A 56,392-nucleotide genomic window follows, 5' to 3' on the forward strand; every position below is an offset into this window, starting at 1 on the left:
GAGTACGGCAGAGGGGGATGGAATTCCGCGTGTAGCAGTGAAATGCGTAGATATGCGGAGGAACACCGATGGCGAAGGCAATCCCCTGGGCCTGTACTGACGCTCATGCACGAAAGCGTGGGGAGCAAACAGGATTAGATACCCTGGTAGTCCACGCCCTAAACGATGTCAACTGGTTGTTGGGAATTCACTTTCTCAGTAACGAAGCTAACGCGTGAAGTTGACCGCCTGGGGAGTACGGCCGCAAGGTTGAAACTCAAAGGAATTGACGGGGACCCGCACAAGCGGTGGATGATGTGGTTTAATTCGATGCAACGCGAAAAACCTTACCCACCTTTGACATGTACGGAATTCGCCAGAGATGGCTTAGTGCTCGAAAGAGAACCGTAACACAGGTGCTGCATGGCTGTCGTCAGCTCGTGTCGTGAGATGTTGGGTTAAGTCCCGCAACGAGCGCAACCCTTGTCATTAGTTGCTACATTTAGTTGGGCACTCTAATGAGACTGCCGGTGACAAACCGGAGGAAGGTGGGGATGACGTCAAGTCCTCATGGCCCTTATAGGTGGGGCTACACACGTCATACAATGGCTGGTACAAAGGGTTGCCAACCCGCGAGGGGGAGCTAATCCCATAAAACCAGTCGTAGTCCGGATCGCAGTCTGCAACTCGACTGCGTGAAGTCGGAATCGCTAGTAATCGTGGATCAGAATGTCACGGTGAATACGTTCCCGGGTCTTGTACACACCGCCCGTCACACCATGGGAGCGGGTTCTGCCAGAAGTAGTTAGCTTAACCGCAAGGAGGGCGATTACCACGGCAGGGTTCGTGACTGGGGTGAAGTCGTAACAAGGTAGCCGTATCGGAAGGTGCGGCTGGATCACCTCCTTTCTGGAAACAAGCAATTTAATTTAAACGCCCACACTTATCGGTTGTTGGAAGAAGTCGGTTGTCTTCGATTCGAAGACGATTGGCGAATGGGTCTGTAGCTCAGCTGGTTAGAGCACCGTCTTGATAAGGCGGGGGTCGTTGGTTCGAGCCCAACTAGACCCACCAAATCTTCTGATACCTCGTGTGAGAGAAAACTGAGGGATTTGGGGGATTAGCTCAGCTGGGAGAGCACCTGCTTTGCAAGCAGGGGGTCGTCGGTTCGATCCCGTCATCCTCCACCACAACCAATCATCGGTTCCCCTCGGAACGTTTCAACACCAAAGCGGCTTCCTGCGTAGGCATGAGGCTTCTTTGTTGTTGATCGGGATCTCCTGATCAATCGGCTGTTCTTTAAAAATTCATAGAGTTGAATCAGCGTTGCTGACGGAAAGAGCTTCATGGCTCACCGTGCCGTCAGCAACTTGAATTTTTGATTGCGTCAATATGAACTTCAATTTCGAGTCAAATCGATTTATGAAGGCGGCATAACGCGCCAGGTGAAAGACCTGGCAATTCCTGATTGACTTTGGTTTCTGTGAAGAAACGTCAAAGTTATAGGGTCAAGTGAATAAGAGCACGTGGTGGATGCCTTGGCGATGATAGGCGACGAAGGACGTGATAGCCTGCGATAAGCTTCGGGGAGCTGGCAAATTAGCTTTGATCCGGAGATTTCCGAATGGGGAAACCCACCGAAAGGTATCGCATGATGAATACATAGTCATGCGAGGCGAACCGGGTGAACTGAAACATCTCAGTAGCTCGAGGAAAAGACATCAACCGAGATTCCGAAAGTAGTGGCGAGCGAAATCGGAAGAGCCTGCTAGTGATAGCACAAGACTTATCAGAACGGCTTGGAAAGGCCGGCCATAGTGGGTGACAGCCCCGTACGTTAAAAGACTTGTGTGGTACTGAGCTAGCGAAAAGTAGGGCGGGACACGTGTAATCCTGTCTGAATATGGGGGACCATCCTCCAAGGCTAAATACTCATCATCGACCGATAGTGAACTAGTACCGTGAGGGAAAGGCGAAAAGAACCCCGGGAGGGGAGTGAAATAGATCCTGAAACCGCGTGCTTACAAAAGTAGGAGCCCGCAAGGGTGACTGCGTACCTTTTGTATAATGGGTCAGCGACTTACATTCAGTGGCAAGGTTAACCGAATAGGGAAGCCGTAGAGAAATCGAGTCCGAATAGGGCGATCAGTCGCTGGGTGTAGACCCGAAACCAAGTGATCTATCCATGGCCAGGATGAAGGTGCCGTAACAGGTACTGGAGGTCCGAACCGACTAGTGTTGCAAAACTAGCGGATGAGCTGTGGATAGGGGTGAAAGGCTAAACAAACTTGGAAATAGCTGGTTCTCTCCGAAAACTATTTAGGTAGTGCCTCAAGTATTACCTTCGGGGGTAGAGCACTGTTTTGGCTAGGGGGTCATGGCGACTTACCAAACCAAGGCAAACTCCGAATACCGAAGAGTACAGCTTGGGAGACAGAGCACCGGGTGCTAACGTCCGGACTCAAGAGGGAAACAACCCAGACCGCCAGCTAGGTCCCTAAAATTGGCTAAGTGGGAAACGAAGTGGGAAGGCTAAAACAGTCAGGATGTTGGCTTAGAAGCAGCCATCATTTAAAGAAAGCGTAATAGCTCACTGATCGAGTCGTCCTGCGCGGAAGATGTAACGGGGCTAAGCCAGTTACCGAAGCTGCGGATTTGCAATTTATTGCAAGTGGTAGGAGAGCGTTCTGTAAGCCTGTGAAGGTGCGTTGTAAAGCGTGCTGGAGGTATCAGAAGTGCGAATGCTGACATGAGTAGCGTTAAAGGGGGTGAAAAGCCCCCTCGCCGTAAGCGCAAGGTTTTCTACGCAACGTTCATCGGCGTAGAGTGAAGTCGGCCCCTAAGGCGAGGCAGAGATGCGTAGCTGATGGGAAACAGGTCAATATTCCTGTACCGTTATACAGTGCGATGTGGGGACGGATCTTAATAGGTCATCCGGGTGTTGGATATCCCGGTTTAGTTGGATGTAGGCGTGCATTAGGCAAATCCGGTGCACATATACCGAGGCCAACGATCGAGCGAGCTTGCTCGCGAAGTGACTGAACGAGGTTCCAGGAAAAGCCACTAAGCTTCAGCTGTATACGACCGTACCGCAAACCGACACTGGTGCGCGAGATGAGTATTCTAAGGCGCTTGAGAGAACTCAGGAGAAGGAACTCGGCAAATTGACACCGTAACTTCGGAAGAAGGTGTGCCCTATTAGTGTGAAGTGAACAACGGAGCATGAATGGGTTGCAAAAAATCGGTGGCTGCGACTGTTTATTAAAAACACAGCACTCTGCAAACACGAAAGTGGACGTATAGGGTGTGACGCCTGCCCGGTGCTGGAAGATTAAATGATGGGGTGCAAGCTCTTGATTGAAGTCCCAGTAAACGGCGGCCGTAACTATAACGGTCCTAAGGTAGCGAAATTCCTTGTCGGGTAAGTTCCGACCTGCACGAATGGCGTAACGATGGCCACACTGTCTCCTCCTGAGACTCAGCGAAGTTGAAATGTTTGTGATGATGCAATCTCCCCGCGGAAAGACGGAAAGACCCCATGAACCTTTACTGTAGCTTTGTATTGGACTTTGAACAGATCTGTGTAGGATAGGTGGGAGGCTTTGAAGCAGGGTCGCTAGATCTTGTGGAGCCAACGTTGAAATACCACCCTGGTGTGTTTGAGGTTCTAACCTAGGTCCATTATCTGGATCGGGGACAGTGCATGGTAGGCAGTTTGACTGGGGCGGTCTCCTCCCAAAGCGTAACGGAGGAGTTCGAAGGTACGCTAGTTACGGTCGGACATCGTGACGATAGTGCAATGGCATAAGCGTGCTTAACTGCGAGACTGACAAGTCGAGCAGATGCGAAAGCAGGACATAGTGATCCGGTGGTTCTGTATGGAAGGGCCATCGCTCAACGGATAAAAGGTACTCTGGGGATAACAGGCTGATACCGCCCAAGAGTTCATATCGACGGCGGTGTTTGGCACCTCGATGTCGGCTCATCTCATCCTGGGGCTGTAGCCGGTCCCAAGGGTATGGCTGTTCGCCATTTAAAGAGGTACGTGAGCTGGGTTTAAAACGTCGTGAGACAGTTTGGTCCCTATCTTCCGTGGGCGCTGCAGATTTGAGGAAGCCTGCTCCTAGTACGAGAGGACCGGAGTGGACACACCTCTGGTGTATCGGTTGTCACGCCAGTGGCATTGCCGAGTAGCTAAGTGTGGAAGAGATAACCGCTGAAAGCATCTAAGCGGGAAACTCGTTTCAAGATGAGATCTGCCGGGGCCTCGAGCCCCCTGAAGAGTCGTTCAAGACCAGGACGTTGATAGGTCAGGTGTGGAAGCGCAGTAATGCGTTAAGCTAACTGATACTAATTGCTCGTGCGGCTTGACCCTATAACTTTGATCAGTCAGATCAAGGTGTTATGCCAAGTTGACGCATTCAAAAACACATTCAAATAACGCCTAAGCGCGTGCTGATTCAAAACTCTATGAATTCGTTTGGTTGATCACGTGATCAACCAGGCAACCCTTTATGCCTGATGACCATAGCGAGTTGGTACCACTCCTTCCCATCCCGAACAGGACAGTGAAACGACTCAGCGCCGATGATAGTGCGGGTTCCCGTGTGAAAGTAGGTCATCGTCAGGCTCTTACAGCCAAAAAAGCCCCAACCAATCGGTTGGGGCTTTTTTCTTTGCGCAAGCAAAAGCAAAACAAAAAGCGCATCGGCCAAAACGATGCGCTTTTTTATTGCCGATTCAATTCAGAGATTGCGGATTTCGTATTCGGTCGATTCGGCCGCCTTTGCCGCAACGAGCTCGCCCAAGATCTCCTGCGCCAAGACATCCAGCGCCACGCCGTCGAAGAACCGGCCGCACACCATGGCGAGATAAGGCGTCTCGCGCACCCAGGCCATCCAATCCGCGCGCGACATCCGCTGCTTTTCCAGCAGCTTGAACTTGATCAGCACCTTGATCGCATGCCGCGCGTGCTTGGTGGGATCCCGTTGCAGCCCCTCGAGCCGGCGCCGTGCCACCTTCAACGCGCCTTCCACATCCATGAAGACCGACCCATGCCCCGGAATCACGATCGATGGCGCCAGGCGCTCGATCAGATCCAGAGTGGCCGCCATCTCGTCGAATGAAGGCTCCCCTTTCAACTCCGGAAAAGCGATACCAAACCCGTTCTCCCACAGCGCATCGGCCGACGCCAAAGTCCGCGACACAGGCTCGAACAGAATGACCGAATGCGGATCGTGACCCGGCGCCGCATGGATCTGCCAGTACAGCCCGCCGACCTCGCGTTCCGTCCCGGGCTGCAGCGACCCGGAGACACGAAACCGCGGGCAGCTCTGCCCCGTCGCCTTGAAGCTCAGCGCTTCTTCATCCCAGCGATCCACCAGCGCCGCCTCGCCCGGCGGAATCTCGATGCGAAGGGCCGGATAGCGCGCCTGCAGCGCCGCGTTCCCGCCGCAATGGTCGCTGTGCAGGTGCGTGTTGAGCACCCGGTCGAGCGGCCGACCGTCCAATGCCGACTCGACCAGCGTCACCGTCTGCTTGGCATGCGTCACATAACCGGTGTCGATCAGCGCCGCCTCATCGGCGCCGATCACGAGGATGTTGTTGGACGACAGCCACCCTCGCTCGAGCACGACGACATTCGCCGGCAACCCGGCGACCGCCGCCGCGCTCATTCAATGGCCCGCGGAGGCAGCGGTGCGAAGTTCGCGGCGCAGGATCTTGCCAACGTTGGTCTTGGGCAGCGCATCGCGGAATTCGATGTGCCGTGGGCGCTTGTAGCCGGTGAGTTGTCCATTGCAGTATTGCAGCACAGCCTCCTCGGTCAGGCTCGGGTCGCGGCGCACCACGAACACCTTGATCGCCTCGCCCTGCTTCTCGTCGGGCACACCGATCGCCGCGCATTCCACCACGCCCGGGCACAGCGAGATCACGTTCTCGAGCTCGTTCGGGAACACGTTGAAGCCGCTGACCAGGATCATGTCTTTCTTGCGGTCGACGATCCGGCTGTAGCCGTCCTCCTGCATCACGGCGACGTCGCCGGTGCGCATGAAGCCGTCGGCGGTAAAGGCAGCCGCAGTCTCGGCCGGCTGGTTGTAGTCAGCCCTTCATCACGTTCGGCCCCTTGATGCACAGCTCGCCCGATTCACCGATCGGCATCGAATTGCCCTCATCGTCCTTGATCGCGATCTCGATGCTCGGCAACGGCAGGCCGATGGTGCCGGTGAACCTGGTGTTCGACACCGGATTGTTGGTGCCGATCGCGCAGGTCTCGCTCATGCCCCAGCCTTCGATCATCGGGCAGCCGGTGGCCTCGAACCAGCGCTTCGCCGTGCCTTCCGAGGCCGCCATGCCGCCTGCCTGGGAGACGAACAGCGTCGAGAAATCGATGGTCTTGAACTCGGGATGCATCAGCAGCGCGTTGAACAGGGTGTTCACCGCCGGCAGCATGTGGAAGGGGCGCTTCTTCAGCACCGCGATGAACTTGTCGAAGTCGCGCGGGTTCGGCACCAGCGTCATGTGCGACCCCTGGCGGATCACGAGCAGGCACAAGGTGAGCGCGAAGATGTGATACAGCGGCAGCGCAGCGATGCTGTTGACCTTCGCGAGGTCGCCCGCGCGCGAGAGCGCCGGCGTGAACCAGGCCTCGGCCTGCAGGGTGGCGGCCACGATGTTGCGGTGGGTGAGCACCGCGCCCTTCGACAGCCCGGTCGTGCCGCCCGTGTACTGCAGGAAGGCGATCGAGTCGAGCGTGCTCTTGTCGGCCGCCAGCGTGCGGCCACGTCCTTCGGAGAGCGCCTGCGAGAACGGCGTGACCGTGCGGCCGTCGCTCAGCGGCAGCTTGAACGGCGGCACCATCTTCTTGAGGTGCCGCACCGCGAGCGTGATCCAGCTGCCGTAGAGGCCGCCGAGCAGATCGCCCATCGCGGTGATGACCACGTGCTTCACGGGCGTCTTCTCGATCACCTGCTCGAGCGTGGACGCGAAGTTCTCGAGGATCACGATCGCCGTCGCGCCCGAGTCCTTGAGCTGATGCTCGAGCTCGCGCGCGGTGTACAGCGGATTGACGTTCACGCAGGTGTAGCCCGCGCGCAGCACGGCACACATGGTGACCGCGAACTGCGGGATGTTCGGCAGCATGATCGCCACGCGCGCGCCGGGTTCGAGCCCGCGCGACTGCAGCCAGGCGCCGAGTGCCTTCGACTGCGCATCGAGCTCGCCGTACGACATCCAGCGCTCCATGCACACCGAGAACGGGCGCTCGGCATAGCGGCCGAAAGCCTCGTCGAACATGTGGGAAAGCGATCGGTACTGCTCGGGATCGATCTCGTGCGGTACGCCGGCCGGATAGTGCTGTCGCGCGGATGTCTGCATGCAAGCTCCTTTGGCGCGGATTGTGGGAGCCGCACAGGACAAGCGACCAGCGGGCTTGTCCTAGGTAAATGCATCGGCTGTCGCCTGCGCGATAGCTGCCGATCGATGCATGGAGCCGGCGCGAGCCGCGCACTTCGGCACGGCTGCCGAAAAGGAAGCTCAGGCCTTGCCGGATTCGCCGGGCTGCAGCACGCCTGCAGGAATATCGGCCGCCGTCTCCAGCGCCCGGTACAGCGGCGCGAAGTCGGGCTCGGTCAGGTCGAACAGCTGCGCGAAGCTGTCGATGACGAAGTAGTTGGCCTGGTAGGTGTCGATCTTGTAGAGCGTGCGCATGGTGCGCAGCAGATCGAGCGGCAGCCGCAGCGGCTCGTTGGAGCGCACCGCGTGCTGCAGCTCGCCGACCGAGCTCAGGATGCCGGCGCCATAGGCGCGCAGTCCGTCGGGCTGGCGGATCAGCCCGAACTCCACCGTGTACCAGTACAGCCGCGCGAGCTTCTCGCCGGCGTCGAGCTCGTGGGCCTTGATGCCACCCGCGCCATAGCGCTGCACGTAGTCCGCGAAGGTCGGGTCGAACAGCATCGGCACGTGCCCGAACAGGTCGTGGAACACGTCGGGCTCGACGATGTAGTTGAACTCCTCGGGCTTGCGGATCCAGTCGGTGACCGGAAACTTGCGGTTCGCGAGCAGCGTGAAGAAGGGCAGCTCGGGAATCAGCCCCGGCACCGCCACGATCTCCCAGCCGGTGGCCTTGTGCAGCCGCTCGTTGAGCTCCTCGAAGCGCGGGATGCGGTCCTTCACGCCCAACAGCGGGAGCGCCTTGATGAAGGCATCGCAGGCCAGCCCCGGCAGCTGCGCGGCCTGGCGCTCGTAGAGCCGCTTGTAGGTGTCGTGGTCGGCCGCCGTGTAGCTGGCCCAGTCCTGCGCGCAGGTGTAGTCGGCCTGCACCGTGCCGCCCCGCGAATAGTCGCCGCGCGGCGGGCGATCGGAGGCGCCGTAGACGGCGGGCGTGACGACGGTGGCAGGGGTGTCCATGGGTGCTTCGGTTGATTACTTGAGCCAGCGGTCCATGACGCGCTGGAAGTCGCCGCCGGCCTGCTGAAGGTGCAGCCACTGGTCGACATAGGCCTTGAAGGCCACGTCGTCGCGCGGCAGCATCCAGGCCATCTCGCCGTATTGCAGCGGCTTGTCGGGATTGATAGCGCACAGGCCCGGCTTGAGCTTCTGCTGCACGATCGCCTCGGCCGACTCGGTCACGAACACGTCGGCGCGGTTGGCGAGGATCTCGTCGAAGATCGTCACGTTCTCGCCGTGCAGCGTGAGCCGGGCCTGCTTGAAGTTGGTGCGGGCGAAGCGTTCGTTGCTGCCGCCCGGATTGAAGATGACGCGCGTGGCGGGCTTGTCGATGTCGGTCACGCTCTGGTACTTGGCCACGTCGGCGCAGCGCGCGATCGGCGTCTTGCCGTTGACCATGTAGGGCGCGCTGAAGAAGGCGCGCTTCTGGCGGTCGGTGGTCACCGACACGCCGCCCACGGCGATGTCGCACTTGCCGGCCGCGAGGTCGGGCAGCAGGTTGGCCCAGGTGGTCTTGATCCACTCGGGCTTCGCGCCCAGGCTGCTGCTGAAGCCGGCCATCAGGTCGACGTCGATGCCTTCGAACGAGGCATCGGCCTTTTGGAAGCTGAAGGGCCGATAGTCGCCCGGCGTGCAGATGCGCAGCACGGCCGCCTTCTGCACGCTGTCGAGGTGCGAGCCCGAGGCGCCGCCGGCCGGCGCGCCTCCCGGCCTCGCCGCGCATCCCGAGAGAATGACCGCCGCAGCGAGGGTGGTCAGGCCGATCGAGAGGATGTTGCGCATGCGGAGCTCCTGGAGGGTGGAAGGAGCGCTTATTTTGCGGCGGTCAGCACGCCGCGGCGCATCTGGTCGAGCTCGATGCTCTCGAACAGCGCCTTGAAGTTGCCGTTGCCGAAGCCGTCGTCGCCCTTGCGCTGGATGAACTCGAAGAAGATCGGGCCGAGCTGGTTCTCGCTGAAGATCTGCAGCAGCAGCGCGTCCTTCTTGCCGTCGATCAGGATCTTGCGCTTCTGCAGTTCTTCCACGCTCTCGCCGTGGCCCGGGATGCGCTTGTCGACCAGTTCGTAGTAGGTGTCGATGGTGTCCAGCAGGGTCACGCCCTTGGCGCGCAGCGCGTCGACCGTCTCGTAGAGGTCGTCCGAGCCCATCGCGATGTGCTGGATGCCTTCGCCCTTGTACATGTCCAGGTACTCCTGGATCTGGCCGGCCTGTTCCTTGCCCTCTTCGTTGATCGGGATGCGGATCTTGCCGCAGGGGCTGGTCATGGCCTTGCTCTTCACGCCGGTGACCTGGCCTTCGATGTCGAAGTACTTGATCTCGCGGAAGTTGAACAGCTTCTCGTAGAAGCCGGCCCAGGTGTTCATGCGGCCGCGGTAGACGTTGTGCGTCAGGTGGTCGATGTAGGTCAGGCCGTTGCCCTGGTGGTCAGGGCGTCCTGCGAGGCCACGCCCGGCAGCGGTTCGAAGTCCACGTCGTAGAAGCCGATGTTGCCGATGTCGCCGGGCTTCGCGCCGTTCTTGCCGGGCCAGCGGTCGACCAGGTAGATCAGGCTGTCGCCGATGCCCTTGATGGCGGGGATGTTCAGCTCGCCCGGGCCGGCCTTGTCGGCGAAGCCCCAGGCGCCCAGCGAGGTGGCGCGCTCGTAGGCGGCCTTGGCGTCCTGCACGCGGAAGGCGATGGCGCACACGCTCGGGCCGTGCTCGCGCGCGAAGCGCTGCGCGAACGAATCGGGCTCGGCATTCAGGATGAAGTTGATCTCGCCCTGGCGGTACAGCAGCACGTTCTTGTGGCGGTGCTTGGCGATGGCCGTGAAGCCCATGCGCTCGAACACCTTGCCCATGGCAACCGGATCGGGTGCCGCGTATTCGATGAATTCAAAGCCGTCGGTGCCCATGGGGTTGTCCCAGGGCGTGAAGGCGGGCGCGTCGGCGTGGCTCATGGCAGTCTCCGAAGAAGTGGGGGAATCGAGGGGATCGAGGAAAAGAAAAGGATGGCGGCTCGGCCAGTGCAGCAATGTAGGTCGATTGCCGCTCATGATTTCAGCGTTTGCGGGCGTGTTTCTTGGATCGATTGCAGGAAAAATGCGAAAAATTCATTGATGGAAGCACTCGACAAGATAGATCGGCTGATTCTGCGCACGCTGCAAGCAGATGGCCGCGCCACCTACGACCAGATCGCCGAGCAGGTCAGCCTCTCGCCCAGCGCCGTGCTGCGGCGGGTCAAGCGGCTCGAGGAGCAGCGCGTGATCGACCGCTACGTCGCACTGGTCAAGCCCGAGGCCGTCGGGCTGGGCCTCACGGCGTACCTCAACGTGCGGCTCGAAAAGCACACCGAGAGCCACAAGCGCAACCCGATGGACCTGTTCCGCGCCAGCGTCCAGACCTGGCCCGAGGTCGTCGAGTGCGCCGCCCTCACGGGCGAGATGGACTACCTGCTGCGCGTGGTCGTGGCCGACATGGCCCACTACAGCCGCTTCATCATGGACACCCTGCTCAAGCACCCGAGCGTGCAGGACTGCAAGACCAGTTTCGTGCTCGACCGTGTCAAAGCCACCACGGCCGTGCCGGTCTAGACACGAAAAAGTTGCTCGATGCACACGCTTTCGGGTATCGATTCACAAATGAGTCACGAAAGTGTCCCGCCGGGCTTGCGGGTTAAGGGAAAACCCTTACATTCAAGCCATGCTTACCGCCAAGGACCTCCTCAGGGCATCCCTCGGCCTCGGCTCTTTTCTGAAGGCGCCGATGGTTGAGGCCCAGCCACGCGCCGCCACCGCGCCGCAGCCCGTCATGGTGCCGATCCGCTCGATCGGCCCGCGCGAGCGCGACCGCATCGCCAGCCACCTGCTGGCGCTCAGCGCGCACGACCGCTACCTGCGTTTCGGCTATGCCGCGGGCGACGAGCAGGTGCAGCGCTATGTCGACGGCCTCGATTTCGATCGCGACGAGCTGTTCGGCATCTACAACCGCAAGCTCGAGCTGATCGCGATGGCCCACCTGGCTTTCGCGCCCGACCACCAGCCCAGCGACTGCGCCGAATTCGGTGTCTCGGTCTCGGCCCATGCCCGCGGACGCGGCTATGGCGCCCGGCTGTTCGAGCGCGCCGTGGTCGTGGCGCGCAACGAAGGCGTGGGCATGCTGTTCATCCATGCGCTCAGCGAGAACGCCGCGATGCTCAAGATCGCGCGCAATGCCGGCGCCACCGTGGTGCGCAGCGGTTCCGAATCGGAAGCCCACCTGCAGCTGCCGAGCGCCACCTTCGACAGCCGCATGAGCGAGATCGCGCTCGAGCACTACGCGGCGGTCGACTTCCACCTGAAGTCGCGCGCCAAGCAGTTCTGGGCCTTCCTGGCCAGCCTGCAGGAAGTCCGCAGCGGCGTGCGCGACGCGCGCGGCAAGTCGGCGCAATAACCGGGCCCCCAGGCTTTTCACTCGCTTCGCTCGTGTAACGCCACCCCCCGAGGGGGCCGGCCCTCGGGAACGCTCCTTGCATGCCCCCGGAACGACCCGGTAGAGCCTGTCACATGCAATCCGGTATCCTTGCACTCCCCCCGACTACGCCCTCCCGCAGTGGCCGAACCTCACCCTGAACGCGCACCCGTCGAACGGGAAGACAAGCGCGGGTTTCTCCAGAAGCTCGCCGAATTCATCCATCCCGGTCCGGACTCGCGCGACGAGCTGATCGAAACCCTGGCGGATGCCGAAGACAACCAGGTGATCGGCGCCGAATCGCGCGTGATGCTCGAAGGCGTGCTGCGCATGGCCGACATGACGGCCGGCGACGTGATGGTCGCGGCACCGCGCATGGACCTGGTCAACATCGACGCGCCCTACGACGCGCTGCTGCACCTGGTCATCGACACCGCGCACTCGCGCTTCCCGGTGTACGAGGGCGAGAAGGAAAACATCATCGGCATCCTGCTCGCGAAGGACCTGCTCAAGCTGCAGCGCGCGCCGGGCCTGAACATCCGCGCGCTGCTGCGGCCCGCGACCTTCGTGCCCGAGAGCAAGGGCCTCAACGACCTGCTGCGCGAGTTCCGCGGCAACCGCAACCACCTGGCGATCGTCATCGACGAGTTCGGCCGCGTGGCCGGCCTGATCACCATCGAGGACGTGCTCGAGCAGATCGTCGGCGAGATCGAGGACGAGTTCGACATCGCCGAGGACGAGGGCGACATCTTCGGCCTGGCCGACCACACCTACCGCGTCTCGGGCGACACGCCGATCGAGCGCGTGGCCGAGGCCTTCGGCATCGTCTTCGACGAGGAACAGCTCAGCGAGGACTTCGACACCATCGGCGGCCTGATCGCGCACGAGATGGGCCACGTGCCCAAGCGCGGCGAGCACCATGCGATCGGCGGCTTCGACTTCGTGGTGCTGCACACCAAGGGCGGCGCGGTGCGCTGGTTCAAGGTGTCGCCGGCCCGCGGCGGCGACGCGGCCGACTGATGCGCGCCGCATTGCTGGCCCTGGCCTTCCTGCTGGCCGGACTGGCGCAGGCCGCCTCGATCGCCATGCCCGGCTCGGGCCGGCCGATGTGGCTGCTGCAACTGGTGTCGCTCGGCGTCCTCGCCTTCGGGCTGCGCCGGCTGCGCGAGCAGCAAGCGGGCTGGCGCCGCGCCGGGCTGCATGCCTGGCTGTTCTCCACCGCCTGGCTCAGCGGCACCTTCTGGTGGCTCTTCATCTCAATGCACACCTACGGCGGCCTCGCCGCGCCGCTGGCCGCGATCGCGGTGCTCGCGCTCGCGGCCGCGCTCGGCCTGTACTACGCCTTCGCCGGTGCCTGGTTCGTGCGGCGCGGTCCGCGCGGCACGGTCACCGGCGCGCTGGTGTTCGCCGCGCTGTGGACGCTGGCCGAGCTGGTGCGCGGCAGCTGGTTCACCGGTTTTCCCTGGGGCGCGGGCGGCTATGCGCATGTCGAGGGCCCGCTCTCGGGTTGGGCGCCGTGGATCGGCGTCTACGGCATCGGCGCCGTGGCGGCCCTGGCGGCCGCGCTGGTCGCGCTGGCACGACCCCGCAGCCCGCGTTGAGCTCGCGGGTGCCGCGGTGCTGGTCGCGGCCGTGTTCGCCTTCCCGCTCGTGGCCCAGCCTTCGCGCGGCGAAGCCGCGGGCACGCTGCAGGTCGCGCTGCTGCAGGGCAACATCGCGCAGGACGAGAAGTTCGTTCCCAACGGCGGCATCGAGAACGCGCTGCGCTGGTACGGCGAACAGCTGCGCGATGCCAGGGCCTCGCTGGTGGTCACGCCCGAGACCGCGATCCCGCTGCTGCCGCAGCAGCTGCCGCGGGCTACCTCGAGGCGATCCAGGCGCGCTATGCGAGCGGCAGCCAGGCGGCCGTGGTCGGCCTGCCGCTGGGCGACCGCCGGGCTACACCAACACCGTGCTCGGCTTCCGGCCCGGCGCTGCCTCGGCCTATGCCTACAGCAAGCACCACCTCGTGCCCTTCGGCGAGTTCATTCCCTTCGGCTTCCGCTGGTTCATCGACATGATGAGCATCCCGCTCGGCGACTTCCGCAGCGGCGGCCTCGCGCAGCCCGCGCTCGCCTGGCAGGGCCAGCGCATCGCGCCGAACATCTGCTACGAGGACTTGTTCGGCGACGAGATCGGCGCCAACTTCCGCGACGCGGCGACGGCACCGACCATCCTGCTCAACGTCAGCAACATCGCCTGGTTCGGCGACTCGATCGCCATCGACCAGCATCTGGCGATCTCGCGCATGCGCGCGCTCGAGTTCGCGCGGCCGATGGTGCGCGCCACCGACGCCGGCGCCACCGTGGTCATCGACGCCGAGGGCCGCGTGACCCATGCGCTGCCGCGGCTCACGCGCGGCGTGCTCGAGGCCCCGGTCGAGGGCCGCACCGGCCTCACGCCCTATGCGCGCTGGGTCGCGCACCTCGGGCTGTGGCCGCTGTGGGGCCTGGCCTGCGCGATCGTCGCGCTCGCCTTCGTGCGCCGCCGCCGCGCGGCCTGACTCAGGCCGCCACCGCGGCCGCGCGCGGCTTCACCGGCCAGTCGCGCAGCTTGCCGGGGTTCAGCAGGCCCAGCGGATCGAAGCGTCGCTTCACCGCGATCACCTCGGGCGGCAGCGGCCCGCCGGCCTTGCCATCCTCGACGATGTTCACGTGCGGGTTGTTGATGTGCACCTCGTGCTCGCGGTGGATCTGCATGATCTCCTGCAGCCGTTCCTCGGTGCTGAAGCGCACCAGCTGCAGGCCGCTGCAGGTCATCAGGCCCGCCACGTTGCGGATGAACTCCAGGTGCATCATCACCTCGCCGCCCAGCAGCTTCTCCATCTCGATGACCTGCGCCACGTGGCGCCCCGGCACGAAGCCGCTCTGCAGGTAGGTCAGGGTCGGGTCGACCTTGAGCGCGTGCAGCGTCGTGTGGTTCCAGGTGAATTCCATCAGGGTGCGGTTGCTCTTCTGCACCTCGGCCGCGGTCTTGCGGTAGCTCACGCTGCCGCCGAAGCTCTCGACCAGCTGCAGCAGCGCCGGCTCGCTGGCCTCGGCCACCAGCGACAGCACCGTGTGGCAGCCCTTGGGCAGGTGCGCCGCGAGCTGCGCCAGGTGGTCGGAGATCGGCGCCGCATAGAACGACACCTCGCGCTTCACGATGCCCGGCGCGTTCGCGAGCCGGTCGGCGAAGTTCAGCGCGCCCTCGAAATCGGAGAAGGTCACGAGCGTCTCGAGCCACGGATGCGCGGGCGCCAGCGCGACCTCGAGCTCGAGCACCAGTCCGTTGGTGCCCCACAGGTGGTGCATGCGCATCGCCTCGGCGCCGCGCAGCTCCACCACCTGGGGTTCGGGCTCGATGGTCATCGCGCGGATGCCGAGCACGTTGCCGGGCGCGCCCGGCGGCCCGTAGTTGATCGAGCCCACGCCGCCGAAGCCGCCGCCGAACAGGCCGCCGAGCGTGGCGCTGCGGTAGGTCGAGGGCACGCAGCGCATCTCCTGGCCGCTGGCCCTGGTCTGCTTCTCGAGCTCGCCCAGGCGGATGCCGGCCTGCGCGCGCGCCACGCCGGGCTGCACCCAGAGGCAGGCGTTGTAGCCGGTCATGTCGAGCACCACGCCGCCGGCCAGCGGCGTGGTCTGGCCGTAGTTGCCGGTGCCGCTGCCGCGCACGGTGATCGGCACGCCGTGGCGCGCGCAGGCGCCGACCACCGCGCGGATCTCGTCCTCGCTGCGCGGGCGCACCACCACGTCGGCATGCTTGCCTTCGAGCTGGCGCTTGAGCACCGGGCTGAACCAGGAGAAGTCCTGCGACAGCCGCACGACGCGGCCCTCGTCGGTGATCCAGTCGAGGTCGGGGAGTTCGAGCAGCAGCGGCCCGATGGAGGATTCTTGTGCGTTCATGATGGGATCAGTCCTGGGAAAGTTCGCTCGCATGCCACGAGCCCAGCGCCACCTTGGTGAGCCAGGCCATCAGCACGAAGAGCGCGACGCCGGTGAGGGAAATCAGCAGCAGCGCGGCGAACATCCTCGGGATGTTCAGCTGGAAGCCGGCCTGCAGGATCTGGTAGGCCAGTCCCGCGCCCGAGCCGCCGGTGCCGGCCACGAACTCCGCCACCACCGCGCCGATCAGCGCGAGGCCGCTGGAGATGCGCAGGCCGCCGAAGAAGTAGGGCAGCGCGCTCGGGATGCGCAGCCGCACCAGTTGCTGCCAGCGCGTGGCGCGGTTGAGCTTGAAGTAGCTCTGCAGATCGGGGTCGATGCTGCGCAGGCCCAGCGTGGTGTTGCTGATGATCGGGAACAGCGCCACCAGCGCCGCGCACACGGTCATCGCGGCCGTCGGGTTCTTGACCCAGATGATGATCAGCGGCGCCACCGCCACGATCGGCGTGACCTGCAGCAGCACCGCGTACGGAAAGAGCGCGGTCTCGATGCGCTTGCTCTGCACGAACAGGAACGAGATCAGCACGCCCGCCACCGTGGCGAGCACGAACGAGAGCACGGTGATCTTGAGCGTGACCAGCAGCGCGCTGCCCAGCGGCGCCCAGTCGGTCACCAGCGTCTGCAGCATCAGCCAGGGCGAGGGCACGAGGTAGGGCGGCAGCTCCATCGCCACCACCATCCATTGCCACAGCGCGATCAGCAGCACGCCGATCGCCAGGGGATAGAGCACGCGCTGCACGCGCGGCTGGCTCAGCAGCGGCGTGCGGCTCATCGCGCGTGCTCCTCGTCGGCATGGCTGGCGCGCAGCAGGCTGTCCTGCAGCCGCTTCGCATGGCGCGCGAACTCGGGCGTGACCATGAAGTCGGCGCTGCGCGGATAGGGTTCGTCGATCTGGAACTGCTCGACCACGCGGCCCGGCCGCGCGGCCATCATCACCACGCGGCTCGAGAAACACCGCCTCGTGGATCGAGTGCGTCACGAAGATCACCGTGAGCTTCTTCTTGCGCCAGAGCTCGAGCAGGTCGGCATCGAGCTTGTGGCGCGTGATCTCGTCGAGCGCGCCGAAGGGCTCGTCCATCAGCAGCAGGTCGGGCTGCGTGACCAGCCCGCGCGCGATCGACACCCGCATCTGCATGCCGCCCGAGAGCGCGCGCGGCAGCGCGCCCGCGAACTTCTCGAGGCCCACCAGCGCCAGCGACTCCATCACGCGCGCATCGGCCTCCTTGCGCGGCACGCCCGCCAGGTCGAGCGGCAGCCGCACGTTGGTCTGCACGCTGGCCCAGGGCATCAGCGTGGGCGACTGGAACACGAAGGACATCCGGCGCGCGCTGTCGTGCAGCTGGCTCACCGGCTTGCGCCACACCAAAAGCCGGCCGTCGCTGGGCTCGAGCATGCCCGCCACCATCTTGAGCAGCGTGCTCTTGCCGCAGCCCGAGGGACCGAGCAGCGTGACGAACTCGCCCTCGGCGATCGACAGGTCGACCGGCAGCAGCGCCTGCGTGCCGTTGGGATAGGTCTTCTCGGCCGAGAGCACTTCCACCGCGGGCACGGCAGGCACCGTCGGCGGCGCGAGGGTGTGGGGGGCGATGCGGTTCATGGCGTGGCGACGATCAGGGCAGCGCCTTGGCGTCCTTCACGAACTCGGTCGTGTAGGTCTTCGCGAGCTCGACCTTGGCCGGGTCGAGCAGCTTCGCGCTCACGAGGAAGTCGTAGCTGGCCTTGGCGCGCGCATCGGTCATCACGCCGATGCCGAGCTTGCCGGCGTCGCCGCCCGTGATCATTCCCATCTCCTTGAGCTTGGCCACGCTGTAGGCGAGCTGGTCGTCGGTCATGTTGGGGTTGTCCTTCTTGATCAGCGCGTTGGCGGGCGCGGGATCGGCGAGGTAGCTCTTCCAGCCTTCGGCCGAGGCCTTGACGAAGGCCGCCACCTGCTTGCCGCGCTCCTTCACCGTCTTCTCCATGCACGACACGGTGGTGGCATAGGCCGGGAAGCCGTGGTCGCTGAACATCAGCACCGTGCTCTTCACGCCGGCCTTCTGGATCGCGTAGGGCTCGGAGGTCAGGTAGCCCTGCTGGGCCGTGTTCTTGTCGGCCACGAAGGGCTGGATGTTGAAGGTGTAGGGCCGGGTCTGCTCGTCCTTGAGGCCGAACTTGGCCTTGAGCCACGGCCAGTAGCCGCGGTTGGCCTGCGCGCCGATCAAGAGCGTCTTGCCCTTGAGGTCCTCGAAGCCCTTCACGTCGTCGTGCGCGATCAGCACCTGCGGGTCCTTCTGGAAGAAGGCCGCCACGTTGACCACCGGCACGCCGCCCTCGCGCACCTGCATCATCTGGATGTCGCTCGAACCCATGATGCAGTCGGCCTGGCCGGCCGCCATCATCTGCGTGATGTTGACCTGCGGGCCGCCCATCTTGATGGTCACGTCGAGGCCGTGCTTCTTGTAGATGCCCTGCGCCACGGCCTGGTAGAAGCCGCCGTGCTCGGCCTGCGCGTACCAGTTGGTCATGTAGGTGAACTTGTCCTCGGCCTGCGCGGGCGCGGCGAGGAAGGCGATGGCGGCGGCGCCGGCCAGGGACAGTGCGAAGGAGCGCATGGGAGGACCTCTCTAGGGCGTGGGTGAAGAAAAAGGGGAAAGACGGGCCGATGCAAGAAGCAGGCTCAGGCCGGCGCGAAGGACTGCTGCACGAAGCCCTGCTGGTGGCCGCGCTCCCAGGTGGCTTCCTCGCGCACCACCCAGCGCAGCGCATGCAGCTCGGTCAGCGCCTGCACCCAGCTGTCGGACAGCGTGTCGAGGATCGCCTCGCCCTGTTCGCGCGTGGCGGTGGTCGGGTCGCCGATCACGCCGCTGGGGCCGAAGTCGCGCGCGGTCCAGGCGCAGGCCGGGCGGCCGTCGGCCGACAGCAGCTTGATCGGGAACGGCGGCGGGAAATTGGCCACCGCGCGCTCCATGTGCACCGTCTCGGGCGCGAGCGCGAGCATCAGCGCGGTCTCGGAATGGCCGGCATGCATCGCGAGCTTCTTCTCCTGCTCGCTGACCTGCTTGCTGGCCGCGCTCGGCAGCCGAGACACGCCGTGCGGCACCACCACGAAGTCGCCGTGGCGCAGCCGCAGTTCGCGCGCCGCCATCTCGAGCACCTGCGGCTGGCCGCCGTGGCCGTTGGCGAACAGCAGCTTGCGAAAGCCCGCGCGGTAGACCGACTCGCCGATCTCGGTCACGGTCGACAGCAGCGTGGTGCCGGTCAGCGTCATCGTGCCGGGGAAGTGAAGGTGCTCTTCCGACTTGCCGTAGGTGATGGTCGGCAGCGCGAAGGCGCGCACCTCGGCCGGCAGCTTCTCGAGCGCCTTGCCCATCACGCCCGAGCTGATCACGCTGTCGACCGAGCACGGCAGGTGCGGGCCGTGCTGCTCGATCGCGCCGCAGGGCAGCACGATGACCGTGTTCTCGCGGTCGGGCAGCGCGGCGATCTCGGTCCAGCTCAGGTAGGGCAGGAAGCGGTGGGGAGGGATGTAGCCGTGGAGCATGGGGACGGTCCTTGGAGTGGTTCTGTTCGTTGAAGAGGGCTCAGGCGCCGACGGCGCCGCCGTGCGCGCGCCAGGTCGCCGGCACCTCGCCGTGCGCGACGCGGCCCGCGCGCAGCACCACGCGCGATGCGCTGCGCGAGGGCCAGCCGAAGCGGTCGGCCGCGCCGAAGAGCACGAGGTCGGCGCTCGCGCCGACGAGCGTCGGGCGTTGCGTGGTGGCGTCGCGGCGCAGCCAGTCGGCGCGGCACAGCGCCTCCGACCAGGTCTCGAACGGCTCGTCGAGCTGCGCCACCAGCGCGGCCGTGCCCAGCGCTTCCACGGGATCGAAGCTGCCGAGCCGGCAGAACGGGTCCTGCACGTTGTCGCTCGCGAACAGCAGCGGAATGCCGCGCTCGCGCGCCTCCTTCACCAGCGTGATGCCGCGCCGGCGCGGCGTGCGGCCGGTCACGGCGTCCTGCAGCAGCAGGTTGGTGGCGGGCAGCGAGACCACCGTGATCGGCGCGCGCGCCACCGCGTCGAGCGTGGCGAGCGCCTGCGCCTCGGGCTGTTCCGCGAGCGCGCAGATGTGGCCGCAGACCACGCGGCCCTCGTAGCCGATCTCGGCCAGGATGCGCGCGGTGGCCGCCAGGCCCGCGGCCGAGGCATTGAGCTCCTCGTCCACGTGCAGGTCGATGTCGAGCTCGCAGGCCTGTGCCGAGCGCAGCAGGTTGCGCAACGCGTTCTCGCTCCAGTTGGTGGAGTGCACGAAGCCGCCGAGCAGCGCGTGCGGCCCGGTGGCCTTGACCTGCTTCGCGAGCCGCAGTGCCTGCGCCGCGTCCTCGAACAGCGGCAGCTTGATCAGGCTCACCTGCTCGAGCCGCACGCGGCCTTCCCATTCCTGCGCCAGCTCGGCCATCACGGGCCAGGCCATCGGCAGGGCATCGGGCTCCCCACCAGTCGACGTGCGTGCGCAAGTGCGTGGTGCCGCATTCCCAGGCCCATTGCAGCCCGCGCGCCGCGCGTTCGCGCACGTCGGCGGGCGTCCAGTTCACGCGGTCGGCCAGCATCGCGTCGATGGCGCCGAGCAGGCCCGGCTGCACCGCCTTCATGCGCGGCAGCGTGAAGACCTTGTCGAGGTGCGTGTGGGCATCGACGAAGCCCGGCAGCGCGAGCGTGCCGCCGAGGTCCCAGCCCCGCGGCGGGCGTCGGGGCGTCGTCCGCGGGGCGCAGCGTCTGCACGCGGCCACCCTCTATCGCGAGCCGTGCGAGCGCCGGCACGCCGTCGCGCTGCGGCCAGTCGGCCGGCAGCAGCCAGCGCGGCAGGCGCAGCCGGTCGAGCAGCACGGGCGCGCTCATGCGAAGCGCGCCATGGCGTTGCCGACCTTGGCCATGAAGCGCTGGAGCTGGGGCTCGGTCGCCACGTTCATGTGGTAGTGGGCGTGGTAGTCGACCTTGGCGCCATGGCCGGTCAGCCGTTTCATGTAGCGCGTGACGATCTTGCGCGGCGGGTCGCCCATGTACATCGCCACCCAGCGCGGCCGGCCGTAGGTGACCACGGCGCTGATGCGCTTGATGTGCGTGAGCATCGGCTTCACGTTGGCGGGGTCGCTGATGTCGAAGGCCACGCCGGGCATGAACAGCCGGTCGAAGTAGCCCTTGAGCATGGCCGGCAGGCCGAAGCACCAGGTCGGGAAGCAGAACACGATGCCCTCGGCCCACTGCAGCCGCTCGACGTAGGGCTTGAGCGGCAGCTGGTTGGCCGGCACCTCGTGGTAGCCCAGGCGCTCCTCGCGCGAGAGCACCGGATCGAAGCCCTCGGCATAGAGATCGCAGTCGTCGACCTCGTGGCCGGCCGCGCGCAGGTTCTTCAGCACCTCCTGGTGCAGGGCGGCATGGAAGCTGGTTTCGACCGGGTGGCAGTAGACGACGAGCACGCGCATGGTGTTTGACCGCTTAATCAGAGCAAGTGGTCAGGTTTAGCAAGCGACGTGCCAGCGCGGGCGCACCGGATTGGGGCCGGTGCGGTTCTGGCGGGGGAGGAGGGCGCCCGGGCGGCGCGCGCTGCTAGCTCGCGCGGATGCCGCAGCCGGCCAGCACGAAGGCCACCAGCTCGCGCGCGATCGGCTCGCGGTCGATCGGCGCGTCGGGCGGCAGGCCCAGCATCACGCGCGTCTGGATCGCGTAATCGGCGTAGCTCTGGGTCATGGCCCAGACGTGCATCAGCAGGATGCGCGCATCGAGCGGGCGCATCTGGCCGCGCGCGATCCAGCCGTTGATGATGTCGACCTTCTTCTGCGTCCAGGCGCGCGCGTTGGGCCAGTAGCGGTCGAGGTTGCGGCCGCCGTCGAGGATCTCGCGCGTGAAGATGCGCGACATCTCGGGGCTGTCGATCGCATGGTCGAGCTTCTTGCGGATGTAGTCGCCGAGCACCGTCGCCGGGTCGCTCGCGTCCTCGAACGAGAACACCACCTTCCACGCATGCAGCACCTGCATCAGCAGTTCTTCGTACAGCTCTTCCTTGCCGACGATGTAGTAGTGCAGCTGCGGCTTGGTGAGGCCGGCGCGTGCCGCGATGGCCTGGGTCGAGGTGCCCTTGAGGCCATGCAGGCTGAACTCCGCGATGGCCGCGGCGCGGATCGCCGCCATGATGCGTTCGCGGCCCGGGCGCGCGCGCGACAGCGGGCCGTCGGGCGCGGGCATTTCCTGGGCGGTCGAGACGGGAAGGGCGGCGGAATCGGCGTTCATGGCGAGGGAGTGGCGCGGCGTGCGCGCGTTGGATGGTAATGCCTGCTTCGCCACGGCCGCATGACCGCATGCCATGCCGGCATGGCCGCGCCGGCCAGCCGGGCATGGTTCATGTATCTTCTCGCCGCCTCGAAAAATTCATTCAACACAAGGAGTTCTCCATCTACCTTTCCCCCCGCTTCAGGGCCCTCGCGGCCGGTGCCGCGATGCTGGCGGCCAGCGCGCTCGCGCAGGCGCAGCAGGCGCTCCCCAACGTGGTGATCCTGGCCACCGGCGGCACCATCGCGGGCGCCGGCGCCTCGGCCGTCAACAGCGCCACCTACGCGGCCGCCAAGGTCGGTGTCGAGAAGCTGATCGCGGGCCTGCCCGAGCTCTCCAAGGTCGCCAACGTGCGCGGCGAACAGGTGTTCCAGGTCGCGTCCGAGAGCCTCACCAACGACAACCTGCTCACGCTCGCCAAGCGCGTGTCGGCGCTGTCGAAGCAGAGCGACGTCGACGGCATCGTGATCACGCACGGCACCGACACGCTCGAAGAAACCGCCTACTTCCTAACTCTGACCGTGCACACCTCCAAGCCGATCGTGGTGGTCGGCTCGATGCGCCCGGGCACCGCGCTGTCGGCCGACGGCGCGCTCAACCTGTACGACGCCGTGACGGTGGCCGGCAGCAAGGACGCCGCGGGCAAGGGCGTGCTGGTGACGATGGGCGACAACATCGACACCGGCCGCGACGTGAGCAAGAGCGTGAACATCAAGACCAGCGCCTTCTCGAGCCAGTGGGGCCCGCTGGGCATGGTGGTCGAGGGCAAGAACTACTGGTTCCGCGCGCCCGTGAAGCGCCACACCGTGAACTCGGAGTTCGACATCGACAAGATCAACGCGCTGCCGCCGGTCGAGATCGCGATGGGCTACGAGGGCGTGTCCTCGACCGCCATCGATGCGCTCGGCAAGAGCGGCATCAAGGCGCTGATCCATGGCGGCACCGGCAACGGCTCGGTCGCCGACCGCATCGTGCCGAACCTGCAGAAGGTGCGCGCCGACGGCATCGTCGTCATCCGCAGCTCGCGCGTGCCCGACGGCTTCGTGATCCGCAACGCCGAGCAGCCCGACGACAAGTACGACTGGGTGGTGGCGCACGACCTGCGCCCGCAGAAGGCGCGCATCCTCGCGATGGTCGCGCTGACCAAGACGAGCGACACCAAGGAACTGCAGCGCATCTTCTGGGAATACTGATCCCTCGATCCGCGCCGGTCTCTGGGGCCGCGCCGCTTCCGCGAGGAAGGGCGCGGCCCTTTTCTTTCGCGGCCGGTTTCAGCGCGCGAGCCGCCGCTGGCGATGCCGCGCGAACTCCAGCCCGCCCACGCACACCACCAGCCAGGCCAGCCCGGTCAGCAGGCCCGCCACCACGTCGCTCGCGAAGTGCACCTGCAGGAAGATCCGGCTGCAGGCGATGGTGACGATCGCACCCGCGCCGGCCATCGCCGCCGCCACGTGCCAGCGCGGCGGCAGCAGGCGCAGCGCGAGATAGACCAGCATGCCGTAGCTCACGATCGCGCCCGCGCTGTGGCCGCTCGGGAAGCTGTAGCTGGTCTCGTGCGCCAGGCCGTGGTCGTGCAGCGGCCGGGCGCGCGCGAAGATCTGCTTGAGGGCCGGGTTCAGCAGCACGATGCCCCCCAGCGCCATCGACCAGCCCAGCGCCAGGCCGCGATGGGAACGCAGCCACAGCAGCAGCGCCACCAGCACCGCCACCGGCGCCAAGGTGGCGAAGTCGCCGAGCCGCGTGAGCCAGCTGAACGCGAGGATCACGCCGCGCGGCATGTGCTGCGCGATCGCGTCGGTCAGTGCCTGATCGGCCAGGCCCAGCGTGCGGCCGTCGCCGAGGTTCGAGGCGATCCAGGCGAACAGGCTCGAGGCGCCGAGGATCGCCGCGAAGCCCAGCGCCAGCGCCAGCACCAGCCGCGGTTCGTCGGGCTCTTCCTCGGCCGCCAGCGCGAGCCGGCGGCGTTGCGCCATCCAGCAGGCCAGGCCGGCGATCAGCACCGAGGCCAGCAGCAGCGAGAGGAAGCCGCCCAGCGCATGGGCGCCGAGCTGCTCGGCATGCGCGACCAGGGCGGGCGGGGTGGGGAGGGGAGAGGAGGAAAGGGAGGAAGGGACGGGGACTGCCGATGACATGCGGCGCACCCTAAAGCGGCGCCGTCGTGCTGGCAAGCGAAAGCCTTACGGCGTCGGCGAGCACGAAGGCCTGGCGCTCGGCCGAATAGTCCCAGCGCTCGACCGCGCAGGCGCGCGCATCGTCGTCGCGCCGCAGCACGTTGACCGAGTTCGGATGCCCCGCGCGCACGCGCCACGACACCGCCGTGCCCGCCTGTACCGCCCACATCGGCCGCGGAAAACCGGCGAAGCATTCGTGCAGCGGCAGCACGAAGGGCAGGTGGATGTGGCCGCCGAGCACCAGGTCGGCGCCGGCCGCGGCCCAGCGCGCCACCGCGGCCTCGCCGCCGTGCAGCCGGTTGCCGATGTCCTCGCGCCGCGTCACCGCCACCGGCTGGTGCGTGACCACCACGCGCAGCTGCGACGGCGCCGCCGCCGCCAGTCGCCGGGCCACCCGCTCGACCTGCGCGCGCGACACCTCGCCGTCCTCGTGGCGCCAGCGGCGCGTGGTCTTGACGCCGATCGCCAGCCAGCCGGGCCGGTCGATCACCGGCTCGAGCTCGTCGCCGAAGGCCTCGCTGTAGCGGCCGTAGGGCGCGAAGGCGCGCGCCGCGAGCTGGAACAGCGGGATGTCGTGGTTGCCCGGGATCGCCAGCAGCGCCGGCGGCGCCAGCCGGTCGACGAAGGCGCGCGCGGCCGCGAACTGCGCGCGCGTGGCGCGCTGCGTGATGTCGCCCGACAGCACCAGCAGCTCGGGCGCGAGCTCGCGCGCCAGCCGCTCGAGCGCCGCCAGCACCGGCGGCTGCTCGGTGCCGAAGTGCGGGTCGGAAACCTGCAGCAACACACTCATTGCTTGGCGGCCTCGAGCTCGGGCGCCACGTCGGGCCGTATCAGCCACAGCGGCTCGGGCGAGACGCGGAACAGCAGCGGCATCTCGGCCCAGGCGATCTCGCCGTCGGTCGCCACCTTCACGCGCCGCGGGCCGCGGCTGCCCGCGCGGCCGATGCGCACCGTCATCGATTCGAAGGGGAAGCTCAGCACCTCGTCGGCCTCGCCGAGCCGCCCGAGCGCGCCGCGCAGCAGCAGCCCCGGCATCGACAGCAGGCCATGGGGCTTGAGCGCCACCGCCGCCAGCTGGCCCTGCTCGGGCGCGTCGGCATGCTCGATGCCGATCTGCAACAGCTGCAGCGGGTTGTTGCCGACGAACAGCGTGGGCGTGCGGATCGCGCGCTCCTGGCCGCGCCAGCCCATGCGCAGGTCGAGCGTGCGGTGGCCGCGCAGCACCGTGAGCAGGCCCGCGCCGAGCGCGATCAGGCGGTTGCGCCCGTAGCGCGACTTGTAGTGCTCGCGCTCCTCGAGCAGCTGGGCGTACAGCCCGAGGCTGGCGTTGACCAGGAAGGCGCGGTCGTTGAGCAGTCCGACCTGCACCGGCCGCGGCGTTTGGGTCAGCAGCACCTCGAGTGCCTGCGCGGTGTCGCGCGGGATGCCGTGGGCGCGGCTGAAGTAGTTGAAGGTGCCCTGCGGCAGCACGCCGAAGGCGCAGCCGCTGCCCAGCGTGGCCTGGGCCACGGCGTTGATGGTGCCGTCGCCGCCCGCGGCCACCACCACGCCGCCGGCGGCCCGCGCGCGCTCCACCGCCTCGCGCGCCAGCGCGCGCAGGCTGCCGGGGCCGTCGTCGGCGCTGCCGCGGTCGACCGTGAAGATGCGCAGCCGGCGGTCGGCCGCGGCGCAGCCTTCCTCGATGACCTGGCGGGCCTGGACGGCGTCCTCGCTGCCGGAGGCGGCATTGAGCACGATGAAGAGCGGGGTGTTCGGGCCGGTCTCGGGCGCTGGCATGGGGCGTGGGGGCTGGGGCTCGTGGGAGGGATTGGACAGGCAGGCCGGGTGAAAAAGCGCCGGCCGCGCGACCCTCGGAAGACGATGGGCAGCGCAGACCCTGGTTTGTCGCATGGCCCGCGCCACGTCCGTGGCAGGCGCCTTCCCGACCCGCTGTGGGAGAGTTGCCCTCCGCCCGTAAAATCGCGGGCTTTCGCGGCGCACCGCCGCGCTTTCGTCCAACGCCCGGCCGCGCCGGCCGGCACCCTTCATGTTGACCTTCCAGCAAATCATTCTCAAATTGCAGTCGTACTGGGCCGACAAGGGCTGCGCGCTGCTGCAACCGTACGACATGGAAGTGGGCGCGGGCACCTCGCACACCGCCACCTTCCTGCGCGCGCTCGGCCCCGAGCCCTGGAAGGCCGCCTACGTGCAGCCCAGCCGCCGCCCCAAGGACGGCCGCTACGGCGAGAACCCGAACCGCCTGCAGCACTACTACCAGTACCAGGTCGTGCTCAAGCCCGCGCCCGCGAACATCCTCGAGCTCTACCTCGGCAGCCTCGAGGCGCTGGGCTTCGACCTCAAGAAGAACGACATCCGCTTCGTCGAGGACGACTGGGAGAACCCCACGCTCGGCGCCTGGGGCCTGGGCTGGGAGGTCTGGCTCAACGGCATGGAGGTGACGCAGTTCACCTACTTCCAGCAGGTCGGCGGCATCGACTGCAAGCCGATCACCGGCGAGATCACCTACGGCCTCGAGCGCCTCGCGATGTACCTGCAGGGCGTGGACAACGTCTACAACCTCGTGTGGACCGAGGGCCTGAGCTACGGCGACGTCTACAAGCAGAACGAAGTCGAGCAGTCGACCTACAACTTCGAGCATTCCGATGCCGAGTTCCTGTTCACCGCCTTCGCCGCGCACGAGAAGCAGGCCAAGCACCTGATGGCCGAGCAGCTCGCGCTGCCGGCCTACGAGCAGGTGCTCAAGGCCGCGCACAGCTTCAACCTGCTCGACGCGCGCGGCGCGATCAGCGTGACCGAACGCGCGGCCTACATCGGCCGCATCCGCAACCTCGCGCGCAGCGTGGCGCAGAGCTACTACGACAGCCGGGAACGGCTGGGCTTCCCGATGGCACCGCGCGAATGGGTCGCGCAGATCGCACCGAAGAAGGCCGCCTGAGCGATGACGACCCCCATGAACAAGACCTCCCTGCTGGTTGAACTGTTTGTCGAAGAACTGCCGCCGAAGGCGCTGAAGAAGCTCGGCGAGGCCTTCGCGGGCGTGCTGCGCGATCAGCTCGTGGCCCAGGGCCTGGCCGAGGCCGGCTCGGTGCTCACGCCCTTCGCCTCGCCGCGCCGCCTGGCCGCGCACCTCACGCACGTGGCCGAGCGCGCCGCCGACAAGGCCGTCTCGCAGAAGCTGATGCCCGTGGCCGTGGGGCTCGATGCCTCGGGCCAGCCCACGCCCGCGCTGCTCAAGCGCCTGGGTGCGCTCGGCGCCGACGCCTCGGCCGTGCCCGGCCTCAAGCGCGCCATGGACGGCAAGGCCGAAGCCCTGTTCTACGAGAGCACCGCCAAGGGCGCCACGCTGGCCGAAGGCCTGCAGAAGGCACTGGCCGAAGCCATCGCCAAGCTGCCGATCCCCAAGGTCATGAGCTACCAGCTCGAGAGCGGCTGCGAGCTGCCGGGCTGGAGCAGCGTGAGCTTCGTGCGCCCCGCGCATGGCCTGGTCGCGCTGCACGGCGATGCCGTGGTGGCGATCGAGGCGCTGGGCCTGCAGGCCGGCCGCGAAACCCATGGCCACCGCTTCGAAGCCGCGGTCGACCCGGTGGTGCTGCGCAACGCCGACAGCTATGCGCTGCAGCTGCACGACGAGGGCGCGGTGATCGCGAGCTTCGAGGCGCGCCGCGCCGAGATCGCGCGCCAGCTTGCCGCGGCCGCGGTCCAGGTCGGTGGCGGCTCGGTGCCGATCCACGACGACGCGCTGCTCGACGAGGTCACGGCGCTGGTCGAACGGCCCAACGTGCTGGTCTGCAGCTTCGAGCGCGAGTTCCTCGAGGTGCCGCAGGAATGCCTGATCCTCACGATGAAGGCGAACCAGAAGTACTTCCCGCTGCTCGATGCCTCGAGCAGGCTCACCAACCGGTTCCTGGTCGTCAGCAACATCAGCCCCGCCGACGCCAGTGCCGTCATCGGCGGCAACGAGCGCGTGGTGCGCCCGCGCCTGGCCGACGCCAAGTTCTTCTTCGACCAGGACCGCAAGAAGACGCTGGCCTCGCGCGTCGCGTCGCTGGGCAAGGTGGTCTATCACAACAAGCTCGGCACCCAGGGCGAGCGCGTGGAGCGCGTGATGCGCATCGCGCGCGCCATCGCCGACAAGCTCGGCCATGCCGAGGTCGCGCGCCAGGCCGTGCAGGCCGCCCAGCTGGCCAAGGCCGACCTCGTGACCGACATGGTCGGCGAGTTCCCCGAGCTGCAGGGCACCATGGGCCGCTACTACGCGCTGCACGACGGCCTCGACGCGGCCGTGGCCGACGCCATCGAGGACCACTACAAGCCGCGCTTCGCGGGCGACGAGCTGCCGCGCAACAGCGTGGGCGTGGTGGTCGCGCTGGCCGACAAGCTCGAGACCCTGGTCGGCATGTTCGGCATCGGCAACCTGCCCACCGGCGACCGCGATCCGTTCGCGCTGCGCCGCCATGCGCTCGGCACCCTGCGCATGCTGATCGAGAAGAACCTGCCGCTGGACCTCGACGCGCTGCTGGCCGAGGCCGCCGCGCAGTTCCAGGACATCGCGGGCTTCGATGCCTCCAAGGCCACCGTCGAGCTGCAGGACTTCATCCTCGACCGGCTCGCCGGCAGCCTGCGCGAGCAGGGCGCCAGCGCGCAGGAAGTCGACGCCGTGCTGGCCCCGCGCCCGCAGCGCCTGGGCCAGGTGCCCCAGCTGCTCGCGGCCGTGCGCGCCTTCGCCGTGCTGCCCGCCGCCGCCGCTCTGGCCGCGGCCAACAAGCGCATCGGCAACATCCTCAAGAAGGCCCCCGAGGCCGACGCCCACGTCAGCGAGCTGCTGCTGCAGGAGCCCGCCGAGAAGGCGCTGCACGCCGCCATGGCGCAGGTGGTGCCCGCCGCCAACGCCCAGTTCGACGCGGGCGACTACACCGGTTCGCTGCAGACCCTGGCCGCGCTGCGCGAGCCGGTCGATGCCTTCTTCACCGACGTGATGGTCAATGCCGAGCAGGCCGACCTGCGGCTCAACCGGCTGGGGCTGCTGATGTCGCTGCATGCCGCGATGAACCGCGTGGCGCAGCTCGAGCGGCTGGCTGTCTGAAGACCGTCGCTCGATAATCGATCGCGCATGAACCGGCAACAGCAACTGGATCAGTTCTCCCTCGCCCTGCACCAGCGGGCGGTGGCGGCGCTGCGCCAGAAGCCCGCGTTGCGCGAGCAGGCCCGCCGCACCCTCGAACGCTGGCGCCAGCAGTCGGGCCCCACGCGCTCCGACGTGCTGTGGGACGAGTGGGAGCGTCTTCTCGCCGGCGATGTCGGCGTGCTCGAAGATGCCGTGCTCGTCGAGTCCGAGCATGGACAGCTAATGCGCAGCGTGTCTCCGCTCGGCGGTCTCGTCTCGCAGGTCGAACGAATGGCATTGCTCAAGCAGGCGCGCGAGCAGGCCGCGACCCCATGAAGCTCGAAGAACTGCAGCACGTGTTGCGCGCTTCCGCGGCGATCTCGAAAGAAAGTTCTTTTGTGGTCGTCGGCAGTCAGGCCGTGCTGCTGCTGCTCGATCAACCGCCCGAGTCGCTGCTGGTGTCGCGCGAAATCGATCTCTATCCCGCACTGCATCCGGAACGCGCCGACCTGATCGACGGGGCGATCGGCATGCACTCGAGCTTTCACGAGACCTTCGGTTATTTCGCCGACGGTGTCGGGCCCGAGACCGCCGTCATGCCCGGCGACTGGATGAGTCGCGCCAGCCTGCACTACGTCGGCGAGATCACGGCCATCTGCCCGGAACTGCACGACCTGGTCGTTTCCAAGTGCGTGGCCGGTCGAGAGAAGGACGTCGATTTCGTTCGCGAGCTGTTGAAGCAGGACCTGGTATCGCTCGACACGCTGGTGCAGCGCATCGGCATGCTGGACGCGGCGAAGTACCCGCTGCCGCATCTGGTCGCCTGGGTGAAGCGGCGCAAGCTGGAGTCGGAAGGAACACCTCCATGAAACTCGTGATCCTCGACCGCAACGGCACGATCAACGTGCACCGCGAAGACTTCGTGAAGAGCGACACCGAGTGGACGCCGCTGCCCGGTGCGCTCGAGGCCGTGGCGCGGCTCAACCATGCGGGCTGGCACGTGGTGATCGCTTCGAACCAGTCGGGCCTGGGGCGCGGCCTGTTCGACATGGCCTCGCTCAATGCGATGCACGCCAAGATGCACAAGATGCTCGCGGCCGTGGGCGGGCGCGTCGATGCGGTGTTCTATTGCCCGCACAGCCCCGACGAGGACTGCGAATGCCGCAAGCCCAAGCCGGGCCTGTTCCAGCAGATCGGCGACCGCTTCGGCATCGACCTGGCCGGCGTGCCCACCGCGGGGGACAGCCTGCGCGACCTGCAGGCCGGCGCGGCCGCCGGCTGCGAACCGCACCTGCTGCTGACCGGCATGGGCGCGGCCTGCCGCGGCTTCGATCCGCTGCCTCCCGAATATCCGGCGGACACGAGGGTGCACGAAGACCTCGCCGCTTTCGTCGACTTTTTGCTCGCGCGCGAGGCGCGGGCCGAATCCATGCAGGTGGCTCTTTGATGGCGTTGCTCCGTTCCGTTCTCCACGCGCTGTGGATGTTCGTCACCGTCGTCCCCTGGGCGATCATCATGCTGGTGTGCTCGATCTGGATGCGCGGCATACCGCTGTACTGGATGGCGGCGCGCTGGCTCTCCTGGGCCGTCGGCAGCGGCGCGCGTGCGCTGCTGGGCATCCGGCTGCGCGTGAGCGGCATGGAGAACCTGCCGGCCGACAAGCTCGCCGGCGCGATCCTGCTGGTCAAGCACCAGTCCACGCTCGAGACCTTCCTGATGCCCACGCTGATGCCGCATCCGCTGGCCTACGTGTTCAAGAAGGAACTGCTCTACGTGCCCTTCTTCGGCTGGGCCATGGGCCGGCTCGACATGATCCACATCGACCGCAGCCAGCGCGCCCAGGCCTTCAACAAGGTGGTGAGCCAGGGTCGCAAGCTGCTCGCGCAGGGCATCTGGATCATCATGTTCCCCGAGGGCACGCGCATTCCGCGCGGCCAGAAGGGCACCTACAAGAGCGGCGGCACGCGCCTGGCCTGCGAGACCGGCGTGCCCGTGATCCCGATCGCCGTGACCTCGGCGAAGGTCTGGCCGCGCAAGGCCTTCATCAAGCGCTCCGGCGTGGTCGACGTGTCGATCGGCGTGCCGATCTCGAGCGCGGGCCGCAAGCCCGACGAGTTGATGCGCGAGGTCGAGGCCTGGATCGAGGCCGAGATGCATCGCCTCGATCCCGAGGCGTACCGCGATGCCGATGCCACCGGTGGCGTGGCCGGCGGCGCCGCGGTCGAGAAGGTGGGTTGAGGGCGCGCGCGTCTTCGGCGGCCGTCCCTTCCTTGTCGTCCATCATCGTGAATCACGCATGCGGGAGCTGATGCAGCTGGCGCTGGACCTGTTCGGCGATGGCGCCGCGGCTGCGCCGCCGCCCGCCGTGTCGCGCGCCCGCAAGAGCCCGGGACCTGCGCGGCCGCGCGCGCGTCAGCTTGGCAGCCTCGTGCCCGATGCGCTGCCCTTCGCGGAGCCGCCGGTGGTGGCCGTGCCCACCACCCCGGTGCCGCTGGTCGAGGACACGCGTCCGGCCGTGCCGCTGGCCGACACCCTGACGCCCGCGAGCTTCGTGCATCCGCAGGCCTCGCGCGAGCTGATGCTGGGCGCGGCGCGCGTCGCCTACGAATTCAAGCGCGGCAAGCGCCGCACCATCGGCTTCGTCGTCGGCGCCGAAGGCCTGTCGGTGCGCGCGCCGCGCTGGGTCGCGCTGCGCGATGTCGATGCCGCCGTTCGCGAGAAGAGCGATTGGATCCTGCGCAAGCTCGCCGAGACGCAACAGCGCCACGCGCGCGTCGAGGCCACGCGCATCGACTGGAAGGACGGCGCGGGCTTTCCCTTCCTCGGCGAACCGGTGGTGGTGCGGCTCGATCCGAAGCATGGCTTCGAGGGCGTGGGCGGGGCGCTCGATGCGGGCGATGGCACGGGTCCGCGGCTGCTGCGGCTGGCCGTGGCGCAGAACGCCGAGCCGTCGCAGATTCGCGATGCGGCGCAGGCCTGGCTGATGCGGCAGGCGCGCAAGCTGTTCATCGAGCGGCTCGATCACTTCGCGCCGCTGCTGGGAGTGCGGTGGGCGAAGCTGTCGTTGTCGAATGCGGCGACGCGGTGGGGGAGTGCGAGTGCGGATGGGTCGATTCGGCTGAACTGGCGGTTGATCCACTTTCGGTTGTCGGTGATCGACTATGTGGTGGCGCATGAGTTGGCGCATCTGCGGGTGATGGATCACTCGCATCGGTTCTGGGAGACCGTTGAGAGCGTCGTGCCTGACTACGATGTGTTGAGGCGGCAGTTGAAGGATGAGGCTGTGCCTCGGTGGGGGTGAGCTTTGTTTAGGCCGTTGGCCGGGTCTCGCCCCGGCGGGCGAGTCACTTTCTTTTGCTTCGCCAAAAGAAAGTAACGGCGGTTTCAAAGACCAAGTGCAACACTTCAAATTCAGAGGAGTTGCATGGCGAATACCTATCAGCAGTTGAGTGCGGAAGAGCGTGGAGTGGTGATGGCCATGAAAGTGCAGGGCTACAGCGCTCGATCCATTGCCGCAGTGCTGGGCAGGTCGCCGAGCACCATCACTCGAGAGCTGCGCCGCAATGGTTACCAGAACGAGTCCGAGCAGTGTGTGATGGGCCGGCCGCGAGTCGCTGGAGGCTACGACGCGAGCCGAGCTGGCCAGCGAGCGCGGCGGGTGCGTCGTGCGGCCTGGCCAGTACGCAAGCTGCACCGAGATGGTGTCTTGTGGTCCGAAGTCAGGACCCTGCTGGAGCTCAAGCTTTCGCCCGAGCAGATCGCTGCCAAACTCAGGCAACGCCATCCCGGACAGCCAGAATTGCAAGCCTCTCACGAGACCATCTACACCGCCATCTATGCAATGCCCAAAGGCGACCTGCGTCGCGAACTGGTGGTATTGCTGCGCCAGGGACGAGGGGCCCGCAAACCGAGAACCCGGGGCGAGGACAGGCGCGGATCGTTGCAGGACATTGTGAGCATCCACGTGCGCCCGCCGAAGCCAACGACCGCCTTCTGCCGGGGCATTGGGAAGGCGACCTCATCAAGGGCAAGGCAAATGCCTCGGCCGTGGGCACGCTGGTATGCCGCAGATCGTTGTTCGCCATGCTGGTCAAACTCGATGGCAGCACCGCACTGGACGCGCTCAATGGCTTCACGCTGGCCTTCTCGGCATTGCCCCCGGAAATACGCCAGACGCTGACCTACGACCAAGGCAAGGAAATGGCGCTGCACAAGAAGCTCGCCGAAAACACGGGCTTGAAGATCTACTTCTGCGACCCGCACAGTCCATGGCAGCGAGGCATCAACGAACACACCAACGGTTTGCTGCGGCAATACCTGCCCAAGGGCACCGACTTGAGCGTGTACTCCCAGCGGGAGCTCGACGGCATGGCTTGGGAACTCAACATGAGGCCTCGCAAGACACTCGGCTGGCGCAGTCCTGCCGAGGTGTTCTTCGACAACGTTTATATGGACAAAGCAGGCCTTGTCCCGACCGTTGCACTTGGTCTTTGAAACCGCCAACCAAAGAAAAGGCGACCCACTGTCTGCGACCCCTTCGCTGCGCTACGGGGCAACCTGCGGTGCTCGCGTTTCGCGGGGTCTCGCAGAACTCGCTTCGCTCAGACAGCTGCGAGCCCTGATCCGCGAAACGCTGCGCTCCTCGGCGCAGCCAGAGGGGGTGGGTCGGGCCTTTGCTTCGCTCGGCCTTGCAATGCGGTTCGGGCCATCGCTTTGCTCGGCCTGGCAATTTCGCTCGGGCCATCGCTTCGCTCGGCCTTGTGTTTGTCTTGTCCCCTCTCCCTCTGGGAGAGGGTTAGGGTGAGGGCGCCGGGCCTCACCAATGTTGCGACGGTATCCACCGCCCGGAGCCCTCACCCCAGCCCTCTCCCAGAGGGAGAGGGAGCAAGACCCAAGGCCGAGCGAAGCGATGGCCTGTTAGGTATCTACGGCCGAGCGAAGCGATGGCCTGTTAGGTATCTACGGCCGAGCGAAGCAAAGGCCCGAATCACCCCCCTCTGGCTGTGCCGAGGAGCGCAGGGGAAAGCGGGATAAGGGCCGCAGCTGTCTGAGCGGAACGAAGTGCAGCGAGTTCTGCGGACCCCGCTTTCCCCGAGCACCGCAGGTTGCCCGCAGCGAAGCGGAGGGACACAGACAGTGGGGTCGCCTTCTTTTGCTTACTTTTCTTGGCGAGACAAGAAAAGTGAGTCGCCCGCCGGGGCGAGACCCGGCCAACAGCCTCAACAAAAACGCAGCACAAAAATCAACGCGCGTGCGTCACCCCCCCATCCACAACCAACGTAGACCCCATCACATAGTCCCCCGCATCCGAAGCCAGATAAATCGCCGCCCCCGCCATATCCTCAGGCTTCCCAATCCGCCCCGCCGGAATCCGCCCCTTGATCTCATCCCCATGGTCCCGGGCATCCTTGTTCATGCTCGAGGCAAAGGCCCCCGGCGCAATCGCACTCACCACGATCCCGTCCTGCGCCAGCCGCAGCGCCATGCGCCGCGTGAGCTGGATCAGCCCCGCCTTGCTCGCCGCATACGAGTAGGTCTCCTGCGGATTCACCGAGATCCCGTCGATCGAAGCGATGTTGATCACCTTCGCCAGGTGATCGCCACCCGCGGCCGCCTTCTTCAGCAGCGGCGTCAACGCCTGCGTCAGGAAGAACGGCGTCTTGAGGTTCAGGTCGACCACCTTGTCCCACCCGCTTTCCGGAAACTCCCCATAGGGCGCACCCCAGGCCGCGCCGGCGTTGTTGACCAGGATGTCCAGCGACGACTCGTGCTTCGCGAATGCATCGACCAGCGCCTGCGCCCCTTCGAGCGTCGACACGTCGGCCGGCAGCGACACGCAATGCCCGAAGGCCGACAGCTCCTTCGCCGTCTGGTCGCAGGCCTCGGCCTTGCGCGCCGAGATGTAGACCCGCGCGCCTTGCGCGAGGTAGCCCTCGGCGATCATGCGGCCGATGCCGCGCGAGCCGCCGGTGATGAGGGCGGTGCGGCCCTGGAGCGAGAAGAGTCGGGTGGTGTCCATGTGCGGCGTCTCCTGGTGTGCATGAGGCCGCCCGATGGAAGAAGGGCAGGGGCAGCCGGAGGCCGCAGCTTAGTGCCGGCGTCGCGCCGCGGGCGTCACCTTGGCGCCAGCAGCAGGCGCAGCTGGCTGTCGAAGCGGCGCGGCTCGCCGGTCAGGGGATCGGTGAAGGCGATGGAGCGCGCCAGCAGTTGCAGCGGCCGGTCGAAGTCGTCGCTGTCGACCGGCGTCAGCACCGGATAGAAGGGGTCGTTCACGATCGGCATGCCCAGCGCCATGCAGTGCACGCGCAGCTGGTGCCGCCGGCCCGTGACCGGCGAGAGCGCGAGATGCGCGAGGCCGTCGAAGACCTTCAGCACCGCGATGCCGGTCTCGGAGTTGGGTTCGCCGGGCGCTTCCTTCACCTGCATGAAGTGCGCGTCGTCGACCAGCCGGCTGCGGTAGACCGACGGCAGCGCGGCCGCGGCGGTCTCGCCGCCGGGCAGCGGCACGATCGCCTCGTACGCTTTGTGCACCGTGCGCTGCGCGAACATGGTCTGGTAGGCGCCGCGCGTCTCGGGCCGCAGCGAGAACAGCAGCAGGCCCGCGGTGCTGCGGTCGATGCGGTGCAGCGGCGACAGCGCCTCGATGCCGAGCTTGCGCTTGAGCCGCACCAGCAGGCTGTTGTGCAGGTACTTGCCGGTGGGCGTGACCGGCACGAAGTGCGGCTTGTCGACCACCAGCAGGTGCTCGTCGCGGTACAGCACCTGCTCCTCGAACGGGATCGCCGGCTCGGTGTCGAGCGCGCGGTAGTAGAAGACGCGCAGCGGCGCCTGGTAGCGGCGCTCGGGCGTGACGGGTACGCCGTGCTCGTCGACCACCTCGCCGTCATGGATGCGCCGCATCCAGGCCTCGGGCGCGATGGCGGTGAAGCGCGCGATCAGGAAATCGGCGATGGTGGGCCAGTGGTCCTCGGTCGGCAGGCCGACGCAGCTCGCGCTCACGCCGTCGCGCATCGGCAGCGGCGGACGCGCGAGGCGGCCACGGCTCATGCGAGGGCCTCTTCGAGCAGCGCAGCCGAGGGCCGCGAGGCCACCTCGGGCTGCAGGCAGCGATCGCGCAGTGCCGTCATCGCGAGCGGCGCTTCATCGCAGCGCGCGACCAGTTCCTCGAGCAGGCAGCCGAAGGCGCGCACCTCCAGTTGCCGCGCACGCGCCGCGGCGTCGGCGGGCAGCGCATCGGCGAACCAGGCGGCGCCGAAGTCGCCCAGGCGCGCGCCCTGCTCGGGATGCCAGAGGATGTTGTGCGCATAGAGGTCGCCATGCACCAGGCCGCGCGCATGCAGGTGCCGCATCGCCGCCGCGATGTCGCGCGCGATGCGCAACGCGGTGGCGGCGGACCAGCGGGCGTCGTCGGCATAGACGTCGCGCGTGCACGAGGCCAGGCTCGGCGGCCCCGCGAGCGTGCGGAACGACGCCGGCACGCGCGCCATCACCAGGCCCTGCGTGCCCTCGGGATGGCCGTCGATGCGGCCCTGCGCGCCGATCAGGGTGGCATGGGCGCCGGCCGCGATGCTGGCCGCGAGTTCGCTGCGCGGCCAGCCGTCGCTGGTGACGGCCCCCTTGAAGAGCTTGACCGCGACCGGCTCCCGCCCGTTCAGCAGCGCCTCGTGGATCACGCCCGAGGCGCCCTCGCCGAGCTTCGCGCCCAGCCGCAGCGCGTGCCAGTCGATGCGAGGCACCGCGGGCGCGAGCGCCGCGGCCTCCTCGTCGCGCGCGTCGAAGGCATTGCCGGCGGCGGCCAGCCACGACAGCCGCGGCATCGACCACAGCCAGTCGGGCGGCGCCGCGAAGCGGTTGGCGGAGATGCGCAGCAGCTCGAGCCGGGTGCAGCCGGCCAGCGTCTCGGGCAGGGCGTTCAGGCGGTTGCCCGCGAGCATCAGCTTCTGCATGCGCGCGCAGTCGCCCAGCGTGTCGGGCAGGCGCTCGATCGCGTTGTCGGTCAGGATCAGCCAGCGCAGCGAGGGCGCGAGCGACGCGGCCGGCACCTCGGCGATGCGGTTGGCCTTGAAGCCGACGATGTCGAGGCTCGCGCAGTCGCCGATCGATTCGGGCAAGCGCGTGAAGCGGTTGTCGGAGCAGAACAGGACGCGCAGCCGGTGCAGCCGGCCCAGGTCGTCGGGCAGGCGCTCGAGCGCATTGCCCGTGAGGTTCAATACCTCGAGCGTGTCGGCCAGGTCCAGGATCTCGCGCGGAAATTCCTCGAGGCCGCAGCTCAGGTCGAGCCGCGTGGCGCCGGCCAGCCGGCCCGCGCGCAGATCGGCCAGCGTGTGCGACATGTTCATGCCCGCGAGTCTATGCGCGGCCGTCGGCCGCGCCACGCCATGTCATGCCGCGCAGGAACTCAGGCCAGCGCGCCGAAGCGGTAGATGCCGTCCGCGCCCAGCTCGCGCTTCACCTGTCCTGAGTACCAGAGCAGGTGCAGATGCGCCACGGTCTCGCCCATCGCGAAGGTCATCTGGTGCAGGTCGAGTTCGCGCTTGAACAGGATCGGCAGCCCTTCGAAGGCCGTGATCGGCCGCGCCAGCGCGACCTCGAGCAGCTCGGCCAGGCGGTCGCGGTGGTGCTCCTGCAGCTGCTCGACGCGGCGGTGGATGCCGGTGAAGGGCTTGCCGTGCGCGGGCAGGCCGAGGGTGTCGGCGGGCAGCGACTTGAAGCGCTCGATGCTGTCGAGGAACAGGCGCAGCGCGTTCGCCTCGGGCTCGCCCGCGTACACGCTCACGTTGGTCGAGATGCGCGGCAGCATCATGTCGCCGCCCAGCAGCAGCTTGAGGTCGTCGCAGTACAGCGCGATGTGCTCGGGCGCGTGGCCGTAGCCGCTGATGCAGCGCCAGGCATGGCCGCCGATGTCGACGCTCTCGCCGTCGAGCATGCGCACGAAGCTCTCGGGCACCGAGGGCACCATGTTGGCGTAGTAGTTGGTGCGGCCGCGGATCTTGTCGAGGGCCTCGGGGTTGGCCAGGCCGTGCGCGCTGAAGAAGCGCGCGGCATGCTCGCCGCCCGCGAGCGTGTCGCCGCTGCTGCACAGCACGCGCGCCACGTGGTAGTCGGTCGAGCTGATCCACAGCGGCACGTTCCAGCGCTTGCACAGCCAGTCGGCCAGGCCGATGTGGTCGGGGTGCATGTGGGTGACGATCACGCGCACGATCGGCAAGCCCTGCAGCTGGGTCTCGAAGATCTGCTCCCACTGCGCCCGCGCCTCGTCGCGCGAGATGCAGCAGTCGACCACGGTCCAGCCCTCGACGCCGCGGTAGTTGTCGCGCAGCAGCCAGAGGTTGATGTGGTCGAGCGCGAACGGCAGCCGCATGCGGATCCAGCGCACGCCGGGCGCCACTTCGAGGGCCTCGCCGGGCGCGGGCAGGGTGTCGCCGAGGGGGTAGTGGAGTTCGCGTTCGAGCAGATTCATGTAGGATTGACGTTTACGTAAACGTCATGGGTTGAGGGCACCATTGTAGAGAGCGCGGCGCAAATGTGCTGTCGCCCCCGCAACGCCCCCGTCCCGGCGCCCCTCCGTGCCCCTCGAACCAGCCTCCATGCCAGCGCAAACCTTCACCATCAGCCAACTCGCGAAGGAATTCGACCTGACGACGCGGGCGATCCGCTTCTACGAGGACATGGGGCTGCTCACGCCCGAGCGCGCCGGTCTGCAGCGCATCTACAGCGCGCGCGACCGGGCCCGGCTCACGCTCACGCTGCGCGCCAAGCGCCTGGGCCTGAGCCTGACCGAGGCCAAGGACATCCTCGACATGTACGACAGCCCGCGCGACACCGTGCCGCAGCTCGAGCGCTTCCTCAGCATCCTGGGCGCCCACCGCGCGCAGCTCGAGGGCCAGCTCGCCGAGCTGCAGGCCAATATCGCGGAAGTGCGTGCTCACGAAAAGAAGGGCCAGACGGCGCTGGCGCGCGCGCAGAAGGCCGAAACCGCCGGCAAGCCCAACGGCAAGGTACCGCGACCGGCCAGGGCCGCCTGAGAGCCGCCGGCGCCGGGCGCCGGCGCACCGAATCCCCCTCCACCTCACCGACAATCCCCGCATGTCCGAATCACTCGACGACCTCTTCGCCCACAACCGCGCCTGGTCCGCGCAGATGGAACGCGACCGGCCTGGTTTCTTCACCAGCCTGGTCAAGCAGCAGACGCCGCGCTACATGTGGATCGGCTGTTCCGACAGCCGCGTGCCGGCCAACCAGATCACCGGCCTCGAGCCCGGCGAGGTGTTCGTGCACCGCAACGTGGCCAACATCGTGGTGCACTCCGACCTCAACGCGCTGTCGGCGATCCAGTTCGCGGTCGAGCACCTGAAGGTCTCGCACATCATGGTGGTGGGCCACTACGGCTGCGCGGGCGTGAAGGCCGCGCTCAACGGCACCCGCATCGGCCTGGCCGACAACTGGATCCGCCACATCCAGGACGTGCGCGACCGCCACCACGTGATGCTCGACAGCTTCTCGGAGGAAGTGCGCGCCGATGCGCTGTGCGAACTCAACGTCGCCGAGCAGGTGGTCAACGTGGCCGTCAGCACGGTGATGGTCGACGCCTGGAGCCGCGGCCAGAAGGTCACGATCCACGGCTGGACCTTCGGCGTGCACGACGGCCTGCTGCAGGACCTGGGCATGAGCGTGGAAGGCGACAAGTCGCTCGAATCGCTCTACAAGGCCGCGGTGCAGCGCGTGCGCCACAAGTACAGCCGCCCCGGCGAACTGGTGACCCAGCTCACGGGCAAGCCCGCCGCGGCACCGACGCCGACGCCCGCCGCCGGCTGAAGGCCGCGCCTTCTTCGGCCCATGTTCCCGCAGCGCCTCGACTCCCCGCTGGCCTACGACATCGCGAAGGCGATGATGGACGGCTTCAACCGCCATTACAGGCTGTTCCGGGCCGAGTCGGCGCGCGCCAAGCATCGCTTCGAGACCGCCGACTGGCACGGCCAGCAGCGCGCGCAGCGCGAGCGCATCGAGTTCTACGACCTGCGCGTGAGCGAGGCGGTGGCGCGGCTCGAGAAGGAGTTCAAGGCCGGCGAGCAGCCGATGGACGTCTGGCACCAGGTCAAGCTGCATTACATCGGCCTGTTGGTCGACCACCATCAGCCCGAGCTGGCCGAGAGCTTCTTCAACTCGGTCACCACCAAGATCCTGCACCGCGCGTACTTCCAGAACGACTTCATCTTCGTGCGCCCGGCCATCAGCACCGAGTACATCGAGCCGCGCGGCGCGCCCACCTACCGGCCCTACTATCCGTCGCCCGCGACGCTGGCCGACACCATCGAGCAGATGCTCGACGACTTCGCGCTGCTCGGCAGCTGGGCCCACAAGCGGCGCGATGCCGAGCGCGTGGCGAGCGCGATGCAGGGGCGCTTCCACCAGGTCAAGCTGCGCGCCAACTTCCAGCTGCAGGTGCTCTCGGGCCTGTTCTATCGCAACAAGGGCGCCTACGTGGTCGGCAAGATCATGAACGGCTTCGTCGAGCTGGCGTTCGCGCTGCCTATCCTGCACGACGGCCGGGGCCGCTTCCACGTCGACGCGGTGCTGTTCGGCGAGGACGACCTGCAGATGCTGTTCAGCTTCGCGCGCGCCTACTTCATGGTCGACATGGAGGTGCCCTCGGCCTGCGTGCAGTTCCTGCGCTCGCTGATGCCGCGCAAGCCGCGCGCCGAGATCTACAACGCGCTGGGCCTGGCCAAGCAGGGCAAGACGCTGTTCTACCGCGACTTCCTCTCGCACCTCAACTACTCGAGCGACCGCTTCCGCATCGCGCCCGGCATCAAGGGCATGGTGATGCTGGTGTTCGACCTGCCTTCGTTCCCGTTCGTGTTCAAGGTCATCAAGGACTTCTATCCGCCGCCGAAGGACACCACGCGCGAGCAGATCAAGAGCAAGTACATGCTCGTGAAGCAGCACGACCGCGTGGGCCGCATGGCCGACACGCTCGAGTACAGCGACGTGGGTTTTCCGCTCGACCGCTTCGAGCCCGCGCTGATCGAGGAGATCCGCAAGTTCGCGCCCAGCCAGCTCGAGATCGGCGACCGCGACGGCAACGGGGAGATGGAGCTGGTGCTCAAGCACGTCTACATCGAGCGCCGGATGATCCCGCTGAACATCTACCTGCAGGAGGCCTTCGACACGCTCGCGCATCCGGAGAGCCCGGCGCAGGCCAGGCGTGCCAGGGAGCAGCTCGAGCAGGCGGTGATCGAGTACGGCAACGCGATCAAGGACATGGTGGCGGCCAACATCTTCCCGGGCGACATGCTGTGGAAGAACTTCGGCGTCACGCGCGGCGGCAAGGTCGTGTTCTATGACTACGACGAGATCGAATACATCACCGACTGCCGGTTCCGCAAGGTGCCCGCACCGCGCAACGAGGAAGAGGAGATGAGCGGCGAGGTCTGGTATTCGGTCGGCCCGAAGGACGTGTTCCCCGAGACCTTCGAGCCCTTCCTGCTGGGCAACAAGGACGTGCGCGAGGCCTTCATGGCACACCACGCCGACCTGCTCGACGCTGCCTTCTGGCAGCACCACAAGGAACGCATCCAGGCCGGCCAGATGCTGGATGTGTTCCCGTACGAAGAGTCGCAACGCTTCCACGACGAGGAGCAGGCGGCAAACACCTGAAGACCGAACGCAGAAGTCGCGAAGGTCGCGCAAAAGTCGCAGAAGAAATTTCCGAAGCCTGATGTCTTCTTCTGCGACCCCCGCGTCACTTCTGTATTTTTTCTGCGTTCGGCTGTCCGAATCTTTCATCCAACCAGGAGCACTGAAATGTCCGAATCCATCGTCATCGTCGGCGCCGCCCGCACCCCCATGGGCAGCTTCCAGGGCGACTTCTCCTCCCTCGCGGCGCACGACCTCGGCGGCGCCGCGATCAAGGCCGCCGTCGAGCGTGCCGGCATCGCGCCCGACAGCGTGGGCGAGGTGCTGTTCGGCAACTGCCTGATGGCGGGCCAGGGCCAGGCGCCCGCGCGCCAGGCGGCCTACAAGGGCGGCCTGCCCGACAGCGCCGGCGCCGTCACGCTCAGCAAGATGTGCGGCTCGGCCATGAAGGCCGCAATGCTCGCGCACGACCTGCTGCTGGCCGGCACGCACGACGTGATGGTGGCCGGCGGCATGGAGAGCATGACCAACGCGCCCTACCTGATGCTCAAGGGCCGCGGCGGCTACCGCATGGGCCACGACCGCATCTTCGACCACATGATGCTCGACGGCCTCGAGGACGCCTACCAGCCGGGCCGCTCGATGGGCACCTTCGGCGAGGACTGCGCGGCCAAGTACAAGTTCACGCGCGAACAGCAGGACGCCTTCGCCATCGCCAGCGTCGAGCGCGCCAAGAAGGCCACCGACACCGGCCTGTTCAAGGACGAGATCGTGCCGGTCACCGTCAAGGGCCGCGGCGGCGACACCGTGATCTCCATCGACGAAGGCCCGGGCAAGGTCAAGCTCGACAAGATCCCGACGCTCAAGCCCGCGTTCAAGAAGGAGAACGGCACCATCACCGCCGCCTCGAGCTCGTCGATCAACGACGGCGCCGCCGCGCTGGTGATGATGACCGAGTCGCATGCGAAGAAGATCGGCGCCAGGCCGATCGCGCGCATCGTCGGCCATGCCACGCACGCGCAGCAGCCCGAGTGGTTCTCGACCGCGCCGGTGGGCGCCGTGGCCAAGCTGTTCAAGAAGACCGGCTGGAGCGTCAAGGACGTGGACCTCTGGGAAGTCAACGAGGCCTTCGCGGTGGTGCCGATGGCGCTGATGCACGAGCTCGACGTGTCGCACGACCGCGTCAACATCCACGGCGGCGCCTGCGCGCTGGGCCATCCGATCGGCGCCAGCGGCGCGCGCATCATGGTCACGCTGATCCACGCGCTGAAGGCGCAAGGCAGGAAGCGCGGCGTGGCCACGCTGTGCATCGGCGGCGGCGAAGGCACCGCCGTGGCGCTCGAACTGCTGTAAAAGGTACGACGCCCGTCCGCCGGCCCGGGCCGCCCGCCGCCTTCCGCCCCTCCCCGGGGCGGCCGGCCGGCGGCGGCTGCCGGCGGGCTTTCCCAGTTTTCGAACGAATCGCAGAAAAGCAGGAGGTCCCATGCGTCCCTTTCATTCACGCAACGTCATCGCCGCCGTGCTCGCGGGCGCCCTGCTCGCGCCGGCCGCCTGGGCGCAGAAGCGCGACAACGTGCTGTTCCAGGCCGCCACCGACGAGCAGCCCGCCGTCATCAAGACGCTGGAGAAGCTGGTCAACATCGAGACCGGCACCGGCGACGCCGAGGGCATCGCCGCGGCGGGCAACTTCCTCGAGGGCGAGCTCAAGAACCTGGGCTTCACCGTCACGCGCAGCAAGTCGGCCGGCCTGGTGGTGGGCGACAACATCGTCGGCAAGCTCAAGGGCCGCGGCGGCAAGAACCTGCTGCTGATGTCGCACATGGACACCGTCTACCTCAAGGGCACGCTCGCCAAGGCGCCGTTCCGCATCGAGGGCGACAAGGCCTACGGCCCCGGCATCGCCGACGACAAGGGCGGCAATGCCGTGATCCTGCACACGCTCAAGCTGCTCAAGGACTACGGCGTGCGCGACTACGGCACCATCACCGTGCTGTTCAACACCGACGAGGAGAAGGGCTCCTTCGGCTCGCGCGACCTGATCCAGGAAGAGGCCAAGCTGGCCGACTACGTGCTCTCGTTCGAGCCCACCGGCGCCGGCGACGAGAAGCTCTCGCTCGGCACCTCGGGCATCGCCTACGTGCAGGTCAACATCACGGGCAAGGCCTCGCACGCGGGCGCCGCGCCCGACCTCGGCGTGAACGCGCTGGTCGAGGCCTCCGACCTGGTGTTGCGCACCATGAGCATCGACGACAAGTCGAAGAACCTGCGCTTCAACTGGACCATCGCCAAGGCCGGCAACGTCTCGAACATCATCCCGGCCAGCGCCACGCTCAACGCCGACGTGCGCTATGCGCGCAACGAGGACTTCGATGCCGCGATGAAGACGCTCGAGGAGCGCGCGCAGCAGAAGAAGCTGCCCGATGCCGACGTGAAGGTGATCGTCACGCGCGGCCGCCCGGCCTTCAATGCCGGCGAAGGCGGCAGGAAGCTGGTCGACAAGGCGGTGGGCTACTACAAGGAAGCCGGCGGCACGCTGGGCGTGGAAGAGCGCACTGGCGGCGGCACCGACGCGGCCTACGCGGCGCTGTCGGGCAAGCCCGTGATCGAGAGTCTGGGCCTGCCGGGCTTCGGCTACCACAGCGACAAGGCCGAGTACGTGGACATCAGCGCGATCCCGCGTCGGCTGTACATGGCGGCCCGCCTGATCATGGACCTGGGTTCGGGCAAGTAACGACGACGCGACGAGAACGACACAAGGAGACACGCCATGCTGCTGAGCACCGACCAGGAAGCCATCCGCGACGCCGTGCGCGATTTCGCGCAGGCCGAACTCTGGCCCCACGCGCCGAAGTGGGACCGCGAGCACAGCTTTCCGAAGGAAGTGCACCAGGGCCTCGCGGCGCTCGGTGCCTACGGCATCTGCGTGCCCGAGGAGCACGGCGGCGCCGGCCTCGACTACCTCACGCTCGCGCTGGTGCTCGAGGAGATCGCGGCCGGCGACGGCGGCACCAGCACCGCGATCAGCGTGACCAACTGCCCCGTCAACGCGATCCTGATGCGCTACGGCAATGCGCAGCAGAAGAAGCAGTGGCTCGAGCCGCTCGCGCAGGGGCGGATGCTCGGCGCCTTCTGCCTGACCGAGCCGCAGGCCGGCAGCGATGCCTCGAGCCTGCGCACCACCGCGCGCAAGGACGCCGACGGCTATGTGATCGACGGCGTGAAGCAGTTCATCACCAGCGGCAAGAACGGCCAGGTCGCGATCGTGATCGCGGTCACCGACAAGGCCGCGGGCAAGCGCGGCATGAGCGCCTTCATCGTGCCGACCGACGCGCCGGGCTACAACGTGGCGCGGCTCGAGGACAAGCTCGGCCAGCACAGCAGCGACACCGCGCAGATCAACTTCGACGGCTGCCGCATCCCGGCGGAGAACCTGATTGGCGCCGAGGGCGAGGGCTACAAGATCGCGCTCGGCGCGCTCGAGGGCGGCCGCATCGGCATCGCCGCGCAGAGCGTGGGCATGGCGCGCAGCGCCTTCGACGTGGCCGTGGCCTATGCCAAGGAGCGCCAGGCCTTCGGCGGGTCCATCTTCGACCAGCAGGCCGTGGGTTTCCGGCTCGCCGACTGCGCGACGCAGCTCGAGGCCGCGCGCCAGCTGATCTGGCATGCCGCGAGCCTGCGCGACGCCGGCCGCCCCTGCCTCAAAGAGGCCGCGATGGCCAAGCTGTTCGCGAGCGAGATGGCCGAGCGCGTGTGCAGCGCGGCGATCCAGACCCTGGGCGGCTACGGCTACGTGAACGACTTCCCGCTCGAGCGCATCTACCGCGACGTGCGCGTGTGCCAGATCTACGAAGGCACCTCGGACATCCAGAAGCTGCTGATCCAGCGGGCACTGTGAGCCGGCCGCGCTGATGCGCCGCCCCGGATGGCGCGCCTTCGCGGCGCTCGCGCTGGCCGCGCTCGGCCTCTGGAGCATCGCGATCGAGCCGCGCTGGGTCGCGGCGCGCACCGAGACGCTGGACAGCGCCGCCTGGGGCGCGCAGCCGCGGCTGCGCATCGCGGTCGCGAGCGACTGGCACCTCACCGAACGCAGCCTCTGGCGCGTGACCGACGTGGAACGCGCGCGCCGCATCGTCGACGCCATCAATGCCGCGCAGCCCGACCTGGTGCTGCTGCCCGGCGACTTCCTGGCCGGCCATGGCGGCGACGAGCCGCTGCCGATCGAGACCATGGCCGAGGTGCTCGGGCGGCTGAAGGCGCCGCTGGGCGTGTACGCGGTGCTCGGCAACCACGACTGGTGGCACGACGGCGCGCGCATCACGCACGCGCTGTCGGCGCAGGGCATCGTGGTGCTCGAGAACAATGCCGTGCCGCTGCCCGGGCGCGCACTCTGGGTGGTGGGCATCGGCGACCACTCCACCGGTCATTCGCGGCCCGATCGCGCCTTGTCGCGCGTGCCGGCCGGCGCTCCCACGTTGGTGCTGATGCACGACCCCGCGAGCCTGGCCGGGATGCCGCGCCTCGCCGCGCCCGCGCCGCTGCTCACCGTGGCCGGCCACACCCATGGCGGCCAGGTCTGGGTGCCGGGCTACGGCGCGCCCATCGTGCCCGGCGCGGCGCCGCGCACCTGGGCCTATGGCTGGATCGAGAACCGCGGCCGGCGCATGTACGTGACCAGCGGCCTGGGCGTGAGCATCCTGCCGGTGCGCTTCAACATGCGGCCCGAGTGGGTGATGTTCGAGTAGCGCTTTCTCGTCGCGCATTCGCGCCTTGTCATCGGTTTCGACGACAGACAGCCGCCGCGCGGCGGCGCACGATGGCGGCCTTCCGTTCGTTCATCGAGGCCGTCGCCATGACCCGTTCTTCCTTCGCCCCCTTGCGCCGCCCGGCGCGTCTTGCCGCGTCCGCGCTGGCCGTGCTCGCCATGGGCGCCCAGGCCCAACAGCCGGCCGCGCCCGACATCGCCACCCTGACCGCCAGCGACGCGGTGCGCGAGCTCTGCGCCGGCCGGCTGACCAGCGAGCAGCTGGTCACGGCCTATGTCGCGCAGGCCCGGGCGAAGGCCAATCTCAACGCCTTCATCACGCTCGACGAGCAGGGCGCGCTCGCGGCCGCGCGCGCCGCCGATGCCGCGCGCAAGCCCGGCGCGGCCTGCAAGCCGCTCGATGGCCTGCCGGTGGCGATCAAGGACAACATCCAGGTGCGCGGCCTGCCCTTGAGCGCCGGCACGCCCGCGCTCAAGGGCTTCGTGCCGGCGGCCGACGCGCCGGTGGTCGCGAAGCTGCGCGCGGCCGGCGCCATCGTGCTGGGCAAGACCCACATGCACGAGCTGGCCTTCGGCGTCACCGGCTACAACCCGGCCTTCCCCTCGGGCCCCGAGGTCGGCGTGCGCAATGCCTACGACCCGCGCCGCATCGCGGGCGGTTCCTCGTCGGGCAACGGCGCGGCGCTCGGCGCGCGCATGGTGCCGGCCGCGCTGGGCACCGACACCGGCGGCTCGGTGCGCATTCCCTGCGCCTTCAACGGCTGCGCCTCGCTGCGGCCCTCGATGGGGCGCTATCCGCAGCAGGGCATCGCGCCGATCTCGCACACGCGCGACACCGCCGGCCCGATGGCGCTGTCGGTGGCCGACCTGGTGCTGCTCGACCGCGCGATCGCGGGCGGCGCGGCGGTGCGTCCGGCCAACCTCAAGCGCGTGCGGCTCGGCGTGGTGCCGGCCTTCTTCGCCAACCTCGATGCCGACACCCGCGCCGCCACCGATGCCGCGCTCGCCAAGCTGCGCGCGGCCGGCGTCACGCTGGTCGAGCTCGAGATGCCGAAGCTCGGCGAGCTCAACGGCGCGGTGGGTTTCCCGGTCGCGCTCTACGAGGCGAACGACGACATGGCGGCCTACCTCGCGAAGTACGACACGGGCATCGACCTGAAGCAGCTCGCCGCCGGCATCGCCAGCCCCGACGTCAAGGGCACCTTCGACGGCCTGGTGCTGCCGCGCAAGCTGCCAGCCGCGAACGGCACGGTCGACGCCAGGCCGGCCTACGACAACGCGATGCGCGTGGCGCGCCCGGCGCTGCAGAAGCTCTATCGCGACACTTTCACGAAGCACCGGCTCGACGCGCTGGTGTTCCCGACCGTGCCGCAGGTGGCGCTGCTGGCCGCGCCCGAGGCCAGCAGCCCGGAGAACTTCGGCGCGCTGATCCAGAACACCGACCCCGGCAGCAACGCCGGCATCCCGGGCCTGCAGCTGCCCTCGGCGCTGGGCGCGACCAGCGGCCTGCCGATCGGGCTCGAGCTCGACGGGCCCGCGGGCAGCGACCGCCGCCTGCTGGCGCTGGGCCTGGCGATCGAGCCCTTGCTGGGACGGCTGCCGGCGGCGAAGTAGGGCGGCGCGCGGCTTCTTCAGTCGCGCGGCAGCACGCCCGCGAGCGCCGAGCGGCGCTCGATGCCGAGCTTGTCGAAGATGCGCCGCAGGTAGGTGCGCACCGTGGGCACGCCCACCGCCATGCGGCGCGCGATGTCCTTGTCGGTGAGGCCTTCGCGCACCGCGCGCGCCACCTGCTGCTCGCGCGCGCTGAGGCTGGCCCAGGGCGAGGCGGCGCTGTCCTGCGCCGCGACGCAAGGCGCCTGCGCGCGCTGCCGGGCCCGCAGCAGCGCGCCCGCGAACGCGGGCTCGATCAGGTCGAGCATCAGCGTCTCGCGCGCGCCGAAATCGCCGCGCTCCTTGCGGCGCCAGATGCGCAGGTCACCGAGCGCGCGCTCGCCGTCGAAGGTGTGAAGGTTCAGACCCCAGTGCAGGCCGTCGCGCGCGAGGAAGTCGTTGAAGAAGGGCGTGCGCATCAGTTCGCGCTGCGGCATCACCTCGGTCACGCGCGTGGCGCGGCGGCGCGACTGCAGCACGAAGGTGATCGGGTCGTGGTGCTGGTGCCACTGCGCATAGGTGTCGAGGTTGGCCGGCGCCATGTTGATCGCCACGCGCGAGCCGAAGCCGCCGCGCTCGGCGTCCCAGACGAAGGACGCGAACTGGTCGGCCCGCAGCAGGCCGAGCAGCGCATGGCCGAGGCGCTCGCGGATCTCGCGCTCGCCGCACTCGTCGCGCGCGAGCAGCGTGAACACGCCGCGCAGGGCCTGCTGTTCGGAAGCGCTCAGGTACATGGCCGTTGTTCCTCGATGGTGTGCGTTGTCTTCTCGTGGTCCACCCCGGTCTCCGGGGCGCCACGTTAGCGGGTAGCAAGCGGCACGCCAAGGGTGGATGCCCGCGGCCCCAGGGCTTGCCCTCTGGGGGGCCCGGCCCGCACGGTGTTCCAATAGGGGCCTCCATGCCCAGCGTTCCCGATCCCTCCACCGCACCCTGCCCCTGCGGCCGCACCGACCGCCGCGACAAGCCCATCGCCTACGCGATGTGCTGCGGCCGCTACCTCGACGACTTCGAGCACACCCCCGCGCCCGATGCCGAATCGCTGATGCGTTCGCGCTATACGGCCTTCGTGCGCGAGCGTGCCGAGTACCTGCTCGGCACCTGGCACGCGAGCACGCGGCCGGCCTCGCTCGACTTCGAGCCGGACGTGCGCTGGCTCGGGCTCGACGTGCGCGGCCGCTCGATCAGCGATGCCGACCATGCCGAGGTCGAGTTCGTCGCGCGCCAGCGCGGCGCCTCGGGCACGGCCTCGCGGCTGCACGAGCGCAGCCGCTTCGTGCGCGAGTCCGACGACGCGGGCCTGTCGCGCTGGTATTACGTCGACGGCGACCTGCAGGCCCGGGCCTGAGCCTCGGCATTGACGCGGGCGGTTGACGGCGCGCCCCGGCGCTCGCACAATCAGCCCCGCTCCCGGGGTGCACGCATGTGGCGTGCTGAGATGGCAAAGCTGCCGACCCGCGAACTTGATCCGGGTCATACCGGCGTAAGAAGAGCTGCACTCCCTGGCTTCGGTCCGTCGTCCCTCCCCATCCGGGATGGCGCCCCCAGCCCACCGAGCGATTGCGGAGCACCCTTTCCATCCACAAGGAGTGCCCCGCATGAATGCCCCGACAAGTTCACCTCCCTGCTCTCGCTCACGCGCGAGCCCTTCCCCGCGTCGCACAAGTGCGTCATCCCCGGCAGCCGGCCCGACCTGTTCGTGCCGGTGCGCGACGTGAAGCTCACCAACGGCGAGACCGTGTCGCTCTACGACACCTCGGGCCCCTACACCGACCCGAAGGTCGAGATCGACGTGCGCCGCGGCCTGCCCGACGTGCGCGGTGCCTGGGTCGTGGAGCGCGGCGACACCGAGAGCTACGAGGGGCGCGTGCACCATGCGCTCGACGACGGCGCGAAGAACGAGGACCGCGATGCCCAGCGCCTGGCCGAGCTGCGTGCCGGCGCCTCGGCGCTGCAGCGCACGCCGCGCCGCGCGAAGTCGGGCGCCAACGTCACGCAGATGCACTACGCGCGCCGCGGCATCGTCACGCCCGAGATGGAGTACGTGGCGCTGCGCGAGAACGGCAAGCGCGAATGGATGGCCGAGTACCTCGCCAACGAGGAGCGCGCGAAGCGCGTGGCCGGCAACCCCATGGGCGCGAGCATCCCGCGCATCATCACGCCCGAGTTCGTGCGCGACGAGGTGGCGCGCGGCCGCGCGATCATTCCCGCCAACATCAACCACCCCGAGGTGGAGCCGATGGCGATCGGGCGCAACTTCAAGGTGAAGATCAACGCCAACATCGGCAACTCGGCCGTCACCTCGAGCATCGAGGAAGAGGTGGAGAAGCTGGTGTGGGCGATCCGCTGGGGCGCCGACAACGTGATGGACCTGTCGACCGGCAAGAACATCCACACCACGCGCGACTGGATCGTGCGCAACAGCCCGGTGCCCATCGGCACCGTGCCGATCTACCAGGCGCTCGAGAAGGTGGGCGGCGTGGCCGAGGACCTGACCTGGGAGATCTACCGCGACACGCTGATCGAGCAGGCCGAGCAGGGCGTCGACTACTTCACCATCCACGCCGGGCTGCGGCTGCCGTTCATCCACCTGACGGCCGACCGCATGACGGGCATCGTCTCGCGCGGCGGCTCGATCATGGCGAAGTGGTGCATCGCGCACCACAAGGAGAGCTTCCTCTACACGCACTTCGAGGACATCTGCGACATCATGAAGGCCTACGACGTGAGCTTCTCGCTCGGCGACGGCCTGCGCCCCGGCAGCGGCGCCGATGCCAACGACGAGGCGCAGTTCGCCGAGCTGCGCACCCTCGGCGAGCTCACGCAGATCGCCTGGAAGCACGACGTGCAGACCATGATCGAAGGCCCGGGCCACGTGCCGATGCACATGATCCAGTCGAACATGGACGAGCAGCTCAAGCACTGCCACGAGGCGCCGTTCTACACCCTGGGCCCGCTGACGATCGACATCGCGCCGGGCTACGACCACATCGCGAGCGCGATCGGCGCGGCGATGATCGGCTGGGCCGGCACGGCGATGCTGTGCTACGTGACGCCGAAGGAGCACCTGGGGCTGCCCGACCGCGACGACGTGAAGCAGGGGATCATTGCCTACAAGATCGCGGCGCATGCGGCGGACGTGGCGAAGGGGCACCCGGGGGCGCGCTCGCGCGACGATGCGCTGAGCAAGGCGCGCTTCGAGTTCCGCTGGCAGGACCAGTTCAACCTGGGGCTCGATCCGGATACGGCGCGCGAATTCCACGACGAGACGCTGCCGAAGGATTCGAGCAAGGTGGCGCACTTCTGTTCGATGTGCGGGCCGAAGTTCTGCTCGATGAAGATCACGCAGGAGGTGCGGGAGTACGCTGCGGCGAAGGGGGTGGCGGAGGCGTTGGCTGTGGAGACGGGGATGGAGGAGAAGTCGAAGGAGTTCGTGGCGGGTGGGGGGGAGATGTACATCCCTATTCGGGCGGTCTGAGGGGTTCTGCCTTTTTGCTTCTTGCTTAGGTCGTTGGCCGGGACTCGCCCCGGCGGGCGACTCACTTTTCTTGTCTCGCCAAGAAAAGTAAGCAAAAGAAGGCGACCCCACTGTCTGCGACCCCTTCGCTGCGCTACGGGGCAACCTGCGGTGCTCGCGTTTCGCGGGGTCTCGCAGAACTCGCTTCGCTCAAACAGCTGCGAGCCCTGATCCGCGAAACGCTGCGCTCCTCGGCGCAGCCAGAGGGGGGTGGGTCGGGCCATCGCTTCGCTCGGCCATTCGGTGGTGGCCGGGCCTTCGCTTTGCTCGGCCGGTACCATCTCCCCATGTCTTCTTTTCCTTTCGCCGCGGTTCTCTTCGACTGCGACGGTGTCCTCGTCGACTCCGAACCCATCACCAACCGCGTGCTTGCCGAGATGCTCGGCGAACTGGGCTGGCCGCTCACCACCGACGAATCGATGCGCATCTTCACCGGCAAGGCGGTCAAGGACGAAGCCGACCTGATCGAGTCGAAGACCGGGTTTCGCATCACGCCCGAATGGCTGCACGGCTTTCGCGAGCGCCGCAACGAGGCGCTGGAGCGGGACCTGACGGCGATTCCGAATGCGCCCGCCGCGGTGCGCGCGCTGTTCGAGCGGCTCGACGGACGCATCGCTTGCGCCTCGGGCGCGGATCGCTTCAAGGTCGAGCTGCAGCTCGAGAAGGTCGGCATCCTCGACTGCTTCGCGGGACGGGTCTTCAGCGGGCACGAGATGCCGCGCTCGAAGCCGGCGCCCGACGTGTATCTCGCGGCGGCGGCGGCGCTGGGCGTGGATCCGAAGCGCTGCGCGGTGGTCGAGGACACGGTCACGGGCGCGATGGCGGGCGTGGCGGCGGGCGCGACGGTGTTCGGCTACAGCACGGGCGAGTCGGGCCACAGCGGGCCCGCGGCGCTGCGCAGCGTCGGCGCGGTGCAGGTGTTCAGCGACATGGCCGAACTGCCGGCACTGCTCGCGGCGCACCGGCCCATCGGCTGAAGCGAACACCCACCGGCGGCAGGGCTGCCGGCTTTCTGTTCGAATCGAATCACGCCCGGCCGCCCGCGGCGCCGGCCCACCCTCCAATGCCCACCAGGAGCCCCCGCGCATGACCTCCGAGTACAAGACCGAACAGCCCGACCGCAGCGAACTCGACGCCCTGCAAGGCCCCGCGGTGGTCGAGTTCGGCACCAACTGGTGCGGCATCTGCAAGGCCGCGCAGCCGGACATCGCCGCGGCCTTCGCGCAGCATCCGGGCCTGCGCCACATCAAGGTCGAGGACGGCAGCGGGCGTCCGCTGGGCCGCTCGTTCGGCGTGAAGCTGTGGCCCACGCTGGTGTTCATGCGCGACGGCCGCGAGGTCGCCAAGCTGGTGCGGCCCACCGACAGCGCCTCGATCGGCGAGGCGCTCGCGAAGATCGCGCAGCCGGCCTGAGGCGTCTTCCCGTGGCATCGCGCGCGGGTTAATCCCGAGCGCCAGGCATTTCGCGCCGCGCCGCCGGCCGCCACAATCCCGGCATGCAGCCGACGCCGCCGCAATCCACCTGGCAGGTCTCCGATGCCGCCCTCGGCCGGCCGTCGTCGGCCGTGCTCGACCTGCGCGCGGTCTCGCTGCTGCTCGATGCGCCGCGCGACGCGGCACCGGCCCGCGCGATGCTGCATTTCCTCAATGCGCTGCTGCCGGTGGAGTTCATCTCGCTGGTGTCGCATGGCGACGAGGCACCGGCGCAGATCGAAGGGCACGCGTTCCACGCGGCCACGCCCAACGTCACGCGCGAATGCTTCGCGCAGTACCGGCGCCACTTCTACCGCTTCGACGACGCCACGCGCATCGCGCGGCAGATGCGCGTGCAGACCCGCGAGTCGGCCGCGATGACGGTGCTGCACATGCGCTCGCCCGACATCCCCGATGCCGGCTGGCGCCAGCAGATCTACGAGCGCGAGCATCTCTCGGAGCGACTGGCGCTGCTCTACATGCCGGCGCCGCGCACCGCGTTCTCGATCAACCTCTACCGCAGCGAGGCCATGGGCCGCTTTGCGCCGCAGGAGATCGAGCGCGTGCTCGCGGTGTCGCCGCTGCTGCGGCAGGTGCACCGCAACCTGGTGGGCGCGGGCGGCGTCGGGCCCGACATGGACACCCGCATCGCGTTGGCCCGCGCGCGCATCGCGGCGCTGGCGGGCGCGCTGAGCGCGCGCGAGCTCGACGTGGCGGCGCGCATCGCCTGCGGGCTCACGGCCGACGGCATCGCGGCCGACCTCGACATCGCGCCCTCGAGCGTGGTCACGCTGCGCAAGCGCGCCTACCTCAAGCTCGGCATCCACGACCGCGCCGCGCTGGTGCGGCTCGCGGCCTGACCCTCCCTCGCTGATCGCCGCTCTCGTTGTCTTCGCCGTCCCCTTCGCGGGGGACGCGCCACCCGGCCGTTCGCCCCACGATCGCGGCAGCGGCGGGCACACGATCTCGCCGCACACGATGGAGACGAGAACGCGCATGTTCATCCGCAACTGCTGGTACGTGGTCGCCTGGGACCACGAGATTCCCGCCGAGGGCCTGTTCAACCGCACCGTCATCGGCGAGCCGCTGCTGCTGTACCGCACCGCGCAGGGCGAGGTGGTGGCGCTCGAGGACCGCTGCTGCCATCGCCACGCGCCGCTGTCCAAGGGCCGGCGCGAAGGCGACTGCGTGCGCTGCGGCTACCACGGGCTCAAGTTCGATGCGCGCGGCCTCTGCGTCGAGGTGCCGGGCATGGCGACGGTGCCGCCGCGCGCACGGGTGCGCAGCTATCCGGTGGCGGTGCGCAACCGCTGGGTGTTCGTGTGGATGGGCGAGGCCGAGCGCGCCGACACGGCACTGCTGCCCGACAACTTCTCGTGCGACCACCCCGAGTGGCGCCACATTCCGGGCTACCTGCACTACGACACGCCCTACCTGCTGATCTGCGACAACCTGCTGGACTTCTCGCACCTGAGCTACGTGCACGAGAAGACGCTCGGCGGCTCGACCGCGATCGCGCAGGCGCGGCCCGAGATCGAGAAGATCGAGCGCGGCCTGCGCGTGACGCGCCGGGTGGCGAACGTGCCGCCGCCCGCGCACTGGGCCGGCGCGCGGCCCTTCGCGCCCGATGCGCGTTTCGACCGCTGGTTCGTCTATGACTTCGTGCTGCCGGGCACGCTGCTGATGCAGTCGGGCGGCCGGCCGGTGGAGGACGCCGAGGGCGACATGCGCCATGCCGTCGAGCTGCACAGCTGCCAGACCCTGACGCCCGAGACCGAGACCAGCACCCACTACTTCTTCCAGCAGGCGCACCGGCCCTCGCTCGGCGGCGAGCAGCTCACGCGCACGCTCTACGACAGCCTGATCGTGGCCTTCAACGAGGACCGCGACATGATCACCGCGCAGGCCCGCAACATCGAGCACGCGCCCCTGCTGCCGATGCTGCCGCTGGCCATGGATTCGGCGCTGGTGCAGTTCCGCCGGCTGGTGGCGCAGGCGCTCGAGGACGAGCGGCGGAACGAGGTGCCCTCGCAGCCCGAGCGCGCCGCGAGCTGCTGACGCGCGGCGCCAGACAACACGAGAACCCACGAGGAGACAAGACCCATGCTCAAGCTGCTTTCGATCGCCTGCGCCGCGCTGGCCTTCGCCGTTCCCGCCGCCGCCCAGGAGGCCTACCCGTCGCGGCCGATCCGCATCGTCGTGCCCTATCCGGCCGGCGGCGCCACCGACTACGTGGCGCGCACCGTCGGCGAGCGCCTGTCGAAGGCGCTGGGCCAGCCGGTGGTGGTCGACAACAAGGCGGGCGCGGCCGGTGCCATCGGCGCCGCCGAGGTGGCGCGCGCCAAGGCCGACGGCTACACGCTGCTGATGACGATCACCGACTCGCAGATCAACAACACCGCGCTCTACCGCACGCTGGCCTACGACCCGCGCAAGGACTTCGCGCCGATCACGCAGATCGTGCGCAGCCCGGCGCTGATCTCGACCCATCCGGGCTCGGGCCTGCGCAGCCTCGCCGACCTCAAGGCCAAGGCCGGGCCCGGTGGCGCGAAGCTCAGCTATGCCTCCTGGGGCATCGGCGGCCTGGGCCACCTGGCCGGCGAGAGCCTCAACCGCAGCCTGGGCGGCGGCATGGTGCACGTGCCGCAGCGCGGCGAGGGGCTGGTGGTCACCGACCTGCTGTCGGGCACGGTCGACATCGGCCTGTCGTCGGTGGCGAGCGCGATGCAGCACGTGCCGGGCGGCAAGATCGTGCCGCTGGCCGTGCTCGGGCGGCAGCGCTCGAGCACCTTGCCGCAGGTGCCGACGATGCACGAGCTGGGCTTCGACGATCCGCTGTACGACAGCAACGTCTGGATCGGCCTGCTCGCGCCCGCGGCCACGCCGAAGCCCATCGTGGAGCGGCTCGCGAAGGAGGTGCGCGAGGTGGTGGGCACGCCCGAGGTCGGCCAGCAGTTCGTGGCCCGCGGCTTCGAGATCATGAAC

General features: G+C 67.7%; 43 protein-coding genes, 2 tRNA genes, 3 rRNA genes, 6 pseudogenes and 1 riboswitch (2 of these 55 running past the window's edge). Of the genes and pseudogenes, 33 read left to right on the top strand and 21 right to left on the bottom strand.

Annotation, left to right across the window (positions count from 1 at the left end):
• From ACHMXE_RS14595 to rrf, 5 genes are all read left to right on the top strand, one after another.
• Positions 1-888: ribosomal RNA gene (locus ACHMXE_RS14595) — 16S ribosomal RNA — on the top strand (it extends 648 nt beyond the left edge of the window).
• A gap of 88 nt (positions 889-976) precedes the next feature.
• Positions 977-1,053, top strand: a tRNA-Ile gene (locus ACHMXE_RS14600).
• Between the two features lie 40 nt (positions 1,054-1,093).
• Positions 1,094-1,169, top strand: a tRNA-Ala gene (locus ACHMXE_RS14605).
• Between the two features lie 316 nt (positions 1,170-1,485).
• Positions 1,486-4,354: ribosomal RNA gene (locus ACHMXE_RS14610) — 23S ribosomal RNA — on the top strand.
• A gap of 142 nt (positions 4,355-4,496) precedes the next feature.
• A 5S ribosomal RNA gene (rrf, locus tag ACHMXE_RS14615) occupies positions 4,497-4,609 on the top strand.
• The 16S, 23S and 5S rRNA genes sit together here with 2 tRNA genes alongside, the layout of an rRNA operon.
• A gap of 115 nt (positions 4,610-4,724) precedes the next feature.
• Here the strand turns inward: rrf and ACHMXE_RS14620 are convergent.
• From ACHMXE_RS14620 to hppD, 5 genes and pseudogenes are all read right to left on the bottom strand, one after another.
• Positions 4,725-5,654 carry an MBL fold metallo-hydrolase gene (locus ACHMXE_RS14620; protein WP_395349895.1) on the bottom strand — a complete coding sequence of 310 codons (930 nt, stop codon included), beginning with the start codon at positions 5,652-5,654 and terminating at the stop codon, positions 4,725-4,727.
• A pseudogene (locus ACHMXE_RS14625) lies at positions 5,655-7,353 on the bottom strand (AMP-binding protein).
• Between the two features lie 159 nt (positions 7,354-7,512).
• Entirely contained in the window at positions 7,513-8,385 is an 873-nt protein-coding gene (phhA, locus tag ACHMXE_RS14630) for a phenylalanine 4-monooxygenase (protein ID WP_395349897.1), read from the bottom strand.
• A gap of 15 nt (positions 8,386-8,400) precedes the next feature.
• Positions 8,401-9,207: a transporter substrate-binding domain-containing protein gene (locus tag ACHMXE_RS14635; protein WP_395349898.1), complete on the bottom strand. Its 807-nt coding sequence runs from the start codon at positions 9,205-9,207 to the stop codon at positions 8,401-8,403.
• Positions 9,208-9,236: 29 nt separating this feature from the next.
• A pseudogene (gene hppD / locus ACHMXE_RS14640) lies at positions 9,237-10,363 on the bottom strand (4-hydroxyphenylpyruvate dioxygenase).
• A gap of 159 nt (positions 10,364-10,522) precedes the next feature.
• On the opposite strand from hppD, the gene ACHMXE_RS14645 reads away from it, so the two are divergent.
• The 4 genes and pseudogenes from ACHMXE_RS14645 (at position 10,523) to lnt (ending at position 14,394) form a co-directional block, all read left to right on the top strand.
• The gene (locus tag ACHMXE_RS14645; protein ID WP_057596999.1) at positions 10,523-10,996 is read left to right on the top strand and encodes an Lrp/AsnC family transcriptional regulator; all 474 of its coding nucleotides are present in this window, start codon (positions 10,523-10,525) and stop codon (positions 10,994-10,996) included.
• A 109-nt stretch (positions 10,997-11,105) separates the two neighbouring features.
• Entirely contained in the window at positions 11,106-11,834 is a 729-nt protein-coding gene (locus ACHMXE_RS14650; protein ID WP_395349902.1) for a GNAT family N-acetyltransferase, read from the top strand.
• A 159-nt stretch (positions 11,835-11,993) separates the two neighbouring features.
• Entirely contained in the window at positions 11,994-12,872 is an 879-nt protein-coding gene (locus ACHMXE_RS14655; protein WP_057596996.1) for an HlyC/CorC family transporter, read from the top strand.
• Positions 12,872-14,394, top strand: a pseudogene (gene lnt / locus ACHMXE_RS14660) (apolipoprotein N-acyltransferase). The gene ACHMXE_RS14655 and the pseudogene lnt overlap by 1 nt, the downstream one beginning before the upstream one ends.
• Before the next feature lies 1 nt (position 14,395).
• Here lnt and ACHMXE_RS14665 read toward each other — a convergent pair.
• From ACHMXE_RS14665 to ACHMXE_RS14700, 8 genes and pseudogenes are all read right to left on the bottom strand, one after another.
• On the bottom strand, positions 14,396-15,775 hold the full coding sequence (locus ACHMXE_RS14665) for an FAD-binding oxidoreductase (RefSeq protein WP_395349904.1): 1,380 nt from the start codon (positions 15,773-15,775) through the stop codon (positions 14,396-14,398).
• Positions 15,776-15,782: 7 nt separating this feature from the next.
• Entirely contained in the window at positions 15,783-16,586 is an 804-nt protein-coding gene (locus ACHMXE_RS14670) for an ABC transporter permease (protein ID WP_203203051.1), read from the bottom strand.
• Positions 16,583-17,411: pseudogene (locus ACHMXE_RS14675) on the bottom strand (ABC transporter ATP-binding protein). The gene ACHMXE_RS14670 and the pseudogene ACHMXE_RS14675 overlap by 4 nt, the downstream one beginning before the upstream one ends.
• Positions 17,412-17,424: 13 nt before the next feature.
• Complete coding sequence (locus ACHMXE_RS14680) at positions 17,425-18,405, bottom strand: ABC transporter substrate-binding protein (protein WP_395349906.1); 981 nt, start codon at positions 18,403-18,405, stop codon at positions 17,425-17,427.
• Between the two features lie 65 nt (positions 18,406-18,470).
• Positions 18,471-19,334 (bottom strand): creatininase family protein, encoded by an 864-nt coding sequence (locus ACHMXE_RS14685; protein ID WP_093348298.1) that lies wholly within the window; start codon positions 19,332-19,334, stop codon positions 18,471-18,473.
• 40 nt (positions 19,335-19,374) lie between these two features.
• Positions 19,375-20,669, bottom strand: a pseudogene (locus ACHMXE_RS14690) (amidohydrolase family protein).
• Positions 20,666-21,253 carry an NAD(P)H-dependent oxidoreductase gene (locus ACHMXE_RS14695; protein WP_395349907.1) on the bottom strand — a complete coding sequence of 196 codons (588 nt, stop codon included), beginning with the start codon at positions 21,251-21,253 and terminating at the stop codon, positions 20,666-20,668. Before ACHMXE_RS14695 ends, ACHMXE_RS14690 begins: the two are co-directional and overlap by 4 nt.
• A gap of 124 nt (positions 21,254-21,377) precedes the next feature.
• Positions 21,378-22,058: a TetR/AcrR family transcriptional regulator gene (locus tag ACHMXE_RS14700; RefSeq protein ID WP_177239444.1), complete on the bottom strand. Its 681-nt coding sequence runs from the start codon at positions 22,056-22,058 to the stop codon at positions 21,378-21,380.
• 206 nt (positions 22,059-22,264) lie between these two features.
• Here ACHMXE_RS14700 and ACHMXE_RS14705 point away from each other — a divergent pair, with 206 nt between their 5' ends.
• On the top strand, positions 22,265-23,290 hold the full coding sequence (locus ACHMXE_RS14705; RefSeq protein WP_395349909.1) for an asparaginase: 1,026 nt from the start codon (positions 22,265-22,267) through the stop codon (positions 23,288-23,290).
• Positions 23,291-23,368: 78 nt separating this feature from the next.
• On the opposite strand, the gene ACHMXE_RS14710 is transcribed toward ACHMXE_RS14705, so the two are convergent.
• From ACHMXE_RS14710 to ACHMXE_RS14720, 3 genes are read right to left on the bottom strand one after another with little or no spacing between them, the layout of a single operon-like run.
• Positions 23,369-24,229 (bottom strand): phosphatase PAP2 family protein, encoded by an 861-nt coding sequence (locus tag ACHMXE_RS14710; RefSeq protein WP_203203044.1) that lies wholly within the window; start codon positions 24,227-24,229, stop codon positions 23,369-23,371.
• A gap of 10 nt (positions 24,230-24,239) precedes the next feature.
• Entirely contained in the window at positions 24,240-25,058 is an 819-nt protein-coding gene (locus tag ACHMXE_RS14715) for a metallophosphoesterase family protein (protein ID WP_395349910.1), read from the bottom strand.
• Positions 25,055-26,044 carry a diacylglycerol kinase family protein gene (locus tag ACHMXE_RS14720; protein WP_203203042.1) on the bottom strand — a complete coding sequence of 330 codons (990 nt, stop codon included), beginning with the start codon at positions 26,042-26,044 and terminating at the stop codon, positions 25,055-25,057. The genes ACHMXE_RS14715 and ACHMXE_RS14720 overlap by 4 nt, the downstream gene beginning before the upstream one ends.
• A gap of 250 nt (positions 26,045-26,294) precedes the next feature.
• Between ACHMXE_RS14720 and glyQ the strand changes: the two genes are divergently transcribed.
• The 8 genes and pseudogenes from glyQ to ACHMXE_RS14760 all read left to right on the top strand — a co-directional run bounded on the left by glyQ (position 26,295) and on the right by ACHMXE_RS14760 (position 33,866).
• Positions 26,295-27,203, top strand: coding sequence for a glycine--tRNA ligase subunit alpha (gene glyQ, locus ACHMXE_RS14725; protein WP_203203041.1), 909 nt, complete (start codon positions 26,295-26,297; stop codon positions 27,201-27,203).
• A gap of 15 nt (positions 27,204-27,218) precedes the next feature.
• The gene (gene glyS, locus ACHMXE_RS14730; RefSeq protein ID WP_395349911.1) at positions 27,219-29,351 is read left to right on the top strand and encodes a glycine--tRNA ligase subunit beta; all 2,133 of its coding nucleotides are present in this window, start codon (positions 27,219-27,221) and stop codon (positions 29,349-29,351) included.
• 27 nt (positions 29,352-29,378) lie between these two features.
• A complete protein-coding gene (locus ACHMXE_RS14735; protein WP_395349912.1) occupies positions 29,379-29,708 on the top strand; it encodes a hypothetical protein in 330 nt (109 codons plus the stop codon).
• Complete coding sequence (locus ACHMXE_RS14740) at positions 29,705-30,241, top strand: DUF6036 family nucleotidyltransferase (protein ID WP_395349913.1); 537 nt, start codon at positions 29,705-29,707, stop codon at positions 30,239-30,241. The genes ACHMXE_RS14735 and ACHMXE_RS14740 overlap by 4 nt, the downstream gene beginning before the upstream one ends.
• Complete coding sequence (gene gmhB, locus ACHMXE_RS14745; RefSeq protein WP_172705816.1) at positions 30,238-30,819, top strand: D-glycero-beta-D-manno-heptose 1,7-bisphosphate 7-phosphatase; 582 nt, start codon at positions 30,238-30,240, stop codon at positions 30,817-30,819. The genes ACHMXE_RS14740 and gmhB overlap by 4 nt, the downstream gene beginning before the upstream one ends.
• Positions 30,819-31,610 carry a 1-acyl-sn-glycerol-3-phosphate acyltransferase gene (locus ACHMXE_RS14750; RefSeq protein WP_057596586.1) on the top strand — a complete coding sequence of 264 codons (792 nt, stop codon included), beginning with the start codon at positions 30,819-30,821 and terminating at the stop codon, positions 31,608-31,610. The genes gmhB and ACHMXE_RS14750 overlap by 1 nt, the downstream gene beginning before the upstream one ends.
• A 58-nt stretch (positions 31,611-31,668) precedes the next feature.
• Positions 31,669-32,673 carry a M48 family metallopeptidase gene (locus ACHMXE_RS14755; protein WP_395349916.1) on the top strand — a complete coding sequence of 335 codons (1,005 nt, stop codon included), beginning with the start codon at positions 31,669-31,671 and terminating at the stop codon, positions 32,671-32,673.
• A 123-nt stretch (positions 32,674-32,796) separates the two neighbouring features.
• A pseudogene (locus tag ACHMXE_RS14760) lies at positions 32,797-33,866 on the top strand (IS30 family transposase).
• Between the two features lie 748 nt (positions 33,867-34,614).
• Here the strand turns inward: ACHMXE_RS14760 and ACHMXE_RS14765 are convergent.
• The 4 genes from ACHMXE_RS14765 to ACHMXE_RS14780 form a co-directional block, all read right to left on the bottom strand.
• Positions 34,615-35,391 (bottom strand): SDR family oxidoreductase, encoded by a 777-nt coding sequence (locus ACHMXE_RS14765; RefSeq protein WP_395349917.1) that lies wholly within the window; start codon positions 35,389-35,391, stop codon positions 34,615-34,617.
• A gap of 95 nt (positions 35,392-35,486) precedes the next feature.
• The gene (locus ACHMXE_RS14770; RefSeq protein WP_395349919.1) at positions 35,487-36,419 is read right to left on the bottom strand and encodes a pseudouridine synthase; all 933 of its coding nucleotides are present in this window, start codon (positions 36,417-36,419) and stop codon (positions 35,487-35,489) included.
• Positions 36,416-37,705: a leucine-rich repeat-containing protein kinase family protein gene (locus ACHMXE_RS14775; RefSeq protein ID WP_395352678.1), complete on the bottom strand. Its 1,290-nt coding sequence runs from the start codon at positions 37,703-37,705 to the stop codon at positions 36,416-36,418. Before ACHMXE_RS14775 ends, ACHMXE_RS14770 begins: the two co-directional genes overlap by 4 nt.
• 65 nt (positions 37,706-37,770) lie before the next feature.
• Positions 37,771-38,832 (bottom strand): MBL fold metallo-hydrolase, encoded by a 1,062-nt coding sequence (locus ACHMXE_RS14780; protein WP_203203035.1) that lies wholly within the window; start codon positions 38,830-38,832, stop codon positions 37,771-37,773.
• Between the two features lie 127 nt (positions 38,833-38,959).
• On the opposite strand from ACHMXE_RS14780, the gene ACHMXE_RS14785 reads away from it, so the two are divergent.
• From ACHMXE_RS14785 to iaaH, 8 genes are all read left to right on the top strand, one after another.
• Positions 38,960-39,397 (top strand): MerR family DNA-binding transcriptional regulator, encoded by a 438-nt coding sequence (locus tag ACHMXE_RS14785; RefSeq protein WP_203203034.1) that lies wholly within the window; start codon positions 38,960-38,962, stop codon positions 39,395-39,397.
• A gap of 61 nt (positions 39,398-39,458) precedes the next feature.
• Positions 39,459-40,187 carry a carbonate dehydratase gene (gene can / locus ACHMXE_RS14790; protein WP_203203033.1) on the top strand — a complete coding sequence of 243 codons (729 nt, stop codon included), beginning with the start codon at positions 39,459-39,461 and terminating at the stop codon, positions 40,185-40,187.
• A gap of 21 nt (positions 40,188-40,208) precedes the next feature.
• Complete coding sequence (gene aceK / locus ACHMXE_RS14795) at positions 40,209-42,029, top strand: bifunctional isocitrate dehydrogenase kinase/phosphatase (RefSeq protein WP_395349923.1); 1,821 nt, start codon at positions 40,209-40,211, stop codon at positions 42,027-42,029.
• Positions 42,030-42,176: 147 nt separating this feature from the next.
• Entirely contained in the window at positions 42,177-43,361 is a 1,185-nt protein-coding gene (locus ACHMXE_RS14800) for an acetyl-CoA C-acyltransferase (protein WP_395349924.1), read from the top strand.
• 130 nt (positions 43,362-43,491) lie between these two features.
• Positions 43,492-44,739, top strand: coding sequence for a glutamate carboxypeptidase (locus tag ACHMXE_RS14805; RefSeq protein WP_093348258.1), 1,248 nt, complete (start codon positions 43,492-43,494; stop codon positions 44,737-44,739).
• A gap of 36 nt (positions 44,740-44,775) precedes the next feature.
• A complete protein-coding gene (locus tag ACHMXE_RS14810; RefSeq protein WP_395349925.1) occupies positions 44,776-45,903 on the top strand; it encodes an acyl-CoA dehydrogenase family protein in 1,128 nt (375 codons plus the stop codon).
• Between the two features lie 13 nt (positions 45,904-45,916).
• Positions 45,917-46,750, top strand: a complete 834-nt coding sequence (locus ACHMXE_RS14815) for a metallophosphoesterase (RefSeq protein ID WP_395349926.1) — start codon at positions 45,917-45,919, stop codon at positions 46,748-46,750.
• A 179-nt stretch (positions 46,751-46,929) separates the two neighbouring features.
• On the top strand, positions 46,930-48,384 hold the full coding sequence (iaaH, locus tag ACHMXE_RS14820; RefSeq protein WP_395352680.1) for an indoleacetamide hydrolase: 1,455 nt from the start codon (positions 46,930-46,932) through the stop codon (positions 48,382-48,384).
• A gap of 17 nt (positions 48,385-48,401) precedes the next feature.
• On the opposite strand, the gene ACHMXE_RS14825 is transcribed toward iaaH, so the two are convergent.
• On the bottom strand, positions 48,402-49,154 hold the full coding sequence (locus tag ACHMXE_RS14825) for a helix-turn-helix transcriptional regulator (protein WP_203203026.1): 753 nt from the start codon (positions 49,152-49,154) through the stop codon (positions 48,402-48,404).
• A 164-nt stretch (positions 49,155-49,318) separates the two neighbouring features.
• On the opposite strand from ACHMXE_RS14825, the gene ACHMXE_RS14830 reads away from it, so the two are divergent.
• The 7 genes from ACHMXE_RS14830 to ACHMXE_RS14860 form a co-directional block, all read left to right on the top strand.
• Complete coding sequence (locus ACHMXE_RS14830; protein WP_395349929.1) at positions 49,319-49,765, top strand: YchJ family protein; 447 nt, start codon at positions 49,319-49,321, stop codon at positions 49,763-49,765.
• Between the two features lie 53 nt (positions 49,766-49,818).
• A riboswitch (TPP riboswitch) is annotated at positions 49,819-49,923 on the top strand.
• A 118-nt stretch (positions 49,924-50,041) separates the two neighbouring features.
• Entirely contained in the window at positions 50,042-51,895 is a 1,854-nt protein-coding gene (gene thiC, locus ACHMXE_RS14835; protein WP_395352682.1) for a phosphomethylpyrimidine synthase ThiC, read from the top strand.
• 326 nt (positions 51,896-52,221) lie between these two features.
• On the top strand, positions 52,222-52,911 hold the full coding sequence (locus ACHMXE_RS14840; RefSeq protein WP_203203023.1) for an HAD family phosphatase: 690 nt from the start codon (positions 52,222-52,224) through the stop codon (positions 52,909-52,911).
• A 109-nt stretch (positions 52,912-53,020) separates the two neighbouring features.
• On the top strand, positions 53,021-53,347 hold the full coding sequence (locus tag ACHMXE_RS14845; RefSeq protein WP_395349930.1) for a thioredoxin family protein: 327 nt from the start codon (positions 53,021-53,023) through the stop codon (positions 53,345-53,347).
• An 83-nt stretch (positions 53,348-53,430) separates the two neighbouring features.
• On the top strand, positions 53,431-54,267 hold the full coding sequence (locus ACHMXE_RS14850; protein ID WP_395349932.1) for a LuxR C-terminal-related transcriptional regulator: 837 nt from the start codon (positions 53,431-53,433) through the stop codon (positions 54,265-54,267).
• A gap of 136 nt (positions 54,268-54,403) precedes the next feature.
• Positions 54,404-55,465 (top strand): Rieske 2Fe-2S domain-containing protein, encoded by a 1,062-nt coding sequence (locus ACHMXE_RS14855; RefSeq protein ID WP_395352684.1) that lies wholly within the window; start codon positions 54,404-54,406, stop codon positions 55,463-55,465.
• Positions 55,466-55,510: 45 nt separating this feature from the next.
• Positions 55,511-56,392: the 5' portion of a Bug family tripartite tricarboxylate transporter substrate binding protein gene (locus tag ACHMXE_RS14860; RefSeq protein WP_395349934.1), read on the top strand. The gene runs 90 nt beyond the window's last position; 882 of the gene's 972 nt are visible here — the first part of the coding sequence; it begins with the start codon at positions 55,511-55,513; its stop codon lies beyond the right edge, outside the window.

It is taken from the genome of Variovorax sp. UC122_21, from assembly GCF_044056785.1.
Taxonomy (GTDB): Bacteria; Pseudomonadota; Gammaproteobacteria; order Burkholderiales; family Burkholderiaceae_C; genus Variovorax.

Excerpts from the sequence above, each read along its gene's own strand:
- ACHMXE_RS14620 (WP_395349895.1), bottom strand. The coding sequence starts at position 5,654 with ATGAGCGCGGCGGCGGTCGCCGGGTTGCCGGCGAATGTCGTCGTGCTC.
- phhA (WP_395349897.1), bottom strand. The coding sequence starts at position 8,385 with ATGGACACCCCTGCCACCGTCGTCACGCCCGCCGTCTACGGCGCCTCC.
- ACHMXE_RS14635 (WP_395349898.1), bottom strand. The coding sequence starts at position 9,207 with ATGCGCAACATCCTCTCGATCGGCCTGACCACCCTCGCTGCGGCGGTC.
- ACHMXE_RS14645 (WP_057596999.1), top strand. The coding sequence starts at position 10,523 with ATGGAAGCACTCGACAAGATAGATCGGCTGATTCTGCGCACGCTGCAA.
- ACHMXE_RS14650 (WP_395349902.1), top strand. The coding sequence starts at position 11,106 with ATGCTTACCGCCAAGGACCTCCTCAGGGCATCCCTCGGCCTCGGCTCT.
- ACHMXE_RS14665 (WP_395349904.1), bottom strand. The coding sequence starts at position 15,775 with ATGAACGCACAAGAATCCTCCATCGGGCCGCTGCTGCTCGAACTCCCC.
- ACHMXE_RS14670 (WP_203203051.1), bottom strand. The coding sequence starts at position 16,586 with ATGAGCCGCACGCCGCTGCTGAGCCAGCCGCGCGTGCAGCGCGTGCTC.
- ACHMXE_RS14680 (WP_395349906.1), bottom strand. The coding sequence starts at position 18,405 with ATGCGCTCCTTCGCACTGTCCCTGGCCGGCGCCGCCGCCATCGCCTTC.
- ACHMXE_RS14685 (WP_093348298.1), bottom strand. The coding sequence starts at position 19,334 with ATGCTCCACGGCTACATCCCTCCCCACCGCTTCCTGCCCTACCTGAGC.
- ACHMXE_RS14695 (WP_395349907.1), bottom strand. The coding sequence starts at position 21,253 with ATGCGCGTGCTCGTCGTCTACTGCCACCCGGTCGAAACCAGCTTCCAT.
- ACHMXE_RS14700 (WP_177239444.1), bottom strand. The coding sequence starts at position 22,058 with ATGAACGCCGATTCCGCCGCCCTTCCCGTCTCGACCGCCCAGGAAATG.
- ACHMXE_RS14705 (WP_395349909.1), top strand. The coding sequence starts at position 22,265 with ATGCTGGCGGCCAGCGCGCTCGCGCAGGCGCAGCAGGCGCTCCCCAAC.
- ACHMXE_RS14710 (WP_203203044.1), bottom strand. The coding sequence starts at position 24,229 with ATGTCATCGGCAGTCCCCGTCCCTTCCTCCCTTTCCTCCTCTCCCCTC.
- ACHMXE_RS14715 (WP_395349910.1), bottom strand. The coding sequence starts at position 25,058 with ATGAGTGTGTTGCTGCAGGTTTCCGACCCGCACTTCGGCACCGAGCAG.
- ACHMXE_RS14720 (WP_203203042.1), bottom strand. The coding sequence starts at position 26,044 with ATGCCAGCGCCCGAGACCGGCCCGAACACCCCGCTCTTCATCGTGCTC.
- glyQ (WP_203203041.1), top strand. The coding sequence starts at position 26,295 with ATGTTGACCTTCCAGCAAATCATTCTCAAATTGCAGTCGTACTGGGCC.
- glyS (WP_395349911.1), top strand. The coding sequence starts at position 27,219 with ATGAACAAGACCTCCCTGCTGGTTGAACTGTTTGTCGAAGAACTGCCG.
- ACHMXE_RS14735 (WP_395349912.1), top strand. The coding sequence starts at position 29,379 with ATGAACCGGCAACAGCAACTGGATCAGTTCTCCCTCGCCCTGCACCAG.
- ACHMXE_RS14740 (WP_395349913.1), top strand. The coding sequence starts at position 29,705 with ATGAAGCTCGAAGAACTGCAGCACGTGTTGCGCGCTTCCGCGGCGATC.
- gmhB (WP_172705816.1), top strand. The coding sequence starts at position 30,238 with ATGAAACTCGTGATCCTCGACCGCAACGGCACGATCAACGTGCACCGC.
- ACHMXE_RS14750 (WP_057596586.1), top strand. The coding sequence starts at position 30,819 with ATGGCGTTGCTCCGTTCCGTTCTCCACGCGCTGTGGATGTTCGTCACC.
- ACHMXE_RS14755 (WP_395349916.1), top strand. The coding sequence starts at position 31,669 with ATGCGGGAGCTGATGCAGCTGGCGCTGGACCTGTTCGGCGATGGCGCC.
- ACHMXE_RS14765 (WP_395349917.1), bottom strand. The coding sequence starts at position 35,391 with ATGGACACCACCCGACTCTTCTCGCTCCAGGGCCGCACCGCCCTCATC.
- ACHMXE_RS14770 (WP_395349919.1), bottom strand. The coding sequence starts at position 36,419 with ATGAGCCGTGGCCGCCTCGCGCGTCCGCCGCTGCCGATGCGCGACGGC.
- ACHMXE_RS14775 (WP_395352678.1), bottom strand. The coding sequence starts at position 37,705 with ATGTCGCACACGCTGGCCGATCTGCGCGCGGGCCGGCTGGCCGGCGCC.
- ACHMXE_RS14780 (WP_203203035.1), bottom strand. The coding sequence starts at position 38,832 with ATGAATCTGCTCGAACGCGAACTCCACTACCCCCTCGGCGACACCCTG.
- ACHMXE_RS14785 (WP_203203034.1), top strand. The coding sequence starts at position 38,960 with ATGCCAGCGCAAACCTTCACCATCAGCCAACTCGCGAAGGAATTCGAC.
- can (WP_203203033.1), top strand. The coding sequence starts at position 39,459 with ATGTCCGAATCACTCGACGACCTCTTCGCCCACAACCGCGCCTGGTCC.
- aceK (WP_395349923.1), top strand. The coding sequence starts at position 40,209 with ATGTTCCCGCAGCGCCTCGACTCCCCGCTGGCCTACGACATCGCGAAG.
- ACHMXE_RS14800 (WP_395349924.1), top strand. The coding sequence starts at position 42,177 with ATGTCCGAATCCATCGTCATCGTCGGCGCCGCCCGCACCCCCATGGGC.
- ACHMXE_RS14805 (WP_093348258.1), top strand. The coding sequence starts at position 43,492 with ATGCGTCCCTTTCATTCACGCAACGTCATCGCCGCCGTGCTCGCGGGC.
- ACHMXE_RS14810 (WP_395349925.1), top strand. The coding sequence starts at position 44,776 with ATGCTGCTGAGCACCGACCAGGAAGCCATCCGCGACGCCGTGCGCGAT.
- ACHMXE_RS14815 (WP_395349926.1), top strand. The coding sequence starts at position 45,917 with ATGCGCCGCCCCGGATGGCGCGCCTTCGCGGCGCTCGCGCTGGCCGCG.
- iaaH (WP_395352680.1), top strand. The coding sequence starts at position 46,930 with ATGGGCGCCCAGGCCCAACAGCCGGCCGCGCCCGACATCGCCACCCTG.
- ACHMXE_RS14825 (WP_203203026.1), bottom strand. The coding sequence starts at position 49,154 with ATGTACCTGAGCGCTTCCGAACAGCAGGCCCTGCGCGGCGTGTTCACG.
- ACHMXE_RS14830 (WP_395349929.1), top strand. The coding sequence starts at position 49,319 with ATGCCCAGCGTTCCCGATCCCTCCACCGCACCCTGCCCCTGCGGCCGC.
- ACHMXE_RS14840 (WP_203203023.1), top strand. The coding sequence starts at position 52,222 with ATGTCTTCTTTTCCTTTCGCCGCGGTTCTCTTCGACTGCGACGGTGTC.
- ACHMXE_RS14845 (WP_395349930.1), top strand. The coding sequence starts at position 53,021 with ATGACCTCCGAGTACAAGACCGAACAGCCCGACCGCAGCGAACTCGAC.
- ACHMXE_RS14850 (WP_395349932.1), top strand. The coding sequence starts at position 53,431 with ATGCAGCCGACGCCGCCGCAATCCACCTGGCAGGTCTCCGATGCCGCC.
- ACHMXE_RS14855 (WP_395352684.1), top strand. The coding sequence starts at position 54,404 with ATGTTCATCCGCAACTGCTGGTACGTGGTCGCCTGGGACCACGAGATT.